Annotated in this window: 50 protein-coding genes and 1 riboswitch (1 of these 51 only partly in view); of the genes, 20 read left to right on the top strand and 30 right to left on the bottom strand. The window is 69.2% G+C overall.

All coding sequences use genetic code 11. The features are described 5' to 3' along the window. Positions 1-567 carry the 3' portion of a TIGR00266 family protein gene (locus ACIQ6S_RS03885; RefSeq protein ID WP_397607218.1) on the top strand. Its footprint begins 438 nt before the window's first position, so only the last 567 of its 1005 coding nucleotides appear in the window; the start codon falls outside the window, past its left edge; it ends in the stop codon at positions 565-567. Positions 568-573: 6 nt separating this feature from the next. Here ACIQ6S_RS03885 and ACIQ6S_RS03880 read toward each other — a convergent pair whose 3' ends face one another. The 4 genes from ACIQ6S_RS03880 to mtgA all read right to left on the bottom strand — a co-directional run bounded on the left by ACIQ6S_RS03880 (position 574) and on the right by mtgA (position 3481). After that, a complete protein-coding gene (locus tag ACIQ6S_RS03880) occupies positions 574-1263 on the bottom strand; it encodes a hypothetical protein (protein ID WP_397607217.1) in 690 nt (229 codons plus the stop codon). After that, a complete protein-coding gene (locus ACIQ6S_RS03875; RefSeq protein ID WP_397572270.1) occupies positions 1264-1692 on the bottom strand; it encodes a CBS domain-containing protein in 429 nt (142 codons plus the stop codon). A gap of 74 nt (positions 1693-1766) precedes the next feature. Then, positions 1767-2714, bottom strand: a complete 948-nt coding sequence (locus ACIQ6S_RS03870) for a glycosyltransferase family 2 protein (protein ID WP_397607216.1) — start codon at positions 2712-2714, stop codon at positions 1767-1769. Continuing rightward, positions 2711-3481: a monofunctional biosynthetic peptidoglycan transglycosylase gene (gene mtgA, locus ACIQ6S_RS03865; protein ID WP_397607215.1), complete on the bottom strand. Its 771-nt coding sequence runs from the start codon at positions 3479-3481 to the stop codon at positions 2711-2713. Before mtgA ends, ACIQ6S_RS03870 begins: the two co-directional genes overlap by 4 nt. Before the next feature lie 84 nt (positions 3482-3565). Between mtgA and ACIQ6S_RS03860 the strand changes: the two genes are divergently transcribed. Continuing rightward, entirely contained in the window at positions 3566-4456 is an 891-nt protein-coding gene (locus tag ACIQ6S_RS03860) for an Hsp33 family molecular chaperone HslO (RefSeq protein WP_397607214.1), read from the top strand. A gap of 129 nt (positions 4457-4585) precedes the next feature. After that, positions 4586-5542: a hypothetical protein gene (locus tag ACIQ6S_RS03855; RefSeq protein ID WP_397572274.1), complete on the top strand. Its 957-nt coding sequence runs from the start codon at positions 4586-4588 to the stop codon at positions 5540-5542. Positions 5543-5753: 211 nt separating this feature from the next. Here the strand turns inward: ACIQ6S_RS03855 and ACIQ6S_RS03850 are convergent, their stop codons facing one another. From ACIQ6S_RS03850 to ACIQ6S_RS03825, 6 genes are all read right to left on the bottom strand, one after another. Beyond that, positions 5754-8723 (bottom strand): TonB-dependent receptor domain-containing protein, encoded by a 2970-nt coding sequence (locus ACIQ6S_RS03850; protein WP_397607213.1) that lies wholly within the window; start codon positions 8721-8723, stop codon positions 5754-5756. A 193-nt stretch (positions 8724-8916) separates the two neighbouring features. Next, complete coding sequence (locus tag ACIQ6S_RS03845) at positions 8917-9816, bottom strand: hypothetical protein (protein WP_397607212.1); 900 nt, start codon at positions 9814-9816, stop codon at positions 8917-8919. After that, positions 9786-10730, bottom strand: a complete 945-nt coding sequence (locus tag ACIQ6S_RS03840; protein WP_397607211.1) for a histone deacetylase — start codon at positions 10728-10730, stop codon at positions 9786-9788. The genes ACIQ6S_RS03845 and ACIQ6S_RS03840 overlap by 31 nt, the downstream gene beginning before the upstream one ends. Before the next feature lie 81 nt (positions 10731-10811). Then, on the bottom strand, positions 10812-12596 hold the full coding sequence (locus ACIQ6S_RS03835) for a phosphoenolpyruvate carboxykinase (GTP) (RefSeq protein ID WP_397607210.1): 1785 nt from the start codon (positions 12594-12596) through the stop codon (positions 10812-10814). Between the two features lie 98 nt (positions 12597-12694). Continuing rightward, positions 12695-13453: a helix-turn-helix domain-containing protein gene (locus ACIQ6S_RS03830; protein ID WP_397607209.1), complete on the bottom strand. Its 759-nt coding sequence runs from the start codon at positions 13451-13453 to the stop codon at positions 12695-12697. Continuing rightward, positions 13450-14028, bottom strand: coding sequence for a TetR/AcrR family transcriptional regulator (locus tag ACIQ6S_RS03825; RefSeq protein WP_397607296.1), 579 nt, complete (start codon positions 14026-14028; stop codon positions 13450-13452). Before ACIQ6S_RS03825 ends, ACIQ6S_RS03830 begins: the two co-directional genes overlap by 4 nt. 117 nt (positions 14029-14145) lie before the next feature. Here ACIQ6S_RS03825 and ACIQ6S_RS03820 point away from each other — a divergent pair, with 117 nt between their 5' ends. The 3 genes from ACIQ6S_RS03820 (at position 14146) to ACIQ6S_RS03810 (ending at position 18096) form a co-directional block, all read left to right on the top strand. Next, the gene (locus tag ACIQ6S_RS03820) at positions 14146-15042 is read left to right on the top strand and encodes an alpha/beta fold hydrolase (protein WP_397607208.1); all 897 of its coding nucleotides are present in this window, start codon (positions 14146-14148) and stop codon (positions 15040-15042) included. Positions 15043-15045: 3 nt separating this feature from the next. After that, positions 15046-17520, top strand: coding sequence for an acyl-CoA dehydrogenase (locus tag ACIQ6S_RS03815; protein ID WP_397607207.1), 2475 nt, complete (start codon positions 15046-15048; stop codon positions 17518-17520). Positions 17521-17610: 90 nt separating this feature from the next. Then, positions 17611-18096 carry a hotdog fold domain-containing protein gene (locus tag ACIQ6S_RS03810; RefSeq protein ID WP_397607206.1) on the top strand — a complete coding sequence of 162 codons (486 nt, stop codon included), beginning with the start codon at positions 17611-17613 and terminating at the stop codon, positions 18094-18096. A 34-nt stretch (positions 18097-18130) separates the two neighbouring features. Here ACIQ6S_RS03810 and ACIQ6S_RS03805 read toward each other — a convergent pair whose 3' ends face one another. Both ACIQ6S_RS03805 and ACIQ6S_RS03800 read right to left on the bottom strand, forming a co-directional pair. Then, positions 18131-18697, bottom strand: coding sequence for a DUF922 domain-containing protein (locus tag ACIQ6S_RS03805; RefSeq protein WP_397607205.1), 567 nt, complete (start codon positions 18695-18697; stop codon positions 18131-18133). 43 nt (positions 18698-18740) lie between these two features. Then, positions 18741-20069 carry an NTP/NDP exchange transporter gene (locus ACIQ6S_RS03800; RefSeq protein ID WP_397607204.1) on the bottom strand — a complete coding sequence of 443 codons (1329 nt, stop codon included), beginning with the start codon at positions 20067-20069 and terminating at the stop codon, positions 18741-18743. 120 nt (positions 20070-20189) lie between these two features. Between ACIQ6S_RS03800 and ACIQ6S_RS03795 the strand changes: the two genes are divergently transcribed. Beyond that, positions 20190-21785: a GMC family oxidoreductase gene (locus tag ACIQ6S_RS03795; protein ID WP_397607295.1), complete on the top strand. Its 1596-nt coding sequence runs from the start codon at positions 20190-20192 to the stop codon at positions 21783-21785. Positions 21786-21815: 30 nt separating this feature from the next. Here ACIQ6S_RS03795 and ACIQ6S_RS03790 read toward each other — a convergent pair whose 3' ends face one another. Together ACIQ6S_RS03790 and ACIQ6S_RS03785 are read right to left on the bottom strand one after the other, a co-directional pair. Next, complete coding sequence (locus ACIQ6S_RS03790; protein WP_397607203.1) at positions 21816-23723, bottom strand: M48 family metallopeptidase; 1908 nt, start codon at positions 23721-23723, stop codon at positions 21816-21818. An 8-nt stretch (positions 23724-23731) separates the two neighbouring features. Continuing rightward, the gene (locus ACIQ6S_RS03785; protein WP_397607202.1) at positions 23732-24328 is read right to left on the bottom strand and encodes a LemA family protein; all 597 of its coding nucleotides are present in this window, start codon (positions 24326-24328) and stop codon (positions 23732-23734) included. 72 nt (positions 24329-24400) lie between these two features. On the opposite strand from ACIQ6S_RS03785, the gene ACIQ6S_RS03780 reads away from it, so the two are divergent. Beyond that, positions 24401-25627, top strand: a complete 1227-nt coding sequence (locus ACIQ6S_RS03780; RefSeq protein WP_397607201.1) for a serine hydrolase domain-containing protein — start codon at positions 24401-24403, stop codon at positions 25625-25627. Positions 25628-25746: 119 nt separating this feature from the next. Here ACIQ6S_RS03780 and ACIQ6S_RS03775 read toward each other — a convergent pair whose 3' ends face one another. From ACIQ6S_RS03775 to ACIQ6S_RS03745, 7 genes are all read right to left on the bottom strand, one after another. After that, positions 25747-26127, bottom strand: a complete 381-nt coding sequence (locus ACIQ6S_RS03775) for a hypothetical protein (RefSeq protein WP_397572285.1) — start codon at positions 26125-26127, stop codon at positions 25747-25749. 777 nt (positions 26128-26904) lie between these two features. Continuing rightward, on the bottom strand, positions 26905-27291 hold the full coding sequence (gene gcvH / locus ACIQ6S_RS03770) for a glycine cleavage system protein GcvH (protein WP_397607200.1): 387 nt from the start codon (positions 27289-27291) through the stop codon (positions 26905-26907). A 58-nt stretch (positions 27292-27349) separates the two neighbouring features. Then, complete coding sequence (gene gcvT / locus ACIQ6S_RS03765; RefSeq protein WP_397607199.1) at positions 27350-28453, bottom strand: glycine cleavage system aminomethyltransferase GcvT; 1104 nt, start codon at positions 28451-28453, stop codon at positions 27350-27352. A gap of 67 nt (positions 28454-28520) precedes the next feature. Further along, positions 28521-30098 carry an ABC transporter permease gene (locus ACIQ6S_RS03760; RefSeq protein WP_397607198.1) on the bottom strand — a complete coding sequence of 526 codons (1578 nt, stop codon included), beginning with the start codon at positions 30096-30098 and terminating at the stop codon, positions 28521-28523. After that, on the bottom strand, positions 30089-31171 hold the full coding sequence (locus ACIQ6S_RS03755) for an extracellular solute-binding protein (RefSeq protein WP_397607197.1): 1083 nt from the start codon (positions 31169-31171) through the stop codon (positions 30089-30091). Before ACIQ6S_RS03755 ends, ACIQ6S_RS03760 begins: the two co-directional genes overlap by 10 nt. Positions 31172-31266: 95 nt before the next feature. Further along, positions 31267-31710 (bottom strand): NfeD family protein, encoded by a 444-nt coding sequence (locus tag ACIQ6S_RS03750; RefSeq protein WP_297864984.1) that lies wholly within the window; start codon positions 31708-31710, stop codon positions 31267-31269. 5 nt (positions 31711-31715) lie between these two features. After that, the gene (locus ACIQ6S_RS03745; RefSeq protein ID WP_397607196.1) at positions 31716-32684 is read right to left on the bottom strand and encodes an SPFH domain-containing protein; all 969 of its coding nucleotides are present in this window, start codon (positions 32682-32684) and stop codon (positions 31716-31718) included. A 99-nt stretch (positions 32685-32783) separates the two neighbouring features. Here ACIQ6S_RS03745 and ACIQ6S_RS03740 point away from each other — a divergent pair, with 99 nt between their 5' ends. The 3 genes from ACIQ6S_RS03740 to ACIQ6S_RS03730 are packed head-to-tail and all read left to right on the top strand — an operon-like array spanning position 32784 to position 35042. Further along, positions 32784-33353: an RNA polymerase sigma factor gene (locus ACIQ6S_RS03740; RefSeq protein WP_297864985.1), complete on the top strand. Its 570-nt coding sequence runs from the start codon at positions 32784-32786 to the stop codon at positions 33351-33353. Continuing rightward, positions 33346-33930 carry a hypothetical protein gene (locus tag ACIQ6S_RS03735; protein ID WP_397607195.1) on the top strand — a complete coding sequence of 195 codons (585 nt, stop codon included), beginning with the start codon at positions 33346-33348 and terminating at the stop codon, positions 33928-33930. The genes ACIQ6S_RS03740 and ACIQ6S_RS03735 overlap by 8 nt, the downstream gene beginning before the upstream one ends. A 29-nt stretch (positions 33931-33959) precedes the next feature. After that, positions 33960-35042: a PDZ domain-containing protein gene (locus ACIQ6S_RS03730; RefSeq protein ID WP_397607194.1), complete on the top strand. Its 1083-nt coding sequence runs from the start codon at positions 33960-33962 to the stop codon at positions 35040-35042. A gap of 9 nt (positions 35043-35051) precedes the next feature. Here ACIQ6S_RS03730 and ACIQ6S_RS03725 read toward each other — a convergent pair whose 3' ends face one another. The 4 genes from ACIQ6S_RS03725 to ACIQ6S_RS03710 all read right to left on the bottom strand — a co-directional run bounded on the left by ACIQ6S_RS03725 (position 35052) and on the right by ACIQ6S_RS03710 (position 39658). After that, entirely contained in the window at positions 35052-36005 is a 954-nt protein-coding gene (locus ACIQ6S_RS03725) for a DUF6607 family protein (protein ID WP_397607193.1), read from the bottom strand. A 42-nt stretch (positions 36006-36047) separates the two neighbouring features. Further along, a complete protein-coding gene (locus tag ACIQ6S_RS03720; protein ID WP_397607192.1) occupies positions 36048-38273 on the bottom strand; it encodes a TonB-dependent hemoglobin/transferrin/lactoferrin family receptor in 2226 nt (741 codons plus the stop codon). Between the two features lie 106 nt (positions 38274-38379). After that, on the bottom strand, positions 38380-38532 hold the full coding sequence (gene hemP / locus ACIQ6S_RS03715) for a hemin uptake protein HemP (RefSeq protein ID WP_397607294.1): 153 nt from the start codon (positions 38530-38532) through the stop codon (positions 38380-38382). Between the two features lie 154 nt (positions 38533-38686). Continuing rightward, the gene (locus tag ACIQ6S_RS03710; RefSeq protein WP_397607191.1) at positions 38687-39658 is read right to left on the bottom strand and encodes a potassium channel beta subunit family protein; all 972 of its coding nucleotides are present in this window, start codon (positions 39656-39658) and stop codon (positions 38687-38689) included. Positions 39659-39962: 304 nt separating this feature from the next. Here ACIQ6S_RS03710 and ACIQ6S_RS03705 point away from each other — a divergent pair, with 304 nt between their 5' ends. From ACIQ6S_RS03705 to motB, 6 genes are all read left to right on the top strand, one after another. Beyond that, positions 39963-40529 (top strand): TMEM165/GDT1 family protein, encoded by a 567-nt coding sequence (locus tag ACIQ6S_RS03705; protein WP_397607190.1) that lies wholly within the window; start codon positions 39963-39965, stop codon positions 40527-40529. Between the two features lie 492 nt (positions 40530-41021). Next, positions 41022-42035: a hypothetical protein gene (locus ACIQ6S_RS03700; RefSeq protein WP_397607189.1), complete on the top strand. Its 1014-nt coding sequence runs from the start codon at positions 41022-41024 to the stop codon at positions 42033-42035. A 94-nt stretch (positions 42036-42129) separates the two neighbouring features. Beyond that, positions 42130-43476 (top strand): NupC/NupG family nucleoside CNT transporter, encoded by a 1347-nt coding sequence (locus ACIQ6S_RS03695; RefSeq protein ID WP_397607188.1) that lies wholly within the window; start codon positions 42130-42132, stop codon positions 43474-43476. 8 nt (positions 43477-43484) lie between these two features. Beyond that, entirely contained in the window at positions 43485-44453 is a 969-nt protein-coding gene (locus ACIQ6S_RS03690) for a ribokinase (protein ID WP_397607187.1), read from the top strand. A gap of 56 nt (positions 44454-44509) precedes the next feature. Next, entirely contained in the window at positions 44510-45373 is an 864-nt protein-coding gene (gene motA / locus ACIQ6S_RS03685) for a flagellar motor stator protein MotA (protein WP_397595790.1), read from the top strand. Positions 45374-45397: 24 nt separating this feature from the next. Continuing rightward, complete coding sequence (gene motB / locus ACIQ6S_RS03680; protein WP_397607186.1) at positions 45398-46450, top strand: flagellar motor protein MotB; 1053 nt, start codon at positions 45398-45400, stop codon at positions 46448-46450. Between the two features lie 23 nt (positions 46451-46473). On the opposite strand, the gene ACIQ6S_RS03675 is transcribed toward motB, so the two are convergent. Next, entirely contained in the window at positions 46474-47478 is a 1005-nt protein-coding gene (locus ACIQ6S_RS03675; RefSeq protein ID WP_397607185.1) for a 2-hydroxyacid dehydrogenase, read from the bottom strand. Between the two features lie 114 nt (positions 47479-47592). Between ACIQ6S_RS03675 and dusB the strand changes: the two genes are divergently transcribed. Continuing rightward, entirely contained in the window at positions 47593-48591 is a 999-nt protein-coding gene (gene dusB, locus ACIQ6S_RS03670) for a tRNA dihydrouridine synthase DusB (RefSeq protein ID WP_397595793.1), read from the top strand. Here the strand turns inward: dusB and ACIQ6S_RS03665 are convergent. The 3 genes from ACIQ6S_RS03665 to ACIQ6S_RS03655 all read right to left on the bottom strand — a co-directional run bounded on the left by ACIQ6S_RS03665 (position 48537) and on the right by ACIQ6S_RS03655 (position 52338). Then, positions 48537-49628, bottom strand: coding sequence for a metal-dependent hydrolase (locus tag ACIQ6S_RS03665; protein WP_397607184.1), 1092 nt, complete (start codon positions 49626-49628; stop codon positions 48537-48539). The genes dusB and ACIQ6S_RS03665 overlap by 55 nt on opposite strands. A gap of 80 nt (positions 49629-49708) precedes the next feature. Next, positions 49709-50575: a UDP-2,3-diacylglucosamine diphosphatase gene (locus tag ACIQ6S_RS03660; RefSeq protein ID WP_397607183.1), complete on the bottom strand. Its 867-nt coding sequence runs from the start codon at positions 50573-50575 to the stop codon at positions 49709-49711. Beyond that, positions 50572-52338, bottom strand: a complete 1767-nt coding sequence (locus tag ACIQ6S_RS03655) for a lysophospholipid acyltransferase family protein (RefSeq protein ID WP_397607182.1) — start codon at positions 52336-52338, stop codon at positions 50572-50574. The genes ACIQ6S_RS03660 and ACIQ6S_RS03655 overlap by 4 nt, the downstream gene beginning before the upstream one ends. Before the next feature lie 232 nt (positions 52339-52570). Between ACIQ6S_RS03655 and metK the strand changes: the two genes are divergently transcribed. Further along, positions 52571-53812: a methionine adenosyltransferase gene (gene metK, locus ACIQ6S_RS03650; protein ID WP_397607181.1), complete on the top strand. Its 1242-nt coding sequence runs from the start codon at positions 52571-52573 to the stop codon at positions 53810-53812. A gap of 64 nt (positions 53813-53876) precedes the next feature. On the opposite strand, the gene ACIQ6S_RS03645 is transcribed toward metK, so the two are convergent. Next, the gene (locus ACIQ6S_RS03645; protein ID WP_397607293.1) at positions 53877-55091 is read right to left on the bottom strand and encodes an Hsp70 family protein; all 1215 of its coding nucleotides are present in this window, start codon (positions 55089-55091) and stop codon (positions 53877-53879) included. Between the two features lie 81 nt (positions 55092-55172). Next, a riboswitch (S-adenosyl-L-homocysteine riboswitch) is annotated at positions 55173-55267 on the top strand. A gap of 47 nt (positions 55268-55314) precedes the next feature. Here ACIQ6S_RS03645 and ACIQ6S_RS03640 point away from each other — a divergent pair. Next, on the top strand, positions 55315-55923 hold a 609-nt coding region (locus ACIQ6S_RS03640; RefSeq protein WP_397607180.1), incomplete at its 3' end, for an adenosylhomocysteinase.

Below are 55923 nucleotides of genomic sequence, written 5' to 3'. Positions count from 1 at the left end.
ACCACGGTGTTCTCGCACGCTGGCGGCAGCGGCAAGGCCAAGGTCGCCTTCGCTGCGCCCTACCCCGGCACCATCGTGCCGATGACGCTGTCGAATTACGGCGGCCGCATCATCTGCCAGAAGGACAGCTTCCTCGCCGCGGCGCGAGGCGTCTCGATCGGCCTGCACTTCCAGCGCAAGGTGATGACGGCGCTGTTCGGCGGCGAAGGTTTCATCATGCAGAAGCTCGAAGGCGACGGCCTCGTCTTCGTGCACGCCGGCGGCACCATCATGGAGCGCCAGCTTAGCTCCGGCGAACGCCTCGACGTCGATACCGGCTGCGTGGTGGCCTACACGGACGGCGTCAACTTCGACATCAAGTCGGTGGGCTCGGTGAAGTCGATGCTGTTCGGCGGCGAAGGCGTGTTCATGGCCACGCTGACCGGCCCGGGCAAGGTGTGGATCCAGTCGCTGCCGTTCTCGCGCCTCGCCGGCCGCATGATGCAGGCGGCGATGAAGCCGGGCCGCGACGAAGGTTCGGCGCTGGGCGGCCTCGGCCGCATCCTCGACGGCGACAACAGCTTCTGAGTCGATCTACAGCGTGGGCGGCGCGGCCTTGGGGTCCGCCGCCCAGCGGCGCTCAGCCTCGCGCACCTTCGCGAAACAGCGATCGACGGCCCCGAAGCGCTCGCGCATCACCGGAAAATCCGGGTGCAGTTCGCCGAAGTACCAGCGGTTCCGCTTCGCGAACCGATCCATGACCTCGACTCCGTACCCCCCGCTACCGAGCAACAGGGTCATCCCGCCGTCGTCAGCCACGGCATCACCGATGCGGATGCGTTGCTCGAGGAGGGAACGGCGGAGCTCATCCGCCTCCGGGCAGGCCCCGAAGGACATGCGTTCGACGCAGGTGCGGTCAAGCGCACCACTGGCCACCACCACGAACGGCGACGCGTTCGCGGACAGCCGTGGCGAGCCGCCACTGTCGATCACCAGCACTTCGGCGCCGAACTCACGGAAGGACCAGAAGCGCAGCGATGAGGTCGACGTCGCGCCCTCATGGGCGGCCGTCGCACGCCCCCAATCCATCGCGGATTGGCCCAGCACTTCGCGAAAGCATCCGCTTCGCAAGGGATGCCAAACCACGGCCCCCGGCTCGCCCTCGCCGGGTCCCGGCTGAATTGACGCTTCGGCGACGAGGGGCCGGGCAGCAACAAGGGTCGCCAGGAAAACAAAGCCCAGCAGGGTCGCGAACGCGTTCGACCTTCTCACCGCGGTTCGCACTCAGCTCGCGATGTAGGCCTGCAGCTGGCCGATTTCCTGCTGCTGCTCGGCGATCACGGTCTTGAGCAGGTCGCCGATCGAAATCACGCCCATCACCGTGCCGTCCTCGACCACCGGCAAGTGGCGGAAGCGGTGGTCGCTCATCAACTGCATGCACTCGCGGGCCCGCTGTTCCGGCGTCACCGTCTTCACCGGGCTGGTCATGATGGTGCGCACGGACGTCGTCGCAGAGGCGCGCCCCTGCAGCACGATTTTCCGCGCGTAATCTCGCTCGGTCATGATGCCCACGAGTGCGCCGTGCTCCATCACCAGCACCGCACCGACGCTGGTCTCAGCCATGCGGCGGAGCGCGTCGAGCACCGGATCGTCCGGACCGACCGTCACCAGCGGGGTGTCCTTGCCGTCGAGGATCTGTCGAACGCTGCGCATCGCCCTGCCTCCCGTCGTGGATGACCCGATCATACGCCCGCGGGGGGCGCGCTCAAGCCGCGCCGGCCCCGGGCTCAGGCGGCGGGGAGACGCGCCTCGTCGATGATGTAGAGCGGCCGCTGCTTGGCCTCCAGGTAAAGCCGGCCGAGGTACTCGCCGATGATGCCGAGCGCCATCAGTTGCAAGCCACCGAGCAGGGCGATGACGACCATCAGGCTCGGCCAGCCGGCCACCGGATCCCCCCACATCAACGTGCGGAGGATGATCCACACCCCGAAGGCGAAGGCGCCGAGGGCGCTGAACAATCCGACATAGGTCGCGACACGCAGTGGAACCGTCGAGAAGCCGGTGATGCCCTCGATGGCGAGGTTCCACAGCCGCCAGTAGTTGAACTGACTCGCCCCCGCCACGCGCGGCGCGCGTTCGTAATCGAAGGCCTCGGCACGGAAGCCCACCCAGGCGAACAGGCCCTTCATGAAGCGCTGGCGCTCGCGCAGGCCGCGCAGGGCCTCGACGGCGCGCGGACCGATCAAGCGGAAATCGCCTGTATCACGCGGGATGGGCGTGTCCGACAGCGCGTTGATCACGCGGTAGAACGCGGCCGCGGTGGCCCGCTTCAGCAGTGGCTCGCCGTGGCGCTCGGAGCGTCGCCCGAACACCACTTCGGCGCCGGCCCGCCAGCGCGCCACCATGGCCGGCACGAGTTCGGGCGGGTCCTGGCCGTCCGCGTCCAGCACCACCACGGCAGCCCCCGGCGGCACGTGGTCGAGACCGGCGGTCAGTGCCAGCTCCTTGCCGAAATTGCGCGACAACCGAAGGGCACCGACGCGATCCGGCGTCGCGGCAATGAAGCCGGACATCAGCGCCCAAGTTCCATCACGGCTGCCGTCGTCGACATAGAGCACGCGCACGCCCGGCCCCAGCGCTTCCGCCACCGCGAGCAGGCGCGGATGCATGGCCGGCAGCGCCGCCTCTTCGTTGTGGGCGGCGACGAGCAGGACGAGTTCAACGGTCGGCTTCATCGCTGCAGCTTATCCGCGTCGACGCCCGGCACGCCGCAGCAGGCCGCGAGGTACTGCGGCCCGTCGAGGTTGCGCGCCTGCCGGGCGATCCACGCGGCGCGGCGCTGCACGTAGGAGCCCGGGGCCCGCACGCTGTAGCGCTTCGGGCTGGGGAGCACGGCGGCGAGCCGCGCGCTTTCGGCCGCACTCAATCGCTTCGCCGGCTTGCCGAGGTACGCCTGCGCGGCGGCTTCGGCGCCGTACACGCCATCGCCGAACTCGGCGATGTTGGCGTAGACCTCGAGGATGCGTTGCTTCGGCCAGAACAGCTCGATGAGCACCGTGTACCAGGCTTCCAGCCCCTTGCGGAGCCAGCTGCGTCCATCCCACAGGAACAGGTTCTTCGCCACCTGCTGGGTGATGGTGCTGGCGCCGCGCACCGGTCGCCCGCGGGCGTTGTTCTCCAGCGCCTTGTCGATGGCGGCCAAGTCGAAGCCGGCATGCGATGGGAACTGCTGGTCCTCCGCCGCCACCAGGGCGATGGGCAGCTCGGGAGAGAGTGCATTCCAGTCGACCCACTCGTGGCGCAAGGTGAAGCCGGCCTCGTCGTTCCGGAACGCCTGCCACTGGCGGTCAAGCATGAAGGCGCTGGTCGGCGGGTCGATGACCCGCAATGCCAGCACCTGCAGGGCCGTCACGACGACGAACAGCAGCGGCACGCCCCAGGCGATCCGGAACAGCCAGGCGCGCCATCCCCGGCGTCCGCCGCGCCGCGCGTTCCGCCTCATCGCCGCCCCCGCGCTACCATTCGCATCCCCGAATCCGACCGAGCGCGAAGCGTGGCGTCCCGACGCCGCGCTGTCCATGCACCGATGGCGAATCCCGACACCCTCACCCGTTTCCTGATCGAAGACACCGGCGTCCGCGGCGTGCTGGTCAGCCTCGACGCCACCTGGCAGGAGATCCGCGCCCGCGCCGAGTACCCGGACGCCGTCGCCCACCTGCTCGGCGAGGCCGCCGCCGCCGCGGCGCTGTTCTGCGGGCACGTCAAGGTCGACGGCCGTCTGAGCCTGCAACTGCGCGGCACCGGCGCCCTGCGCACACTGTTTGCGGAGTGCACCTCGCAGGGCACGCTCCGCGGCCTGGCACGCTACGAGGGCGACCTGCCGGCCGTGCTCGGCCCCCGCGATTTCGGCGAGGGCTCGATGCTGGCCATCACCATCGAAACCCTCCCGCCCGGCCAGCGCGAAGTGCAGCGCTACCAGGGTCTCGTCGGGCTGCAGGAGGACACCCTGTCGCAGGCGCTGACCGCCTACTTCCGCCAGTCCGAGCAGCTGCCCACCGCCCTGCTGCTGACCGCCGACGGGTCGCGCGCGGCGGGCCTGTTGCTGCAGTTGCTCCCCGACGCCGATCGCGAGGGCGACGGCTGGGCGCGGGTCGAGGCCCTGTTCGGCACCCTCGGCACGGCCGAGTTGCTGGCCGGCCCCGACACCGACCTGCTCTGGCGCCTGTTCCACGAGGACGGCGTGCGGCTCCTGTCGGAGCAGCCCCTGCGCTTCGCCTGCTCCTGCTCGCAGGCCCGGGTGGAGGACATGCTGCGCGGTCTCGGCGAAACCGAGGCCTTGGCCGCCGCCGAAAGCGGTGAGGCGCAGATCCACTGCGAGTTCTGCGGCAAGGAATACCGGCTGGCAAAGGACGCGATCAGCGCCCTGTTCACCCCCCAGGCCCAGGCGAACGTCAGCGGCCCAAAGGGCCTGCAGTAGGCAGGCCACGCAGGGCGCTGCGGCGCCGCGAACCTCGAACTGAGGGCGGCGGCACTATTGTTAAAAGCGCGTAAAGTGATACCCTGCACGGCCGGGAACTCCTTGCCCGGTCGACAGTCCGACCTTCGCATGCGCACCGCTCTCGCCATTGCCCTCGCCGCCGCCCTTGCGCTCCCCAGCGCAGGCGTCGTGGCACAGGCGGTCGATGCAGTGCCGACGCCGCCCGCCGCCGCCTCGATGGACCCGTCCTCGATGCCGGTGCCGGTCTGGAACCGCGACAGCGGCGAACTCCAGGCCGTGCTCTGGATCGACACGTCGACCTTGCCGGGCCATGACAGCGCTGCCGCCTCACTGGGCACGCGCTGGTCGCGACGCGACGGCAGCCTGACGGCCGGCCTGTCGGCGAGCGCCGAGCCGCGCTACGGCCTGCTTTGCGGCGATGCCGGCGACGGTGGCGGCGACGCCGGCACCCTCGACGATCATTGCCTGGTCACCCAGCTGGCGCGCCCCGCGGCCCCGACCAACGGCCAACTGACCGCCCAGCTCGGCACCCGCATCGGGCGCAGCGACTGGACGGGCTTCAGCTCGATCCGCCGCAGCAGCACCGACAGCCTGCTGCCGGGCACCTCGCTCTCCCTCGCCACGCCGGAGCTCGCGCCGCTCGCCGGCCTGCCGGGCGTGGGCTTCGAACAGAACGACCTCGGCATCGTCGGTGATCTCAAGATCGGCGAGCAGGGCTGGATCCGCCTGGGCGGCAGCGTCGCCCGCGCGCGCCTGCTGCCCGCCAACAGCATGCTGCTCGGCGGCGTCGCGCCGCGTTGGAACAGCCGCACGCTGAGCGTGGGCGGCGGTTACGGCGCCATCGGCGGCGAAGTGATTGGCCGCGTCGTGCGGGTCCCGGGCGAGAGTGAAAGCTACGGCACCCTCGGCCTCGGCCTGACCTGGCGCACCCCGTGGTCCGGCCGCCTGACCGTCGGCGCTCAGAACCTCATGAGCACCGGCGAGAACCCGGTCGCGCCGCGCGCCAAGGCCGACGAGCGCCAAGAGGGCCGCGTGCCCTACGTTCGCTACCAGCAAGACCTCTGATCCGCAGGTAGTGCACGCCGCGCCGCGGCGATGACGGCCGGCACGGGCGTCGAAGCGGCCCCTCCCAAAACCCTTTGCCTCCTGCCCTGCTCCGGGGCGGTCGCGCATCGCCTTGTCCGCCTCCCGCCCCCCGCCTTCGAGACCTTCGACGGGCAAAGAAAAACCCGCCGTCTTTCGACGGCGGGTTTCCATGACGCGTGACGCGGGTCGATCAGAAGCGCTGCGAGTACTTCATGTACCAGAAGCGACCGATGTCGAAGCCGCCGTAGTACGACACGTTGGCGCTCGGCTGGCTGTACATCACCGGACCGTAGTGGTTGGTCACGTTGTTGGCGCCGACGGCGACCGTCGCGTTCCACGGGGCGTTCCAGCGGACCTGGAGGTCGTGGAAGGTGTTCGCACCGTGGACGATGCGGCGACGCAGGGCGCTGGCCGGACCGTTCGCCGGGTTGCCACCGATGAAGGTGCCGGTCGGGGCGAACTGGATCTGGTTGCACTCCGTGATGTACGTGCAGCCTTCAGCGATCGACGAGTAGTAGCGGCTCGTCCAGTTGACGCCCCAGTCACCCTTCTCCCAGCCCACGTTGAGGTTGGAGCGGATGCGGAAGGTCGTCGAACCGGAACCGGCCACGCCGACGCTCGAGATCGCGTAACGCGGATCGTTGGTCGAGACGAACAGGTCCTTCGCGGTGTAGGTCGTGTTGTTCGCGATCGAGAACGCACCGATCTCGCCCAGCTCGAAGCGGTAGGTCCAATCGAAGTCGAAGCCTTCGATCTCGCGGTAACCGGCGTTGCGGCCACCGAACGCCAGGTTGTTCACGTAGCCGAGGGTGCGGTCACGCGTGAACTGCGCGCAGCGGCTGGTGATGCCCTGAACGTAGCAGTCGTTGAGGATGTCGTTCGGCGAGTCGGCGACGATCGTGTTCTCGATGCGGACGTTCCACCAGTCCAGCGAGAGGTTCAGACCCTCGGCGAAGCCCGGGCTCCACACCACGCCCAGCGTCTTGGAACGCGAGGTCTCCGGCTGCAGGAAGGCGTTCGAACCCGACGAGAACGCCACCGGCGTCTGCGTGTTCGGGGCGCCGGCCGGGTTGAAGCCCTGGCCCAACTGGCGGTAGGTGTTGGCCAGCGTGCCGAGGTCACGGGCGCAGTTGGCGCGCGTGGTGGCGTTCGTGGCCGAGCTGCCGAAGTTGGTGTCGCAGGGGTCGGTGAAGAACGAGAACGTCTGCGACGTGCCGCCGTAGAGGTCGGCGATCGTCGGGGCGCGGAAGCCGTCGGCGATGGTGCCGCGGATCAGCACGCCTTCGATCGGCTGCCACTTCAGGCCGAACTTGTCGTTGGTGGTGTCACCGAAGGTGTTGTAGTCCGAGAAACGGCTCGCCAGCTGGAAGCTCAGCTCCTTGGCGAAGGCCATGTCGGCCAGCACCGGCACCTGAAGCTCGGCGTAGAACTCGTCGACCTTGTAGTCGCCACGGGTCGGGCCCGACGACAGGTTGGTCGAGTTGCCCGTGACCGCCAGCGCGTCCGGCACGAAGGCGCCGGCTTCCTTGCGGTTTTCGTAGCCCACGGCGTACATCAGGTCGCCGGCCGGCAGCGCGAACAGGTTGCCCGACGCGTTCAGCGTGATGACCTCGGTGCTGGTCTCACCCGTGGCGTGCTCTTCCTGGAACAGGAAGTTCTGCAGCGCGGTGTTGCCGGCGAGGCCGCCCGGCGCCACCTGGCCAGCCGGAATGAACGGGTTCCACGGCACGCAGGAGGTGAAGGCGATCGGCGCGGCGGCGGTACCGCACTGCACCTGGCCCTGCGAGTTCAGGAACGACGGGCCGACGGCCTGCAGCGTGCGCGAGACGTTGAGGTTGCCGAAGGTCGACTGGATCAGCTCGTTCTTGTTGTAGACGTAGGCGGCATCCCAATCGATGTAGCGCTCGCCGAACTCGAGGCTGCCCTCGAAGCCACCCGTGAAGCGGTAGGTGGTCAGCTCCGAGCGCGAGTCACGCGGGATGTCGAACGTGCGATGCGTCCACGTGTTGATCTGCTGGCCGAACGGATTGAAGAAGCTGGTGGCCGACATCGGGGTGGCGAACGCCGCCGCCTGCATCGGGTAACCGGCCACGCGACGCTCCGAATCACGGTAGGCGTAGGTGAAGTCGGTCTTGAAGCGGACGTAGTCCGTGATGTCGAACGTGCCGGCGGCGAAGAGGCCGCGCGACTGCAGCGGGGTGCGCAGGTCGGTCTGCTCGAGCGTGTTGGTCTTGTCGACGGTCGAACCGTCGGTGCAGATACCGGTGGCGAAGTTGCAGCCGCCCGTGTTGGTGTTGATCAGCACGTAGTCGGCGCGGTTCTGCGGATTGCCGCCCGGACGCAGGCGGTAGGTGCCGTTGGCGAGGCCGGTGATCGGGTTCGCGGCGTTGACCGTGAAGCCACCGAACTGGCTGACCGTCGTCCAGTTGTCGGTCGGGTGGTAGGTCGAGCGCGGGAAGGCCGAGAAGAAGCGATCGGTCGCAGCGACCTTCTCTTCCTTCGCCCACTCGGCGGCGAGCGTCAGCGAGCCGCGGTCGCCGACGAAGCCCAGGCGCATGTCGGCGCGGGTGGTTTCGCCGTCGCCTTCGCTGTACTGGCCGTAGTACGAGCTGGCCTGCATGCCCTCGTAGTCGGAGACGGTGATGATGTTGACCACGCCGCCGATGGCGTCGGAGCCGTACAGCGACGAGGCGCCGTCCTTCAGGATCTCGATGCGCTCGACCGCGGCGGCCGGGATCGTCGCGAGGTCGGCGAGGCCGCTCGTCGTGATGCCCATGCGGCGACCGTTGACGAGGATCAGGGTGCGCGCGGCACCCAGGTTGCGCATGCTGACGAACACGCCACCGGCCGCTTCACCGGCCGAGAGCGGCTGGGCGCGGGTGATGGTCGGGGTGCCGAACGCGGACACCTGCTGGATGATGTCGGCGACCGACTGGAAGCCCTGCTTCTCGATGTCAGCGCGGGTGATGGCGAGGACCGGCGCCGGCGTGGCGAGGTCGACCTGGCGGATGCGCGAACCGGTCACTTCGACGCGGTCGAGGGTCTGGGTCTCGTCCTCGGCCTGCGCGTTCTGCGCGAAGGCGGGTGCAGCGAGGACCGAGGCGGCGCCAGCCAGAAGCGCGAAGCGGATCGCGCCCGTGAGCTGCGTGATATTCGACATGTGGGTTTTCTCCAAGGATCAGGAGGACTCGGAAGTCCAGTGGTGCGCGCGAGGCCGGGGGGTTCCCACCCGCGAGCGGCCCCGAGAATAACGCAACATTAATGGTCGGCACATGTGACTTCCGACGCATTTCACTTCTGGTTAGGAAGCGTCGGCATGCGGCGTCGCAGCATGCGCGCGACGCACGTCCGTCCTACGGCGGGTTGCCGTTGGGCGGGGGCGTGGCCGCCGCCGGCGCGGGACGCACGATGATGCCAATGGGACCGCTGAACGTGGCAATGCGAAGTGCGCCACCGCCATCGCCCATGGCCAAAGTGCCGTCCGGCCGCTGGACGATGCCAGCGGGCAAGGCGACGTCGCCTTGCGCTTGCGCGATGCGCGCGACGAAGGGTTGTCCGGCTTGGATGCTCACGTCGACGTCACCGCCAAGCGTCTCGAGCCGGGCGTCCAGACCTTCGGTGGCATCAAGCGAGAGATCGATGGCGCCGGAGACGCTGGCCAAGCGGATTGGGGCGCCGTTCGCCAGGCGGACGCCGAGATCACCCGACACCGTCGTCGCTGCGACCCCGCCAGCGCCGGCGACCGCGAGGCGCTGCGCCCCGTCTACCGAGTGCGCACGCAAGCGCGATCCCTCGACCTCGGCCTCGATGCGACCGGCAACGGTGTCGATGTCGACGAGCCCGGCGGTGGACACCACGCGGACATCGCCGCGGCCACCACGAATTACGACACTCGCGCCGCCCACGCCGTCGAGATCGAGCGTGGCGTCGCCAAGCTGCAGGCGCAGGCTGGCGTCGGCCGGCACGCGCAGTTCGACACGGGCGGGACGCGCGCGCAGCCGCTCGGCGTCATCGATGGCCAGGATCCTGCGGTCGAAGGCCTCCCGCCAGACGAGCCGCTGGCCGGGCGCCAGATCGGCCTGCACCGTGGCCTTGCCCGCGTCACCCGGACGGACCGTCACCTCGCCAGCCTCGATGCGCAGGTGCATGACCTGCCCCGGCGCCAGCGCACGCTCGTCGTTGACCACCGCCGCGAACGACGGGGCTGCGGCGAAGGCGGCGATCAGGCCAAGGAGGGCGACGGCGCGGGGCATAGCGTGATCGCAGCACAGGCGGCGCGCGCTGCCAAGCGCACAGTCTCGGCGTGGATGTCGACGATGTCGTCGACGTCCGGGGCATAGCCGCCAGCCATCGCGACCGAGAGCGGCAGGCCGTGGCGACGGCAGGCCTCGAACACCGCACGGTCGCGCTGTGCGAGGCCGGCTTTCGTGAGGGCCAGCTGCCCGAGCCGGTCCCCGACAAAGGGGTCGGCCCCGGCGAGGTAGATCACCGCCTCGGGGCGCGCCGCGTCGACGGCCCTCGGCAGGTGCGCGGCCAGCAGGTCGAGGTAGCGCGCGTCGTCAGTGCCGGGCGGCAAGGGCACATCGAGATCGGAGGCCGGCTTGATGGCCGGGTAGTTCTTGGCGTCGTGCATCGAGAAAGCGAACAGCGTGTCGTCGTTCGCCACCAGTTCCGCTGTGCCGTTGCCGTGGTGCACATCGAGATCGACGATCAGCAGCCGCTGCGCGAGCCCCTCGGCCTGCACATGCCGCGCCGCCACGACCGCGTCGTTGAAGATGCAATAGCCACCGCCGCGGTCGAAGGCCGCATGGTGCGTACCGCCCGCGAGGTTCACCGCGATGCCGTCGCCGCGCAGCGACGCCTCCAGCGCAGCGATGGTGCCGCCCACGGTGCGTCGTGCGCGTTTCGCCATGGCCTCCGACCACGGAAAGCCGATGCGCCGCTGCTCCTGCGGGCTCAAGGTGCCGCGTCTGACGCGCTCGATGTAGTCGTGGCAGTGGACGCGGCGGAGCGCCTCGTCGCTGGCCGACACGGGCTCATGCAAAGTCACGCCCCAGCGTTCCGCGCACTCGCGCACGCGCTCGTAGAGGCGCCGGTACTTCGCCATCGGGAAGGCATGGCCTTCCGGCAACGGCAATTCAAACGTGGGGCAGAAAAAGGCCTTCATGGCATCGAGCTTAAGCCGATGCGATGAAGGCCTTGAGGAGGGCGGGCGATGCCGGGTTCGGGCACCGCCGCGGCCGCGGGATCAGGCCGCGGCTTTCTTGGCTTCCGCCTCGAGGGCGGCGGCCACGCGCTGGCGCTCGGCTTCGAGGGCCGCTGGCAGGCGCGGGCCGAACTCAGCGAGATACTCGCCGATCGAGGCCATCTCGTCCTTCCAACCGTCGCGGTCGTAGCCGAACAGCACGTCGCGCGCCTCGTCGCTGAGCTTCAGGCCATCGAGGTTCAGGTCCTCGCGCTTCGGGAACAGGCCCACCGGCGTCTCGATTGCCGCGGCCTTGCCCTCGCAGCGCTTGAGCATCCACTCGAGCACGCGCAGGTTGTCGCCGAAGCCCGGCCATAGGAACTTGCCGTCGCTGCCCTTGCGGAACCAGTTGACGTGGAAGACCTTCGGCAGCTTGTCGGCCTTCGCACCAAAGCTGAGCCAGTGGCTGAAGTAGTCGGCGAAGTTGTAGCCGCAGAAGGGCTTCATCGCCATCGAGTCGCGGCGCACGACACCGACCGCGCCGGTGGCGGCGGCGGTGGTCTCCGAGGCCATGCCGGCGCCGACCAGCACGCCATGCGTCCAGTCGCGGGCCTCGAACACCAGCGGCACCAGCGAGGCGCGGCGACCGCCGAAGACGATGGCCGAGATCGGCACGCCCTGCGGGTCTTCGGCCTTCGGCGAGTAGGACGGGCACTGTTTGGCCGACACGGTGAAGCGGGCGTTCGGGTGCGCGGCCGGGCCCTTGGCCGCGTCGAAGGGCTGGCCCTTCCAATCGGTGACCGGCACGCGGTCATCGAGGCCTTCCCACCAGGGCTGGTTGTCGGCCGTCACACCAACGTTGGTGAAGATCGCATCGCGGTCGAGCATGGCGAGCGCGTTCGGGTTGCTCTTCGCACCCGTGCCCGGGGCCACGCCGAAGTAGCCGGCTTCCGGATTGATGGCGTACAGGCGGCCGTCGGCGCCGGGGCGCATCCAGCAGATGTCGTCGCCAACCGTCCAGACCTTCCAGCCCTGCGAGCGATAGCCCTCCGGCGGGATCAGCATGGCGAGGTTGGTCTTGCCGCAGGCGCTCGGGAACGCCGCCGCGACGTAATGCGTTTCGCCCTGCGGGTTCTCGATGCCAACGATGAGCATGTGCTCGGCGAGCCAGCCTTCCGTGCGGGCCTGGTAGCTGGCGATGCGGAGCGCATGGCACTTCTTGCCGAGCAGCGCGTTGCCGCCGTAGCCCGAGCCGTAGCTCTTGATCGCCAGCTCTTCCGGGAAATGCATGATGAAGCGGCGGTCCGGATCGAGCTCACCCGTCGAGTGCAGGCCGCGCACGAACGAACCCTCGCGCTCGATGCGCGCGAGCGCGGCCGAACCCATGCGGGTCATGAGGCGCATGTTGGCCACGACGTAGGGCGAATCGGTGATCTCGACGCCGCAGCGCGACAGCGGCGAGTCGATCGGGCCCATGCAATAGGGGATGACGTAAAGCGTGCGACCCTTCATGCAGCCGGCGAACAGCGCGTCCATCTGCGCATGGCCTTCCGTCGGCGACATCCAGTGGTTGTTCGGGCCGGCGTCGTCGCGGTGCGTGGTGCAGACGAAGGTGAGGTGCTCGACGCGGGCCACGTCGCCGGGGTGCGAGCGGTGCAGCGTGCAACCCGGGTGGGTTTCGGCGTTGAGCCGGTGCAGCGTGCCGTCGGCAAGCATGCGCTCGGTCAGCATCGCGTTCTCGGCGTCCGAGCCGTCGCACCAGTGGATGTGGTCGGGCGTGGTGAGGGCGGCGACGGACGCAACCCAATCATTGAGGGCCGCAAAACGGCTCGGCGAGCTGCTGCTCATCGGGAGAACTCCAGAAGGGAAATCGTCGGAGGCCGGGACCACTCCCGTGACGCCTGCCACCGGCCAGCGACCGGGACCCGCCTCAATGCATACGTATTCTATAGCGTCGGGGCGGGGTCCGCCGAGGCTTTCCGCAGGGGGTCGAACAGCCCCAGGCTCCAGGGCCGCTGGGCCAGCACCAGGCTCACGCCGACCCGCTCGGAGGCGGGGAGGTGGGCGTCTTGCGCCAGCATGAGATCAAACTGGCCGGCGGCCTCCCGGAGCTTTTCTCGGATCGTCGCGGCCGAGCGCCGGGAGACCATGCCCGAGAGCAGCAGCAGGGTCTCCTCGCCTCCGGCGAAGCGGCTCTTGAAGAACTCCGGCAGAAGGCGCTGCTGGAAGAAGCGCTGCATGGGGCCGTCGGTCCGCCAACGGAAGTTCCGGGCGGTCAGTACCCGGGCCCGGTTGCCGGGCAGCAACTCGATGATGCCGAGGCGGTCCAGCTTCACCAGCCGGCCGATCCAGTCCGGGAGGCTTATCTGGTAGTTCGCCAGCACCTCGTCCTGCGTCCAGCGGTTCACGGCCAGATACAGCGCCAGCATCAGGAGCGGGTCATCGACCAGGGCCTGCTCCTGCGCCTCGGACAACTCGGCCAAGGCCGGCCGGCGCTGCTCCGCTTCGGCGGCGAGTTCGGCGAGGCCCATGTCGAGCGCCTCGCAGATCTGCTCCAGGCGTTCGAGGCGGATGGACTGCTCCGAGAACATCCGCTTCACCGAAGCCTCGGACATGCCGATGCGTTCGGCGAGGTTCGCGTAGGTCAGCCCCTGCGCCTTCAGCACGCGCTTCAGGGCTTCGACGAGCTGGACGCGGAGGGTCACGGAATCAGCGCGTCCATCACGTGGGTGACGTAGGCCTCGAACTCATCGTGGTTCAGGCGCGGCTGGCCGAGCTGCAGGGACAGCTGCAGGAAGCCGACGTAGGCGGCGTAGGTCAGCCGCGCGCGATTGATCGCTTCGAGGCGCGGCATGCCGGCCTGCCGGAAGCTGGCGGCGAGGTAGTCCATGCGCCGCTGCGACACGCGCGCCAGCACCGGCTGCACGACCGGGTGGTCCAAGGCCTTCAGCAGCTCGCTGTAGATCTTGTGCGGCTTCAACTCGTGCGCAACGAGCTGGAACAGCGCCTTGAGGCGCTCGCGCGGCTCTGGGAAGGCATCGAGCTTGCCGAAGACGGTCTCCTGCTCCATGGCTTCCCAGCGTTCGAGAGCGGCCGCAAGCAGCGCCTCGCGCGAGGGGAAATGCCAGTAGAAGCTGCCCTTCGTCACGCCGAGGCGGCGCGCCAGGGGCTCCACGGCGACCGCGGCCACGCCGTCGTCCGCGATGACGTCGAGGGCGGCATTGGCCCAGTCTTCGGCGGAGAGACGCATCGGTCGTTCGGTCTTGGCGGCGGCGGGCATGGGCAGCAGGCGGGCGGCATTCACGGCAATGGAAGCGACACAATAATGTGTCGGGCGCGCTTTCACCATACGCATACGTATTGACAAGCGCGAAAAACGCCACCCATACTCGGCCGTATGGTTTCCGTCACACCCCTGCCCGCTTCCCTGGCCTCGTTCGAATGGACGGGTTCGGGCGGCCTGCCGCTGGCCGCCAGCGCGGCCGGTCCGCTGGGTGCGGACATCGGCGTGCTGTTCGCCCACGGCTTCGGCCAGACGCGACAGGCGTGGACGCGCTCGATGCTGGCGCTGGGCCAAGCCGGCATCGCCAGTGCGGCCTACGACATGCGCGGCCATGGCCAGTCCGGGCGCAACGTGCCGGAAGAACGCTACGGCGTCGAGCAGTTCATCGATGACGCCCTCGCCGTTCGCGCAACGCTGGCGCAGCCGCCGGTGCTGGTCGGGGCCTCGATGGGCGGCCTCGTCGGCCTCGCCGCGCAGTCGCGCGGGGCGGGGTTCGCCGGCCTGGTGCTGGTTGATGTCACGCCGAAGTGGGAAATCGCCGGAATGCAGCGCATCCTCGCCTTCATGGGCGCGCATCCGGATGGCTTCGAAGACCATGAGCACGCGGCGAGCGAGATCGCGGCGTATCTGCCGCATCGCCGTGAGCGCAAATCCTCCGCCGACCTCGCCCATCTGCTCGTTCGCGGCGACGATGGCCGCCTGCGCTGGCATTGGGACCCGCGCCTGCTGCAGGACCTCGCCGATTCGGCGAAACACCAGGACGAACTCGCCGAGGCCGCCCGCGGCATCGACGTGCCAGTGCTGCTCGTGAGCGGCGGCCGCAGCGACCTCGTCTCGAAAGAGACGGTCGCGCATTTCCTCGACCTCGTGCCGCACGCCGAACACGTGCACTTGCCGGAGGCCACGCACATGGTGGCCGGCGACGACAACGACGCCTTCACCCGGGCCGTCATCGAATTCCTTTCTCCCCGCCCCCACGCGGGATCCTTCCAGACCCTCCGCGGAGCCTGAGCCATGAGCGCTGTGTTGCCCTTCCTCGTCCTTCTGCTGGTGGTCGCCGTTGCGGCGTATCACCGCTGGTCGCTGGCGGTGTTCACCGCCGTCGCCGGTGCCGGCCTCGTGCTGGTCGGCCTCACCGGCGTGGCGCCGGTCGCGACCATCGTCGCCGGTTCGCTGCTGGCGGTCGTCGCGCTGCCGCTGCTGATCACGCCGATCCGGCAGAACCTGATCACCGCGCCGCTGCTGAAGTTCTACACCAAGATCCTGCCGCCGCTCTCGGAGACCGAGAAGACCGCGCTGGAAGCCGGCACCGTCGGCTTCGAGGGCGAGCTGTTCTCCGGCGCGCCGAAGTGGGCCGACCTGCTCGCGCAGCCGAAGCCGACGCTGACCGCCGAAGAGCAGGCCTTCCTCGACGGCCCGGTCGAAGAGGTCTGCAAGATGACCAACGACTGGGAAACCACGCACGTGCACGCGGACCTCGAGCCGCAGGTGTGGGACTACCTCAAAAAGAACAAGTTCTTCGGGATGATCATCCCGAAGGAGTACGGCGGCCTTGGCTTTTCGGCGCTGGCCCACCACAAGGTCATCCAGAAGCTGGCCTCGATCTCGGCCACGCTGAGCTCGACCGTCGGCGTGCCGAACTCGCTCGGCCCGGCGGAACTGCTGCTGCACTACGGCACCGAAGACCAGAAGCGCCACTACCTGCCGCGCCTCGCCGACGGCCGTGAGATCCCCTGCTTCGCGCTGACCGGCCCGACGGCGGGCTCGGACGCCACCTCGCTGCCGGACTTCGGCATCGTCTGCGAAGGCGACTGGAACGGCGCCAAGGTCCTCGGCGTCAAGCTGACGTTCGACAAGCGCTACATCACGCTGGCCCCGGTAGCGACGGTGATCGGCCTGGCCTTCCGCCTCTACGACCCGAACAAGCTGCTCGGCGATGAAGCCGACCGCGGCATCACGCTCGCGCTGATCCCGCGCGAAACGCCGGGCCTGAGCGTCGGCCGCCGCCACTTCCCGCTCAACTGCACCTTCATGAACGGTCCGCTGCACGGCAAGGAAATGTTCCTGCCGCTGTCGCAGCTGATCGGTGGCGAGGAGTACATCGGCCACGGCTGGCGCATGCTCGTCGAGTGCCTGTCGGTGGGCCGCGCCATCACCCTGCCCTCCACCTCCAGCGGCGCGGCCAAGCTCGCCGCCGCAGCCACGGGCGCCTACTCGCGCATCCGCAAGCAGTTCGGCCTGTCCATCGGCCGCTTCGAGGGCGTCGAGGAAGCGCTGGCCCGCATCGCCGGCAACACCTACGCCGCCGCGGCGCTTTCGCAGGCCACCGCCGCCGCCGTCGACCGCGGCGAGAAGCCGGCCGTGCCCTCGGCGATCGCGAAGTACCACGCCACCGAGATGGCCCGCGAAGTCGGCAAGGACGCGATGGACGTCCACGGCGGCAAGGGCGTGATCCTGGGGCCATCGAACTACCTCGGCCGCGGCTGGCAGGCCGCCCCGATCTCGATCACGGTGGAAGGCGCGAACATCATGACGCGCTCGCTGATGATCTTCGGCCAGGGCGCGATCCGCTGCCATCCGTGGGTGCTGAAGGAAATGCAGGCCGCCACGCATCCGGACCCGGCCGTGCGCCTGCGCGAGTTCGACACCAACTTGTTCGGCCACATCGGCTTCGCCATCAGCAACGCCGTCCGCAGCCTGTGGATGGGCATGACCTTCGCCGCCTTCGGCTCGGCGCCGGGCGATGACTACACGAAGCGCTTCTACCGCCGCCTCAACCGCTATTCCGCGAACCTCGCGCTGGTCGCCGACACGTCGATGCTGACGCTGGGCGGCAAGCTGAAGTTCAAGGAGAAGCTGTCGGGCCGCCTCGGCGACGTGCTCTCGCAGCTCTACATCGCCAGCGCGATGCTGAAGCGCTACGAGGACGAGGGCCGTCCGGCCTCCGAACAGCCGCTGCTGGCCTGGGCCTTCCACGACAGCGTGTTCAAGATCGAGAACGCGCTCTCCGGCGCACTGCGCAACTACCCGATCCGTCCGGTCGGCTGGCTGCTGTGGATGCTGGTGTTCCCGTTCGGCCGTCGTGCGCAGGCCCCGAGCGACCGCCTCGGCCGTCGTGCCGCGGCCCTGCTGATGTCGCCCTCCGACGCCCGCGACCGCCTGGTGAGCGGCGTGTTCCTGACGCCCTGCGAGAACAACCCGGCCGGCCGCGTGAACGCGGCGCTGGCGAAGGTGATCCTCGCCGAGCCGGTGGAGCGCAAGTTCATGAAGGCGGTGAAGGGTGGTGAGATCGCCGCGCTGGATTACGCCGCGCAGTTGGCCGAGGCCGTGCAGAAGGGCCTGATCACCGGCGAAGAGCGCGCCCAGCTCGAAGAGCTGCGCCGCCTGACCTGGGACGCGATCAGCGTGGACGATTTCGACCACGAGGACCTCGTCGCCGCGTCGCTGTACCGCGGTGCGAAGTCCGGCGACACCCGCCGCGCTGCCTGATCGCCTCGCGTCGCGTCACCACGGAACGGCGGGCCCAGGCCCGCCGTTCTGCTATCCGAACCCTTGCGCGCCACCGACCGTGAGCCATCCATGAGCACGACCACGCCCCTCCTCGCCCTGTATCGCCGCTTCGAGCGCCTGCCGCTGGGGCGCTGGCTGTTCTCGCGCGCCGTGTGCTTCAAGGCGCCCTACTTCGGCACGATCCATCCGACCTTCGTCGCGCTGGAGCCGGGCCGCTGCGAAGCGCGCATCCCGCACCGTCGCGGCATGCAGAACCACATCGGCAGCGTCCACGCGATCGCGCTGTGCAACCTCGCCGAGCTCTGCGCCGGCGTCATGACGGACGCCTCCATCCCGGCCGACATGCGCTGGATCCCGAAGGGCATGACCGTGCAGTACCTGAAGAAGGCCATGGGACCGCAGACCGGCATCGCCCAGCCGCGCATTCCGATCGTGTCGGCCAGCGCGGGCTACGAGCTGCCCGTGCAAGTGGAAGTGCACGACGCCCGCGGCGAGCCGACCTTCCGCGCCGAAGTGGTCATGTGGCTTTCGCCGAAGCCCCAGCGGACGAGCTGAGCCCGTCCCTGCGGCGCCCAGCGCAGCCCGCTGCTCATCGGAGGGGAATAACCGCGCCTTGGCGAGCACCGCTGGCCGTCCGCCGGTCGTAGCGCTGGTGAAGCACCGCCTGACGGTGGCGGAACAGGAACTCCTCGCGCAGCAGCACCCGCCTCGCTTCACGGCAGTCGGCAAAGGGGCCGGAAGCGGAAACTCGATCGTGGGAGGCCCGCGCGCCCTCGACCCCGATCGCGACGTGCCCCTCCTCATGGACGCGCAGCCCTTCCACCGACGACAGCCACACCCGCTCGAACGCGGGACTGTGGCGCGCGCCGCGGCGATCAAGCCGCGGCAGCGTCACGGTGACGACGAGCGTGGTGCGCAAACCCTCCATCCGACACCCCGAGGCGCCGGACACAAGCTCGGCCCTCTGCTCGAAAGACAGGGCGGTCTGTCCGTGCCATCCCTGCGTGCGGCGAAGATCCGACAATGCGCGCGACAGTTCGCTTCGGTTCGCCGCCGCGATCGTCAGGGTGTTCTCGCGGCGGATCACCTCGAATCCCGCGAGCGCGTCGGACGGCAGCGCCTCCGCGCCCTGCGCCACCGCCCCGGCGACGGCCATGGCCGCGCCCAGCATCGTTCGCAGGGCTAGGGCCAACGCCGCGTCACCGACCGGGCGATAGCGACCGCTGCGCGCGCACGACGCCCCAGGCCGACAGGAACAGCGCAAGCGCCATACCGGTGCCGAGCAGGAAGACCATCGACGAACCGAAGGACGCGATGGCCTTGTGCACCCAGACGAAAGTGAAGTCGCCGCCGCGGTAGATCGCGGTGTCGATGAACGCCTTGGCCTTGTAGCGGGTCTCGGCGTCCACGCGGGTGTAGATGGTTTCGCGGGCCGGCTTCGCCAGCGCGAACTCGCCGGTCCGCGTGGCGATCTGCACCGCCATCAACAGCATCGGCAGCGGGTTTCCCGCCAGCACGGCGAAGCCGAGCGTGATGGCCAAGCCGGGGATCAGCAGCAAGGGCGCCACGCCGAAGCGGGCGAGCAGGAACGGCGTTATGAACAGCTGGATGGCCAGCGTCAGGCCATTGATCCAGAGGTCGATGGTCGCGAAGAAGGCCGTCCGGGCTTCGTCGTCGGCGATCTGGCGGGCCACCGCCGCCTGCTCGTTGTAGAGCAGCGTGCCCACCGCGACGCCGAAGAACATCACCAGCGCCATGCCGCGCATTAGGGGGTCGCGCGCGACGATGCGCAGGCCCTCAAGGAAGCGCCCGCCCATGGCCTCGTCGAAGCGCGGGCCGCCCCGCTCCTCCTCGCGCCGACGGGCCCAGGGCGCCAGCGCGATGACGAAGGCGAGGCACAGGCCCATGAAGCCGGTGCTGATGAGCATGATCGTCTCGACGCCGACGTCCTTGACGATCAGCTTGGTCAGCGCCGGGCCGGCCAGGGCCCCGAGCGTGCCGCCCACGCCGATGAAGCCGTAGAACAGCCGCGACTGCGCCGAGCTGTAGATGTCGGACATGAAGCTCCAGAACACCGTGACGGCGAACAGGTTCACGACCGCGAGGAAGATGAAGAAGGCCGCGCCTCGGCCCGGCACGTCATTGGCGAAGGCCAGGTAGAACACGCCGAGCGCGGTCACCAGCAGGCCATAGACGAAGGGCAGGAACACCCGGCGCGGGTAGCGGCTCACCAGCGCGCCGTAGAACGGCTGAAGCACCAGCATCGAAACGAAGGTGCCGGTGAACAGAACCTGCAGTGTCAACGTTCCCAGGGCGATGCCACGCTCCGCGAAGAAGGCGATCATCGCCGGGGGGAACACGGCCGAGGCGTCGTCCGTGGCGCCGAAGGCGTCGCGGATCGAGCGCAGCATGAAGTAGCCGCACAGCAGGCAGAAAAAGTAGCCGAACGACAGCGCCAGGGCCGGCACGTCGGCCAGCGCCTGCTTCAGATCGGACCAGCGGAGTCGCTGGGGGCCTTGGGCCTGCATCGTCACTCCGTGGCAATGGATGCCCCTTACTTTAGCGGAGTCGCCGCCAGCCGCCGAGCTAGAGCATTCACTCTAGACGTGCGGACCAGCATCGCCCATCGCTTCAGCGGCAGTCGGTACGTGTTCGACTACATCATCGTGGGTGCCGGCTCCGCCGGCTGCGTCCTCGCCAACCGGCTCAGCGCCGATCCCGCCGTCAAGGTCCTGCTCCTGGAGGCCGGTCCGCGCGACTGGCATCCCTTCGTGCACATGCCCGCCGGCCTCGCAAAGCTGGTTGGCAAGAAAGGCGTGAACTGGGATTACAGCACCGCGCCGGAGCCGAAGCTCGACGGCCGCATGCTGTGGTGGCCGCGCGGCAAAGTGCTCGGCGGCAGCAGCTCGATCAACGCGATGTGCTACATCCGCGGCGAGCGTCGCGACTACGACGAGTGGGCCGAACTCGGCGCCACCGGCTGGGATTGGAGCAACGTGCTGCCCTACTTCCGCAAATCGGAAGGCAACGAGCGCGGCGCGGATGCGCTGCACGGCGGCGATGGCCCGCTCGGCGTCAGCGACCACCGTTACCGCAATCCGCTGTCGGCGGTGTTCGTGGAAGCCGCAACGCAGGCGGGCTTCCCGGCGAACCCCGATTTCAACGGCGGCGTGCAGGAAGGCTTCGGCTTCTACCAGACCACCACGCGCGGCGGCTCGCGCTGCTCGTCGGCCACCGCCTACCTCGACCCGATCCGTGGCCAGCGCCCGAACCTCAAGGTCATCACCGGCGCGATGGCGCGCAAGGTGCTGTTCGAGGGTGGACGCGCCAGCGGCGTGCTTTACACCGTCGGCGGCGCGGCCTTCGCGGAAGGGGCGGCGCGCGAAGTGATCCTCTGCGGCGGCGCCATCAACAGCCCGCAGCTGCTGATGCTCTCCGGCATCGGCCCGGCGGCGCACCTGCACCAGCAGGGCGTGGAGGTCCGCGTCGACCTGCCCGGCGTCGGCGGCAACCTGCAGGATCATCTGGATATCTGCACGCTGCAGCGCTCGACGCAGGCCGTCACCTACGACGATTCCGACTCGCTGCTCAACGAAGCGAAGATCGCGTGGGACTACTACCTTCGGAAGCAAGGCCCGGGCACCAGCAACATCGCCGAGGCCGGCGGCTTCCTGCGTTCAAGCCTGGCAGAAGACGAGCGCCCCGACCTTCAGTTCCACTTCGTGCCCGCGCAACTCGACGACCACGGCCGCAACAAGTTGCCCGGCTACGGCTTCACCGTGCACGCCTGCTTCCTGCGACCGAAGAGCCGCGGGCGCCTGTACCTCGCCGGCACCGACGCCGCCAGCAAGCCGCGCATCGAGGCGAACTACCTCAGCGATGCGGAAGGCTTCGACCTCAAAGTGATGCGCGAGTGCGTTCGGTTGTCGCGCGAGATCCTCGCCCAGCCGGCCTTCGCTCCCTACCGCGGCGACGAACTGCTCCCGGGCGCGAAAGCGCAGGACGAGGCCGCCATCGACGCCTTCATCCGCCGCAAGGCGGAATCGATCTACCACCCGATCGGCACCTGCGCGATCGGCCGCGACGGCGATCCGAACGCGGTGGTCGACCCTCAGCTGCGCGTGCGCGGCGTCCAGGGCCTCCGCGTGGTGGACGCCTCGGTGATGCCGAAACTGATCGGCGGCAACACCAACGCCCCGACCATCATGATCGCCGAGCGCGCCGCGGACCTGATGCTCGGCTGAGCCCGATCACCTGGAGCGGGCCTTTCCGCCTCAGGCGGCCCGCACCGGCTCCAGCGCGGCCGGCAGGGGCGCGTGCAGGATGGCGCAGACGATGCGCAGCAGCTCAGCCTCGGGGATCGTCATGCGGCCGTCGTGCGCCGCTGTTGCGACGAGGGCTTCCACCAACATCAGCTTCGCCTTCGGCAGGAGCGCGTCGAGCCGCGGCCAGGCGTCGTCGAGCACCGCCACGCCATTCGCCGGCGGCGCGTAGCGCGCGCTGGACTGCGGCAGCACATGGGGCATACCGGCCATGAAGGCGCGCTGCGCTTCCGCCGGCTGGGCATGGCCGGCATGGGCGAGCACGGCCAGCAGTTGCACCACGTCGGCCTCGACATCGGCCAGCTTGACCCGCGGCTGGCGCCACGCCGTCGCCGGATCGGCCGAGGCCTGCAGTTCGGCATGCAGCAGCTGCGCCAGGCCGTACTCCAACAGGGTGATGCGGCCATCGGCATGCGAGAGCGCCGTGCAGACATCCGCCACGGCGGCGACATCCGCCTTCGAGCGCCGCTTCAAGGTCGCCAAGGCCAGCATCGCCAAGGGCAGTCGCAGGGCCGCGTGCAGGCCGTGGACGCGTTCGGCGTAGTCGGCCGACTGTCCCGTCATCCGTTCGCCCATGCGGGCCTTCAGCTCGAAGCGCTGCTTCTTCTGCACCGTGGGCTCGGCGGAGAACAGCAGGCCGAACAGCAGCGGCATCGCCTCCTCGCGATCGCGCGCGGCCCGGTCGAGCACACCGGGGATGGCGGCGATCACCGCCTGTGCGCGCTGCACGTCGTCGGGGCGCCAGCCGCCGAGCCCTTCGGCCACGGCGCCGGGGGAAACGCGGATCAAAGTGGCCTCAGGCGGCAGAGGCGGCGGCTCCACCATCGCTTTGGCGTGGTCTTCGTCCAGCCCCGAAGGCGGCGGCAATTGTTGACGCGACAGCGCCTCGTTGAACTTCTCCGGTTTGAAGCCGGGACGGATCGCACGGATGCGATCCAGCAGCGGCGGATGGGTGGCCATCCAGCCCGAGAAACCGAGGCCATCCTCGAACAGCATGTGGCTGATCTCTTCGGCTTCGGGCGCCAGCATGCGGCCCTGGCCGGGCACGCCGGCGATCTTCAGGAAGGCACCCACGAGGCCCTCCGGATCCCGCGTGTACTGCAGGGCCGAGGCGTCGGCGAGGTACTCGCGCTGGCGGCTGATGCCGGCCTTGATCAAGCGGGCGAACCACAAGCCGATCGCACCCAGCGCCATCAGCGCCAGGCCCAAGGGGATCAACCCGCCCGCCTCGCGCTTCCCATCGCGGTTGCGGGTGCTGACGAGGAAGCGCCCGACCACGCCGAGCATGGTGATGCCGAACAGCAGCCCGACGAGGCGCAGGTTCAGGCGGATGTCGGCGTTGAGGATGTGCCCGATCTCGTGGGCGACGACGCCCTGCAATTCCTGCCGGTTCAAGCGGTCGAGCGCACCGCGGGTGACCGCGATGGCGGCGTCCGGCCCGCCGAAGCCAGCCGCGAACGCATTGATGCGGGGTTCGTCCTCCAGCACGAACACCTGCGGCAGTGCGCTGCCCGAAGCGATCGCCATCTCTTCGACGACGTTGAGCAGGCGGCGCAGGCCGGGATCGTGCGTGTCCACGGGCACCGGCGTGCCACCCAGCGCCATGGCCACCGCGCCGCCGCCTTTTCGCAGGGTCATCGTGCGGTAGAAGCTCGCGCCGCCGATCAGCAGCAGCGTGCCGATGGTGGTCATCGCCATGACCTGGCCGATCGTCGCGACCGAAGCCGCGCCGACGTAGGCAAGGGACAGCCACACCACGAGGTTCACCGCGGCGACGATGCCCAGCACCGCAAGCGCGAACAGCAGGAACAGCCTGTGCGAACGGCGGCGCACCGCCTCCTGGCGCTCGAAGAGGTTCATCGTGGGGCTCAGAACTGGACGCGGGGCGCGTTGCGCTTGTGGCTCTCCGCTTCCGGGATCTCCAGCAGCGACGCCGGCTTGAAGTCGAAGCGGGCGGCCACCAGGCTGCCGGGGAACATCTCGCGCCGGTTGTTGTAGCCCATCACGGCGTCGTTGTAGGCCTGCCGCGCGAAGGCGATGCGGTTCTCCGTGGAGGTGAGCTCCTCGGTGAGCTGCTGCATGTTGGCGCTCGCCTTGAGCTCCGGATAGGCCTCGACGGTGACCAGAAGGCGCGAGAGCGCGCCGGAGAGCTGCCCTTCCGCGCCGCCGAGCTGGGCGATCGCGGCGGCATCGCCGGGCGCGGCCTTGGCGGCGCCGAGGCCGGACACCGCGGCGTTGCGGGCCTGGATCACTGCTTCGAGCGTGCCCTTCTCATGCGCCATGTAGGCCTTGGCGGTTTCGACCAGGTTCGGAATGAGGTCGTGGCGGCGGGTGAGCTGGACGTCGATCTGGGCGAAGGCGTTGCGGAAGGCGTTCCGCGCTCCGACGAGGCCGTTGTAGGCCCCCACCACCCAAACCACGAACGCAGCGACGGCACCGACGACGATGAGGAGGAAAAGCAGCATCCGCGAACACTCCTTGAACGAGGGGGGCGCGTCGAAGCGCTAGAATCGACGCAGTTCCAGCATACGTCGCCCATGCGTCCCCGCAAGCTTCTCCTGTCGCTCCTGATCGCGACCGCCACCCTGCCCACCCTCGCGACGCCGCCCGCTCCGCAGGCTGCGGCCAGCCTCTCGACGCCCGCACCCTCGACGATCCCCGTGGACGAGGCGACGGTCGCTAAGGCCACGGCCGACATCGATGCGCTGGCGCAGGCGATCATCGGCCGCGGCGTTCCTGGCGTGGCGGTGGCCGTGGTCCATGGCGATCGCACGCGCCTGGCGAGGGGCTACGGCCGCACCGGCGGCGCCAACGGCGAGCGCATCGACGACCGCACGGTCTTCCGCATCGCTTCGTTGTCGAAAGGCTTCGCCGGCACCCTGGCCGGGCTGCTCGTGGAGGACGGCGCCCTGCGCTGGGATATGCCGCTCGACCAACAGTTGCCGACCTTCCAGCTCGCGGATGCAGCGGGCTCGACGCGGCTCACCGTGCGCGATGCCCTCGCCCATCGCATGGGGCTGAAGTACCACACGTACGACCGCGACCTCGAAGGTGACACGCCCTATCCGCTTCTGGCCGCACGACTCAACCAGGCGCCACTGCTGTGCGCGCCGGGCGAGTGCTTCGGCTACCAGAACGTCGCTTTCAGCCTGATCGGCGACGTCGTGTTCGCGGTGACGGGCGACTTCTACACCCGCCAGGTCGAGCTGCGGCTGTTCGCCCCGCTCGGGATGGAAGACACCACGTTCGGCCGTGACGGGCTCGAGGGCAGCGCTCGCTGGGCCCGCCCGCACGTGCGCGCGGGCCGCGGCTGGACGCCGGTGCGCCCGCGCGAGAACTACTACCGCGTGCCCCCGGCGGCCGGCATCAATGCCTCGATCCACGACATGGCCATCTGGGCGAAGGCGCAGCTCGGTCACCATCCCGAGGTGCTCTCCACGGCGATGCTCGACGACCTGCACGCCCCGCTGGTGCGGACGCCCGACCAGCTCTCGGGCTCGCCTTGGCGCCGCACGCGCCTTCGCAACGCCCACTACGGCACCGGCTGGCGCGTGTTCGATTACGACGGCGAGCCGCTCGTCTACCACGCGGGCGCCGTGCAGGGGTATCGCGGGATGATCGGCCTGCTGCCGCGTCGCGACGTCGGCATCGTCGTGCTCTGGAACAGCGAATCGGCCCTGCCCTCGGGCCTCATGCCGACCTTCCTCGACACCGTGCTCGGCAAGCCCGACGGCAAGTGGGTCGACCTCGTCAACGGTCGCTAACGCCTCACTTCCCCGGAAAAAGCTAACGCCCCTCTCGGGGCGTTATGGCCTTTGCAAAGTCCCCCGGCCGCCTGGGCAACGGACCGGGGGTGATTACAGCAATCGGGTACGGCTTTGGCTTACATCGCCGCGACGGGCGCGGCCGGAGCCGGAGCGGCCTTCGGGGCCGACTTCTTCTTGGGAGCAGCCTTCTTCTTAGCAGCCTTCTTCGGGGCAGCCTTCTTGGCGGCCTTCTTCGGGGCAGCCTTCTTCTTCGCAGCCTTCTTGACGGCCTTCTTCGGGGCAGCCTTCTTCACGGCCTTCTTGGCGGCCTTCTTGGCAGCCTTCTTCGGGGCGGCCTTCTTGGCAGTCTTCTTGGCGACCTTCTTGGCAACCTTCTTGGCAGCCTTCTTGGTGGCCTTCTTGGCGGCCTTCTTCACGGTCTTCTTGGCGGCGGCCTTCTTGGCAACCTTCTTCACCGCTTTCTTCGCGGCTTTCTTCGCAGCTTTCTTGACAGCCATGGTTCACTCCTCGTCAGTGGTTTGGCGTAGTGCCTTGTGTCACTTGCCCAGTAGCAAAGGCAGAGCCACGACGCTGGGCGTCGCGGCAACCCCGCGCCGACGGGATCGTCGGCGTGGATGCGGTTGGCCGCTGGATCGCGGCGCGCGGAAGCACCCCACCGGCGCGGACATCGCGGCCTTGCGGGACAGTTCCGGGAAAGGGGACCTCGGCATTGCGTGAGAGGGAGTCGGACCGCACGCCCCGGGCCGGAGCCGTTCGGGCGAGATCGTCGTGTTCGCAATGCGGATGGAGGTGCGTTCGGATCACTCGTCGTGATGTGACTTGCGTTGCGGCGGAAACTAGCCACGCATTTTTTTTGTGTCAACAACTTTGCGAATTTTTTTTCCGCCGCTCCGACGCCGAGCGCGTGCGATGAGCTCGACTCGCCCGACGTCGATGCCTCGCGACGCGGAGGCGCATTCGCGAAGAATGCATAAAACGCGGGAATAAACCGCGATATCGAAAACGCGCACTCGCCTCGGGAGCGTTCCGGACATCGGCGAAGCGCTTCGTTCCGAACGCAACCGACATGCCGACGAAGCGACACCAAAAGTGCCGAAATCGGCGTTTGGTGCAGCGCACAAATCAAAACTGCGCGAACTTTTTTCCTCCGCGACGCGATTCCGGAGCGTCGATGCGCGCTTCCGGAGGCCCGGAACGACGAAGGCCGCACCCTTCGGCGCGGCCTTCGCGAGCGTCGCGAGGCGCCGACCGGCGCCGCCGCGATGGCGATTTCCTCAGTCTTCGAGCGTCGCGGCGTAGTCGGCGGCCGAGAGCAACGATCCGAGCTGCGAGGCATCGCTGGCCTCGACGACGAACATCCAGCCGGCGCCGTAGGCGTCGCCGTTGATCGTCTCGGGAGCGTCGGCGAGCGCAGCGTTGACGGCGACGACCTTGCCGGAGAGCGGCGCGTAGACGTCGGAAGCCGCCTTGACCGACTCGACGACGGCGCAGCCGGCGCCCTGGGTGAGCTCGTCGCCTTCCGACGGCAGCTCGACGTAGACGAGGTCGCCCAGCGCGGCCTGCGCGTGGTCGCTGATGCCGACGGTGTAGCGGCCGTCGCCCTCGGCGCGGACCCACTCGTGGGACTTCATGAACTTCAGGTCGGCGGGAACGTTGCTCATCGGGATCTCCAGGTTCGGTGGAATGCGGGGCGGACGGGGCCGGGGTATTCGGTGTGGATCAGGCCAGCGCGCCGGGCTGCGGCTGGCCGTCGCGGACGAAAGGATATTTCACGACGCGCACCGGGATGCGCTTGCCGCGGATGTCGACCTCGACCGCACCAAGCTCGCCGCCCGGCACGCGGGCCAGGGCGATCGAGCGGCCGAGGGTGGGCGAGAAGGTGCCGGAGAGAATTTCGCCGACGCCGCTGGTGGTGTGCACGGGCTGGCCGTGGCGCAGCACGCCCTTCTCGTCCATGACGAGGCCGATCGTCTGGCGCGGCACGCCGGCGGCCTTCTGCGCTTCCAGCACGGAGCGCCCGGTGAAGTCACGTCCCTCGTCGAAGGCCACCGTCCAGGCTAGGCCGGCTTCGAGCGGGCTGACGCTGTCGTCCATGTCCTGGCCGTACAGCGCCATGCCGGCTTCGAGGCGCAGCGTGTCGCGGGCGCCGAGGCCGGCAGGGCCAACGCCTGCGCCCTCGAGCGCTTCCCACAGTGCAACCGCGTCGGCTTCCGGGACGATCACTTCGAAGCCGTCCTCGCCGGTGTAGCCGGTGCGCGCGACGAAGAGCGGACCCTTCGGGCCCGTCACTTCGGCGGCGGCGAAGCGGCCCAGCGCCAGCACGCTGGCCGAGGCTTCGGCCGACAGCAGCGAGGCGAACTTGGCGCGGGCGTTCGGGCCCTGCACGGCGATCATCGAGAGCTCCGGGCGCTCCTGCACGGCGACGCCGAAGGGCTTTGCCTGCGCTTCGATCCACGGCAGGTCCTTGTCGCGGGTGGCGGCGTTGACCACCACGCGGAACCAGGACTCGCCCATGAAGTAGACGATCAGGTCGTCGATGACGCCGCCCTGCGGGTTCAGCATGCAGGCGTACAAGGCCTTGCCCGGCACCTTGAGCTTGTCGACGGAGTTGGCGACGAGCTGGCGAAGGAACGGACGCACCTGCTCGCCGCGGAGGTCGACGACCGTCATGTGCGAAACGTCGAACATGCCGGCATCACGGCGGACGAGGTGGTGCTCCTCGATCTGCGAGCCGTAGTTCAGCGGCATGTCCCAGCCGCCGAAATCGACCATGCGGGCGCCGCGGGCGCGATGGGTGGCATTGAGAACCGTGGACTTCGTCATCGCGCGCTCTGCGGTGGTTTCGGATGGAACCAAGTATCGCAGATGCGCCCGCCGCGGTGCCGCGGCGTCAGTGCCGCTGGCGGAGCAGCGCGACCACCGGCACGAGGCCCACCACCACCAGCAGCAGCGCGGGCAGCGCAGCCCGGTCCCACAGCCCTTCCGACGTGGCCGAATACACCTCGACCGCCAAGGTGTCCCAACCGAAAGGACGCAGCATCAGCGTGGCCGGGAGTTCCTTCATGGCCTCGACGAAGACCAGCAGCGCGGCGGCAAACAGGCCGGGGCGCAACACTGGAAGGCCCACCTGCCACCAACGGGCGAAACGCCCCTGGCCGAGCAGCGCGGCGGAATCCATCAGGTGCGGACGCAGCACCGCAAGCGCCGCAGAAGCACCGGACAGGCCGACGCGTTGGAAGCGCATCACCAGCGCGAGGATGAGTGCGGCCAGGCCAGTCGACCATCCGGACAGGCCGAGCGCGCGCTCGATCGCCAGCAGGCACCAGAACACCGCCACCGCCATCACCGCGCCGGGTACCGCGTAGCCGAGGCCGGCGAGGAAGGCACCAGCACCGAGCCAGCGATCCTCCGGGAAGCGGCGTCGCGCCGCGGCCACCAGCACGCCCAGCGCCACGGCGAAGAGCGCCGTGAGCGCCGCGATCACGACGGTGCCGCGCACGGCGGGCCAGGGCATCGCCGCCCACGGCGTCGGCGGCAACCAGGCCAGCAATTGCGCCATCGGCCACACGACGCCCAGCGCCACGACCAGCGAGGCGGCGAACGCCACGCCGAGCCCGGCCATGCGCGGCAGCGGGACGCGCTGCGGCGCGCGCAACTCCGGCCCCGGCGGCGGCAGGGCGCGGCGGCCGCGATGCGCCAGCAGCAGGACGAGAAGCACGCCGCCGAGCATCGCCAGCGCCAGTTGCGCTGCGAGCGCCAGCGAGTTCAGCCCGGTCCAGCTCTGGATCACCAGCGTGGTGAGCGTGTCGCGGCCGAGCAGCTTCACCGCGCCGAAATCGGCCAGGGTCTCCAGCAGCACCAGGCCGAGCGCGCCCAGCCAGGCCGCGCGCGTGGCCGGCAGGACGACGCGGAGAAAAGCCTGACGCGGCGAGGCACCCAGCAATCGCGCCGCGTCGAACGCCGCGCTGCCGTGCCGCTGCAGGGTGGCGCGCATCATCAGGTACACATAAGGAAAGAGCGCGAGGCCAAGCACCACGCAGGCGCCCAGCAGACTGCGCACTTCGGGGAAGGCGTCGGCCGGCAAACCGAGGGCACGCCACGCACGGGCCGGGGCCGCGTCGAAACTCAGGCCGGCGACATACACATAGGCCAGCACGTAGGCGGGAAACGCGAGCGGCAAGGCCAAGGCCCATTCCAGCCAACGCCGCCCGGGAAACTCATGGCGCGTCACCGCCCACGCGAAGCCGATGCCGAGCACCAGCGCGAGCGTGCCGACGCCGACGAGCAAGGCCAAGGTCTGGCCCAGCGCGCGCGGCAGCATCACCGAGGCGACGTGCGGCCAGAGGCCGGGAGCGACCTCGCCAGGCGAGATCGCGAGGAACGCCAACGGCGCACACAACAGCAGCGCGGCGCCGAGAACGGCGCCGCGCGTGGACCACAAGGACAGCGGGCTCGGCGTCAGCGCCATCCGGCCTCGTTCATCAACATCACCGCTTCGGCCTGGCGACGACCGGCGACGGCGATGTCGACCGGATCGGCTTTGAACTCACCCCAGCCCGAGACGATGGGATCCAACGCCATGCCGGGCTTCACCGGGTACTCGAAGTTCAGGCCGGCAAACTTGGCTTGCACCGCATCGCTGGCCAGCCACTCGAGCAGGGCCTGCGCCTGTTCCGGGCGATCGCTGGCCGCGACCACGCCCGCACCGGAGATGTTGACGTGCACGCCGGCGTCGGCCTGGTTCGGCCAGAACGGCGCCACGGCGAACGCAGCGTCTTCCTTCAGCAGGCGGCCGAGGTAATACGTGTTGGTGATGCCGACCTCGCACTGCCCGGCGGCGATCGCCTGCAGCAGCAGCGTGTCGTCGGCGAACGGCGGCGCGGCGAGGTTCGCCACCCAGCCCTTCAGCACCTCGCGCGTGGCGTCGGCGCCGAGGCGCTCGATCATGGTGGCGACCAGCGACTGGTTGTAGACCTTGGCCGACGAGCGCAGGCAGAGCTTGCCCTTCCACTGCGGCTCGGCCAGCGCCTCGTAGGTGCTCAGCGTGGCGGGATCGACGCGATCCTTCGCGTACATGATGGTGCGCGCACGCTCCGACAGACCAAACCAGCGGCCCTGCGCGTCGCGCAGATTGGCCGGCACGTTCGTCTCGAGCGCCGGCGACACCACCGGCGCGAGCAGGTTGCGCTCGGCGGCCTGCCAGAGATTGCCTGCGTCGACCGTGATCAGCAGGTCGGCCGGCGTGCTCGCGCCTTCGGCGGCGAGGCGTTCGATCAGCGCGTCGGCGCCATCGATGCGGGTTTCGATCTGCACGCCAGTTTCGGCGGTGTAGGCCTGCAGCACCGGATCGAGCAGCGGCGGCTTGCGCTCGGAGTAGATGACCAGCGGGCCTTCCGGCGTGGCGGCCGGCGCCGCGGCGGCGGCATTGACGTCGTCGCGTGCCGCCGCTTCGGGCTCGGCCGGCGCGGAGCAGGCGGCGAGCGTCAGCGCGGCGAGGGCCGCGGCGATCGGCAGCAGGCGGGGAACAGCGGGGAGGCGCATGGAAACTCCAAGGGCTGAGAAGACGGTCAAATGATAACCGTTCTCATCCCGAAATAGGCAAGGCCGCGTGATCGCGCATCGGCCACCTTCGACGCTCAGGCGCGTTCGACGCGCAACTGCATCGACTCGGCGGCGACGATGCGCACGCGCTCGCCTTGTGGCAGGTCCGGGCCAACGACCATCCAGAACGCGTCGCCGATCTTGACCCGGCCACGGCCGTTCTCGATGGCCGATTCCAGCGGATACACCTGCCCCACCAGCTGCTCGCCGCGACGGTTGAGCAGTGGCTGCGTGCTGGCGATGCCGGTCTTGCGGATGCGCGTCCAGTAGAAGGCCACGATCGCGAACGACGACCCGACGAAGAGCACCGCCTGCCAGAACATCGGCAGGTCGGGTACGAAGACCACGAGGACCAGCATCGCGCCGGCCGCGAGGCCGAGCCAGATGAGCGCCGCGCCGGGCACCAGGGTTTCCAGCGCGATCAGGCCGAGCGCGAGGCAGGCCCAGAAGATGACGATGGGGCGGAAATCGAGGTCCATGGGGTTCAGCGCGGGATCGCGGGCGGCGTGGCGCGGGCGGCCGCCTTGGCGGCCTGCGTGGCCTGCTGGTTGCCCAGCCCTTCCTTGGCCAGTTCGGCGATGCCGGCGAGCGAGGAAATGATGCCGGTGGTCTCCATCGGCATCATCACGAACTTGCTGTTCGGCGAATTCGCCAGCTCGCGGAAGGCCTCGACGTACTTCTGCGCGACGAAATAGTTGATCGCCTGCACGTCGCCCTTGGCAATGGCCTCGGAGACCATGCGGGTGGCGTTGGCTTCGGCCTCGGCGAGACGCTCGCGGGCCTGGGCCTCGAGGAAGGCGGACTCCTTCTTGCCTTCCGCCGCGAGCACTGCGCCCTGCTTCTCGCCCTCGGCGCGGAGGATCTCTGCGGCGCGCAGGCCCTCGGCCTCGAGGATGTTGGCGCGCTTCTCGCGCTCCGCCTTCATCTGGCGGGCCATCGAGTCGATCAGGTTCTGCGGCGGCTGGATGTCCTTCAGCTCGATGCGGTTGACCTTGATGCCCCAAGCATGGGTGGCGCTGTCGATGACGCCGAGCAGCTTGGCGTTGATCTCGTCGCGCTTGGAGAGCGATTCATCGAGGTCCATCGAACCGATGGCCGTGCGGATGTTGGTCATCACCAGCGCGATGGTGGCGGACTCGAGATCGGACACCTCGTAGGCCGCCTTGGCGGCGTCGAGCACCTGGAAGAACACCACGCCGTCCACCTTCACCACCGCGTTGTCCTTGGTGATGACGTCCTGACTGGGGATGTCCAGCACCTGCTCCATCATGTTGATCTTGCGGCCCACGCCCTGCACCACGGGGAACAGGAAGTGCAGGCCCGGCTCCATCGTGTGGGTGTACTTGCCGAAGCGCTCTACCGTCCACTCGAAGCCCTGCGGGACGACGCGGACCATCTTGAACAGGAAGAGGATGCCGACGATGACGATGACGGCGCTGAGGAAACCAAGCATGGGACGCTCCTTCGACCAGCAGGGGGACGGCGCGAGTATAGGCACGCCGCCCCGCGAGGACGCTGCGACGCTTTCCGGCCTTGGCGCATCCTAGGAGCCATGACCCGCAGTTCCGCCTTCGCCATCGACGTGCCCGACGCCCTGCTCGACCGGGCGCGGAAGCGCGACGGCGCGGCCTGCGAGCAGCTGTACCGCTGGTTCGAGCGCCCCGTTTACGGCTTGGCAATGCGCATGCTCGGGTGCCCGGACGCGGCAATGGACGTGCTGCAGGACACTTTCCTCAAGGTGTTCGACAAGCTGCCCGGCTTCCGCGGCGAATCGCCGTTCTGGGGCTGGTTGCGGCAGGTAGCCGTGAACGAATGCCTGATGCGTCTTCGCAGCCGTGGCCGCGACGAGCCGGCGGAGGCCGAAGCCTTCGAGCCGGACCTGATCGAACACGAGGGCCTGCTACCGCCGCAGGCAGCGGACGCCGCAGCGCTGACGCAGGCGCTCGGCCGGCTGCCGGACAAGACCCGCAGCGTGCTTTGGCTTTACCACGCCGAGGGCTACACCCATGAGGAGATCGCCGCGCTGCTCGGGCAGAGCGTGAGCTTCTCCAAGTCCCAACTGGCGCGCGGCACGCGAAAGCTGCGCACCCTGCTGCAACTGACGGAGGCCTCCCATGCCTGACGTGGGCCACACCCCGCCCCCGGAGCGCGCCCTGCCGATCGCCGAGGCCCTGCGCGCCCTGCCCCTCGAGGCGCCGCCGCGCAGCGCGTGGCCTGGCATCGCCGCGGCTGCGCACCTCGATCAGCCGCGCCGTCCGGTCGTGACCCGCTGGCCCTACGCCTTCGCCACCGCAGCGGCACTCGCGCTCGTCCTGCTGCTGCCGGTGCCCGGCGACGCGCCGGCCGTAGGCGCCGCGGCGGAATCCGTCGCGGACGGAACCGCGAGCGAGGGCCCGCTCACCCCCGTCGACCTGCCCGCCCTGATGCGCGAATCCGCGCGCCTCGAACGGCTGATCGCGGCCGTCAACGACGACCCGCTGCAGCCGGCCGACGCGCTGGTGCTCGGGCTCGCCTTCGAGGATGAACTCGGCGGCATCGACGCCGCCCTTGCCACCGCGCCGCGCGGCTCGCGCGACGCCCAAGAACTCTGGCAGCAGCGCGTCGACATCCTGTCGCGCTATGCCGAACTGCAATCGTCGCGACGACTGCTGGCTTCCGCGGGCCAGTCCTTTGAAACCACCCTGGTCGCTTTGCACTGACCTCGAACAGGCTCCCTGAGGAGAAACGAATGAACGCCCCGAAGCTGCAACGAACCCTTGCGGCCGCCCTCGCACTCGCGTTGGCGGGTGCGAGCGTCGCGCAATCGAACGCCCCTGCGGCCCCGGCCGAACTCGCCGCGAAACGCGCGGAGATGGCTCGCCTTCAACAAGAGATGTCCGAGCTCGGCAAGCGCATGGCCGAACTCGCCCGCGATGTCGGCGGGCCGGCACCGCGCATCGTCATGCACCGCGTGGGCGAGCCGCGCATCGGCCTCGGTGTCGTGCTCGGCGAAGCCGTCGACGGCGGCACGCGCATTGCCGCGGTGACACCCGGCGGCCCGGCCGACAAGGCCGGGTTGAAGGCCGGCGACGTCATCCGCAGCGCGCATGGCAAGACCGTGACGGGTCCCGATGACCTCCTAGCGGCCCTGCGCGGCATCCAGAAAGGCCAGGCGGTGAATGTCGGCTACCTGCGTGAGGGCCGGTCGGCCGCCGCAGCGGTCGTGGCGGATGAACTGCCCGGGCGCGGGACCATCCAATGGAACGACGGCCGAGGCGATGAACAACGCGAAGTGCACATCCTCCGCGAGCGCGTCGGCGAGGGTGAAGGCAGGCACGGCCGACGCGGCGCCCCCGGCGAGATCCGCGTGCTCACCTGCGTCAACGGCGAAGGGGATTGCGACCGCGAAGCCATGTCGCGCGCCTTCCGCTTCCGCGGCCTGAACTTGAGCAGCATCGACGGGGACCTCGGCCGCTACTTCGGCACCGACAAGGGCGCGCTGCTCATCTCGGCCAGCGCTGCCCTGCCGGGCCTCAAGTCCGGCGACGTCATCACCGCCGTCGAAGGCCGGACGGTCGAGTCGCCGCGCGACGTGATGCGCGCCTTGGGCGCCAAGGAATCGGGCGAGAAACTGAAGCTGCGCATCCTGCGCAACCGCGCGGCGCAGGACGTCGAGATCACCGTGCCGGAAGGCCGTCCCATCGACTTCCTGCCGCCGCCACCGCCCGCCCCGCCGGCACCTCCGGCGCCTCCGGCCCCGCCGAACGGCGCGCCCCCGCCGCCGCCGGCACCGCCGGCACCTCCCGCCGGTGCCGGCCTGACGATGGCCTGAGCCTCGCGATCAGCGCGCCGCCGTCGCTTCGTTGGACGGCGGCAGCGCTTCGATGTGGCGCTCGAAGACGCGGTCGATGGCGGAGGCCTCGACCGCGTCGCCGTTTTCGGCCTGCGCCGCGAGGTTGAACAGGCCGACGATCACCGGCATGCCGTCGACCTTCGTGTCGATGACGAGGCCACCGGTGTCGAGGGCCGCCTGCCAGCGCGCGCGCACCTCGGCCCAGAACGGCGCCGTCGCCTGCCAGTAGCGGTAGGCCGGACCGAAGTCGGTTTCCGTCGTGCGGCGGTAGTCGTTGAAGCCGAACTCGCGGGTCAGCGTCCGCACGGTGCGCTCGCCCTCGCGCACGGTCTTCGTGTTGTCCTGCTCATGCGTCCAGCCGAAGGGCGTGATCGTGTGGCGGTTCTCGACGTTGAGCGCGTTGTAGTCGTCGCGCACGGTGTGCTCGCGGCGCGGCAGCGGGCGCCAGCTGCGATCCGAGGTCCACGTCGCGTTGCCGTACTTGTGGTTCCACACGCCGGTGCCGCAGTAGCGCGGAGCGTCGGAGACTTCGAACACGCACTGCGTCCACTTCCCGGTCGTTTCCTCCGTCGACAGCGCCCGGACACGCCAGGTCTGGTCGGCGACGAACTCGAAGCGCGACGGCGCCTCGAAGGCCCAGTCCTGTCGCCAGTGCTTGGTGACGTGGCCGTTCGGGGCGACGAGCAGGTGCTGCAGCACGATCTTCGACGGCGAGTCCTCGACGAGGATCACCACTTCGCGGGCACCGCTGTCCTTCGACTCGCGCGCCTCGTAGCCGGCAGCGAGAGGCACGGTTTCCTCGAAACGGAAGGTGACGGCGTACTCGCCCTGCATGGCGAGGATGGCAGCGCGATCTTCCGGGGGCGGCGCGGCTGCCGCGGCGGTGGCGAGGCCGAGGGTGGTGAGAAGCAATGGGGCGAGCGGGGACGACGGGATGCGCATGGCGATCTCCTGAGGGGTGGGCAAAGGGCTTCGAAACGGACGTCAGAACGACGCGGTGACGGTGAGGCGCGCGTTGCGGCCGGGCCGGGTGTAGCGGTCGAGCAGGGTCGAACTGGCCGGCACGCCGGCGGTGTCCGTGGCGTCCCAGACGCGGCGGTCGGCGAGGTTGAAGACGGCCGCTTCCACGCGCCAGGCCGACGAGAGATCCCAATCGGCGATCAGGTCGAGCAGCGCGTGGCCCGGGGCGATGAAGGCGCCGGTGCCACTCACGTCGTGCTGCCGTGCTGCGGCACTGGCAACCAGTTCAAGGCCGGCGACCTCGCCACGCCAACCCACGCCGACCACGGCACGCAGCGGATCGATCGAGGCCAGCCACGCATCGGCGGTGCGGTCGACGCCGCGCGTGCGGCTGGCGGCGAAGCGCAGGTATCCGCCTCGCCAGCCGATGTCGTCGAAAGCGAGGCGCGCGCTGGCTTCGGCACCCCAGGTATCAACGCGCGAGCGGTTCACCGACTGGAACAGCAGCAGTCCGGTGGTCGGGTCGATGCCGACATTGCGACGGGAGTCGATGAAGTCGCGATAGCGCGTAGCGTGCAGCGCGATCGTCCATTGCAAGGCGCCGTGGTCGCCGCGCAGACCCACGTCGAGGCCACGGCTGGTCTCCGGCTTGAGGTCCGGGTTGGGCAGGGCGGCGTAGCCGGAGGCCACATTGGTGAAACCGAGATTCGCGTCGTCGTAGGGCGGCGCGCGGAAACCGGCCGCAGCATTCGCATAGAGCGACACCGCATCGGTGAACGACCAGACCAGGCCGAGCTTCGGGCTCCAGCGCTGCGCATCGAGGCCGACCGGCACGAAGCCCGGGTTGTCAGCGGCGAAGATCGCGTCGAGCGAGGGATCGAGCCGGTAGTCGTCGTAGCGCAGGGCCGGCACGAAGCGCAGGTCACCGTCGAGCACGGGAATGTCGGCCTGCGCGAAGAATCCCCATTCGCGGGTGCGGCTGACGGGGAAATCGCGCACGGGGAAGACGTCGGGGAAGATCGTGCCGCTCACCGCGCCGGTGGTCAGGTTGATGCTGCGGCCATCGCGCTTCTGCCGCAGGATGGTCTCGGTGAGCTGCAGGCCATACAGCAGGCCCACGTCGCCCAGGGATTTCTCCGCGCTGAGTTCGAGGCCGTCCTCGCGCTGGAAGAAGTCGAACAGCCGCTCGCGACGCGTTGGATTCACCACCGCCGTGCCGACGATCGTCGCCCGATGCTCGTAGGTGCGCTGCTCCGTCGTACTGTCCTGCCGATGCCACTGCCAGCGGAGCGTGTCGGCCGCCGCGATGTCGAGGCCATGCAGGCCGTCCAGCGACACCCGGGCACGGGTCTTTCGGTCGTCGGCGTCGAGCGACTGCACGCGCACGCGCTGGCCGAAGACCACCGTATCGGCGCGGGCGGAGATCACGCTCGTCGCAGCTTCGGTTTCCCCGGCATCGAGCGTCAGGCGCAGCCGATCGCCGCCGCTAAGGTCGTAGAGCAACTTGCCGAGCAGCGCACGCTGCTGCTGGTCGCTGGGGTTCGCGGCGGTGCGGGTGGCATCGAGCGCTTCATTCGTACCGAAGTTCTCGGCTTCATCGCCGTCGCGGGCCTGCGCATGGACCAGCCACGACCAGTCGCCACCGCGTGCAGCGAGCGTCACGCCCACGCGCGAGCTGTCATCGACGCTCGCCGCACCGGCTCGCACGCGCCCGGAAAATCCGTCATCGCCTTCGAGCAGATCGTCGGGATCGAGGGTGACGAAGCGCACGGTGCCGCCCAAGGCGTCGGAGCCGTACAGCGCGCTGGCCGGGCCGCGCAGCACTTCCGCCTGCTTCAGAATCGAGATGTCGACGGCATCGCGGTCGGCGTTGGCGAAGCTGCCGATGCTGAACGCATCGGCGACGTTCACCCCGTCCACCTGCAGCTGCACACGGTTGCCACCGAGGCCACGGATGCGCACATCACCCAGGCCGAAGCGGCCGTAGCCGCCGACGACAGTGACGGAGGGTTCGTAGCGGAACAGTTCGCGCAGGTCTTGCGCCTGCGTGCGTTCGATCTCCTGCCGCGGCACGACGCCGACCGTGGCGGGGACGTCGGCCATCACGCTTGCTTCGCGAGTGGCGACGACGATGACGGCATCGAGTGTCGCCGGCTCGGGCGCGGGGGACGGCGAGGCAGCAACCGTCGAGGGATACAGCGGGGCGGACAGCGCGAGGCCGACCGCCGCCGCAAGGCAGCGGGGACGCATGGACAACTCCAAGGGTTCGGAAAGGAACCGGTGGAGCGGGCGTCCGGTGGAAACCGGGGCTGGCGACCGGGCCGTCGAGCGACGGCGGGGGATTACGGAGAAGCAGTTACTTCACGAGGATGAGTTTGTCGTTCCGCGTATGGCGCAGGCGGTAGACCTTGTCGCCGTGGACGATCTCGATCTCGCGAGCGCCGTTGAGCAGCAGGCGGCTGTCGACGGCAGGGGCATGCAGGGCAGCGGCAGGACGAGGGACCGCCATCAGGCGGGCCGGGCTGGGGGGAAGCGGGGGCACATCGACGACGGGCATGGCGCACTCCAGGCGGGGCGGGCGTTGGTTCGATGCAAATGCTACTGATTCGCATTTGAAAGTCAACACACCCGAACCGGGAAGGCTGCGGCCTCTCGTCCGCGACTCAGCCGACGGCCGCGTCGATCCTCGCCTTCGTCGCGGCGTCGATCGTCGGCAGCACCTCGAGCGCGCGCAGGTTCTGCGCGAGCTGCTCGGGCTTCGTCGCGCCGAGGATCACGCTCGACACCCGCGGATTCGACAGGCACCACGCGATGGCGAGCGGCGCCGGATCGACGCCCAGCTCGGCGGCCAGTGCGGTGAAGCGCCGCACGCGCGCCAGCGTCGCTGCGCCCTCCTCGCCCTGCACCTTCTTCTGCAGCCACTCGTAGCCCGGCGTCGCCAGCCGCGAACCGGCTGGAATGCCGCCCGCGTACTTGCCAGTGAGCAGGCCCGAGGCCAGCGGCGACCACGTCGTGGTGCCAAGGCCGATGGTGTCGTACAGCGGCGCGTACTCGCGTTCGACGCGATCACGGTGCAGCAGGCTGTATTGCGGCTGCTCCATGCTCGGGCCCACGAGATGGTGCGCCTTGGCGATGCGATCGGCCTCGGCGATGGCGTCGGCCGACCACTCCGACGTGCCCCAGTACAGCACCTTGCCGGCGCGGACGAGCTGGTCCATCGCCCACACCGTCTCGTCGATCGGCGTCTCCGCATCCGGGCGGTGGCAGAAGAAGAGATCAAGGTAGTCGACATGCAAACGCTTCAGCGCGGCATCGCAGGCGTCACGCACGTGCTTGCGCGACAGCCCCTTCTGCATCGGCGAAGGCTCGGCTGCCGCACCGAAGTACACCTTGCTCGACACCGCGTAGGCGTCGCGCGGGAAGCGCATGTCGGCGAGCACGTCGCCCATGATCTTCTCGGCCTCGCCCTTCGCGTAGGTCTCGGCGTTGTCGAAGAAGTTGATGCCGGCATCGAAGGCCTGCGTGATCAGCCGCCGCGCTTCCCCGCGGCCCACCGAGGTGCCGAACGTCACCCAGGCGCCGAAGGACAGCGCGGAGACCTGCAGGCCGGTGCGGCCGAGACGGCGGTAGAGCATGGGAACCTCGTTGAAGCAGTGCTGAGGCCGCGGAGTCTAGCGAAGCGGGCGTGAGTGCCCGGCAGGCGTTCGACAGCCGTGCTGCTGCGCTCTACACTTTGCCTCCCTTCGGGGAGTAGCCCTGCCAATCCACCGGCACCGCGCGTCAACATGCTTGGCCTGAACCGGCCATGGCGCGCGACCTCCGCCACGGCCATGCCGTGCGGCAGCGGGCAAGACCGGAGACCCCGCGGGCGCCTGTGACCGGGCCGTCTGCGCGGTCTTCGTTGTCTTCCACCCTGTTGCCCGGTCGAATGGAGCCCCGATGGACGCCCTCTTCGTTTCCACTGCCGCTGTCGCGATCGCCGAGATCGGCGACAAGACCATGCTGCTCGCGCTGATCCTCGCGGCGCGCTATCGCCAGCCTTGGGCGATCGTCGCGGGCATCGCCGTGGCCACGCTCGCCAACCACGCGCTGGCCGGCTGGGCCGGGGCCTGGGTGGCCTCGATGGTCTCGCCCGAGGTGCTGAAGTGGGGCGTGGTCGCCTGCTTCGCCGCCGTGGCCGCTTGGACCCTCATCCCGGACAAGATGGATGACGACGAAGCGCCGAAGCCCTCGCGCTTCGGTGCCTTCCTCGCCACCACGGTCGCCTTCTTCATCGTCGAGATCGGCGACAAGACCCAGATCGCCACCGTCGTGCTGGCCGCCAAGTACCACCCGCTCTGGCAGGTCGTGGCCGGCACCAGCCTCGGCATGCTGATAGCGAATGGGCCGGTGGTGCTGCTCGGCCATCGCTATGCCGACCGACTGCCGCTGAAGGCGGCCCGTTACACGGCGGCGTCGCTGTTCGCGGTGCTGGCGGTGTGGGTGGCGTTCAAGGGCTTGGGCTGAGGCGAACCCTGCGGGTAAGGTTTGGCTTCACCCGGCGGTAAAGCCTTGGAGGCCGATCGATGACCCTACAAAGCCGGCTTGCGCTTCTTCTGCTCGTGCTGGCTGCGCTGGTGGCGGCTTGGCTTTCGGCGGGGATCTTGCCCTGAGGAGTAATGCGGCATCCAAGTTGGGCCGGATGGCAGCGGGAGTCGCCACGTATCGCCGATGCGCTCCTCGACAACGGGCAGGCCGATGTCCTCTTCCTGTTGAATCTCGCCCATTCGCACGACAACAAGCCGCTAAGCGGCCCGTACCCGAACGGTCCTGTCCGACGTTAAGCACACCAGATCACCCTGCGGCGAAGTCAGCCCGGTCGCGCGAACGAGCGCGATTTCACCGAGGGCATCGCGCAGATCCCCAAACCCACGGCAACCGCGCTCCTCCCACGAAGCACAGCCCCCGATGCGCCGGCGCCCTGCAAGTAGCCCGAGGAAGACCCCGATGAAGTCCGAGATGCCCCGTTCCTACGCCATCGCCTGGAGAGCCGGTCTTGCGATCGCTCTACTTACCGTCGGCGTGCTCATTGGACGAAGCGATAGGTTCGATGAAACGCCAGCCTCGGCCGTCCCGAGCGACGACGGGGCGACGCCGGCGGCCGGCCACACCGGCATCACGACAGCCGCGACGGACCAAACCCCGCCGATCGCGACATCACCACCGCCCAGCATCGAGTTGCCGCCGACGGGTCTTCCACCCGCGGAGGTCCTTGCCGCCCTGCTGCCGCGCGCCCGCGCCGGTGATGCCTCAGCGGCTTGCCGGGTGGCCCTGGAGCTGCTCGCCTGCGACCACGCGCCACAGGCCCGCGACGCCCTGATCCGGCAGCTCGTCCAGAGCGAGAATGAGGCCGACATCTCGGGGCGCGACGGTCTTGCGAATCTGCTGGGGGCCAACCAGATCGGCATCCTTCGACATATCCAAGGCTGTCGCGATCGCCCCGAGGCGCTTCTCGAGGACGGACGCGAATGGCTGGAGCGCGCCGCACGGATGGGCCATGAGGAATCACAGCTGCGCTACGCGCTGGGGCAATCGCTCGGCGAGTTCAATGCACCCGGACCCTCGGCGACCGTGCCTTGGGGATTCCTCGCCTCGCCTGCGTTCGAACGATGGCGCCGCGACGCCCCGACCATGATCCAGGCCTTGGTCGACCGCGGCTCGATGCATGCCCTCTCCGTGCAGATGGCCGCATTGTCGGGACAGGAAGGCCCCTATAGCGGCCTCGTCGTGGACGATCCATCAGAAGCCGCGGCGCTCGGCATGCTCCATCGGCGGGCCTACAGTGGTCATCGGGACGAGAGCCTGCTGGGCCCGCTGTCGGCAGAGCAGCGGCGACGTGCGCTAGACCGATACACCGCGCTGGAGGGGCGATTCCTCAATGCGGAGGCCCCCGGCCTACCGTTGTTGCTGGTCGCCCGCGCACCACTCGAGTCGATCCTGCAGAGCGGCGCGGGCAGCCAACCCTGCCGGTGAGGTGCGCGGGGAGAACCATGGCGCTGCTGCACCGCCCATTGCCCGCCCCGCCCCGACCCCCTACCCTGCCGCGGTTCCCTTTCCGGTCATCCCGATGTCACAGATCCTGTTCGGCCTCTTCGGCCTGTTCGTCCTCGTCGGCCTCGCCTGGCTGTTCTCCAGCCACAAGAAACAGGTCGACTGGCGGCTGGTGGGCACCGGCATGGTCATCCAGGTGCTGTTCGCGGCCTTCGTGCTGCTGACGCCCTTCGGCGAAGCGATCTTCGGCACCGCGGCGCACGCCTTCGTGAAGCTCTCGGGCTACACCACCGAGGGCGCGAAGATGATCTTCGGCGACCTCGCGACGGCGGACAAATTCGGCTTCATCTTCGTGTTCCAGGTGCTGCCGACGGTGATCTTCTTCGCCGCCATCACCGCCATCCTTTACCACCTCGGCATCCTGCAGCTGGTGGTGAAGGCCATGGCCTGGGCCATCACCAAGGTGATGAAGCTCTCGGGCGCGGAGACCACCTCGGTCTGCGCCAGCGTCTTCATCGGCCAGACGGAAGCCCCGCTCACGGTGCGCCCCTACATCGGCCGCATGACGGATTCGGAGCTGCTCACGATGATGATCGGCGGCATGGCCCACATCGCCGGCGGCGTCATGGCGACCTACGTGGCGATGCTGGGCGGCACCGACCCGGAGCTGCAGGCGATGTACGCCAAGCACTTCCTCGCCGCCTCGATCATGGCCGCGCCGGCCACCTTCCTGGTGGCGAAGATCCTGATCCCCGAGACGCAGGAGCCGCTGACCCGCGGCAGTGTCAAGGTGGAAGTGGAGAAGACCTCGGCCAACGTCATCGACGCCGCCGCCGCCGGCGCCGCCGACGGCGTGAAGCTGGCTATCAACATCGCCGCCATGCTGCTGGCCTTCGTCGCCCTGATCGCGCTGATCAACGCCATGATCGGCGGCGCCTCGAACGCCGTCGGCCTCACCGCTTGGCTGAACGCCGGCAACGACCCGCGCTGCGTCAGCGACGCCGCCTTCGCCGCGGTGGCCGGCAACGGCTGCGTGCAGGTGAACCTCGGCACGATCCTCGGCACCGTCCTCGCGCCGATCGCCTGGGTGATCGGCATTCCGTGGAATGACGCCGCCATCGCCGGCGGCCTCATCGGCCAGAAGATCGTGCTCAACGAGTTCATCGCCTACCTGCAGCTCTCGCAGCTGCCCGTCGGCACCGGCGTCGGCGCCATCAGCGAGGAAAGCCGCATCATCCTCACCTACGCGCTGTGCGGCTTCGCCAACTTCGCCTCGATCGCCATCCAGATCGGCGGCATCGGCTCGCTGGCCCCGGAGCGTCGCGCCGACCTCGCCCGCTTCGGCCTGCGCGCCGTGCTCGGCGGCTCGATCGCCACGCTGATGACGGCGACCATCGCCGGCGTGATGCTCAACTGGCACTGAGGCCGGACATGGCCGGCCGCGTCCTCGTCGTCGGCAGCTACAACCAGGACCTCGTCTGGGAGGTCGACGCGCTGCCGGCGCCGGGCGAGACCCGCGCCGGCCTCGCCTTCCGCTCGGGCCCGGGCGGCAAGGGCTTCAACCAGGCCGTGGCCGCGGCACGCGCCGGGGCCAACACCACCTTCATCGGCGCGCTGGGCGCAGACACCCTGGCCGATGGCGCTCGTGCGCTGGCCCGGACGGAAGGCATCGACGCGCGCTTCGAGACGATCCCCGATGCCGCCACGGGCACCGCCGGCATCCTCGTCGATGCGCAGGGCCGCAACAGCATCGTCGTCGCCCTCGGCGCGAACGCGCGCCTCTCCATCGCTCACGTCGAGGCGCAGGCTGCGGCGTTCCGCGAGGCGGCGGTCGTCCTTGCCCCGCTGGAATCGCCGCTGCCCGCGGTGTGCGCGGCGATGCGGCTGGGCCGGGCCGCCGGTGCCCGAACGATCATCAATCCGGCCCCGATGCATGCGCATCTCGACGCGGCGGCGCTGGCCGATGTCGACCTGCTCACGCCCAACGAGACGGAAATGGCCGAACTGCTCGCGCGCTTCGGCGGCGGGCCCGTCGAGGCGAAGACCCTGCGCGATCGCACGGATGCGGAACTCGCCGCCCTCTGCGCCCGACTTCCGGTCCGCGCGGTGGTGATCACCCTCGGTGACGCCGGCGCCGTCCTCGCCCCGGGCGGCCTTCGCGGCGACGGACCAGCGACGGTCACCCGCGCGCCGGCCGCCCTCGTGCGGGCCATCGACACCACCGGGGCCGGCGACGCCTTCAACGGCGCGCTCGCGGCCGCTTGGGCGGCCTGTCCGGAAGCCGACCCGGCCAGCCTGCTGCCTTTCGCCATCCGCTTCGCCGGGCTGTCCACCGAGCGCCCCGGCGCGGCGGCGGCCATGCCCACCCGCTCGGAACTGGAAACCCGGTTCGCGTCCTGAAGCATCGTTCGGCTAGCATGGCCGTTCGCTGAGGCCTACGACCCTGGAGGGAACCCGTGTTCGTCCTGATCGGTTACGTGATCATCCTCGCCACGGTCTTCGGCGGCTTCATCGTCGCTGGCGGCAACATCATGGTCATCGTCAAGGCCGCGGCCATCGAGATGCTGATCATCGGCGGCGGCGCGGCGGGTGCCTTCGTCGCGGGCAATTCGATCAAGACGATCAAGGCCAGCATCGCCGGCACGCTTGGCTTGCTGAAGGGACCGAAATTCGGCAAAGCGGACTACATCGAGCTGCTCAAGCTGCTGTACGAGCTGCTGATGAAGATCCGCAAGGAAGGCCTGATGGCCGTCGAATCGCACGTCGAGAACCCCGAGGCGAGCGCGATCTTCCAGAAGTATCCGAAGGTGCTGGCCGACCACCACCTGCTCGACTTCATCACCGACTGCCTGCGCCTGATGATCGGCGGCAACATGAATCCGCACGAGCTCGAAGCCGTGCTGGAAGCCGAGCTCGACACGCACCACAAGGAAGCGCACACGCCCTCGCACGCCATCCAGACCATGGCCGACGGCCTGCCGGCCTTCGGCATCGTGGCCGCGGTGCTCGGCATCGTGAAGGTGATGGAGTACGTCGGCAACGCGCCGCCGGAAGTCATCGGCCAGAAGGTGGCCGCGGCGCTGGTGGGCACCTTCCTCGGCATCCTGCTGGGCTACGGCTTCGTCGGCCCGGTGGCCGCGGCGATGGGCGCCCGCGCGGAAGAGGACGGCAAGCCCTTCGAACTGGTGAAGATCGCCCTGCTCGCGTCGGTGCGCGGCTACCCGCCGCCGGTGGCGATCGAGTTCGCGCGCAAGCAGCTGTTCTCCGACATCCGCCCGAGCTTCGCGGACCTCGAAACCGAACTCAAGGGCGCGAAGTAAGCGCGCTCCGGCGGAGGCTCGACCATGGCCGGCAAAGAAGAACAGCCGATCATCATCGTCAAGAAGAAGATCAACGCGGGCGGCCACCATGGCGGCGCGTGGAAGGTGGCGTACGCCGACTTCGTCACCGCGATGATGGCCTTCTTCATGGTGATGTGGCTCTCGGCGACGCTGCCGCAGGAGCAGCTCGGCGGCATGGCCGAGTACTTCAAGAACCCCTCGGTGCTCGAGGGCCTGTCGGTCTCCACGGTGCCGGGCTCGATGGGCCCGGGCGGCGCCGGTGATGCGCCAGTGCAGGTCTTCGACGCGGTGAAGCCGCCGGACGGCGACCCTGGCGACGGCGAGACGGAAGACCCCGCCGAAGGCGGCGCGGCGCCGATGACCGACGAGGAGATCGAAGCCCAGGCCAAGGAAATCGAGAAAGCGCGGCTCGAAGACCTGAAGGAACAGCTCGAGGAGGCCATCGACCAGAGCGCGACGCTGGCGGCCTTCAAGGAGCAGCTGCTGCTCGACATCACGCCGGAAGGCCTGCGCATCCAGATCGTCGACCAGCAGAACCGGCCGATGTTCGATTCGGGCAGCTTCCGCCTGCAGAGCTACACCATCAACATCCTCAACGAATTGGCGCCCTACCTGCAGGGCGTGCCGAACCGCCTGAGCATCACCGGCCACACCGACACCACGCCCTTCGGCGGCGGCGACAGCGGCTACACCAACTGGGAGCTCTCCGCCGACCGCGCCAACGCCGCGCGCCGCGCGCTCGTGAGCGGCGGCGTGTCGATGGAGAAAATGGCGCGCGTGGTCGGCGTCTCCGACTCGGTGCTGTTCGACAAAGAGAACCCGACCAACCCGATCAACCGCCGCATCAGCATCATCGTGATGAACAAGGCGACGGAAGACGCGGCACTGGGGCGCAATGAGGCGCCGGTCGACGACGCCGCGTCCGGGGAAGCGCCAACCGAGGACGCGCCGACGGAGGGCGCCGCCGGCGAGGCGGGGGATGCCGCTGCCGCGCCGGAAGCGGCTCCTGCCGAAGCCCCGGCCGAGGCGTCCACCGACACGCCGCCCGCGGGCTGAGCCCGCAAGGATCGCAGGCCGCCTTAGCCGAGCTCGCGCTCCGCGGCCGGCTCGCCGCGATCGATGGCCTGCAGGTTCATCACCGTGGTCGCCGCGATCTGTGTGAGCGCCTCGCGCGTCAGGAAGCCCTGGTGGGCGGTAACCAACACGTTCGGGAAGGTGAGAAGTCGCGCGAACACATCGTCGTCGATGCCACGCTCCGAGAGGTCACGGTCGAACAGGCCAGCCTCCTCCTCGTAGACATCCAGCCCCACCGCGCCGAGATGGCGGCGCTTCAATGCCGCGATCAGCGCCTTCGTGTCGACCAGGCCACCGCGGCTGGTGTTGATCAACATCGCTCTGGGCTTCATCGCCGCGAGCCGGCGGGCATCGACCAGATGCTTCGTGGCGGCCGTCAGTGGGCAATGCAGGCTGATCACGTCGGCCTGCGGCAGGGCCTCGTCCAGCGGCACGAACACGCCGCCCAGCGCCTCGACGCGAGCCCGCAGGGCCGGATCGGGCTGCGGGTCGACGGCCAACACCCGGCAGCCGAGCCCCGCGAGGATCCGCACGAGCGCCGTTCCGATCCGGCCCGCGCCCACGACCGCGACGGTCTTGTGCTCGAGATCGAAGCCCACCAGCCCGTCGAGGGCCAGATTGCCCTCGCGCACCCGCTGGTAGGCCCGATGCGTCTTGCGGTTCAAAGTGAGCATCAACGCGAGCGCGTGTTCGGCCACCGCGGCGGGGGAATACGCGGGTACGCGCAGCACCCGCAGCCCCAGCCGGCGCGCGGCGTCGAGGTCAACGTTGTTGAACCCGGCGCAGCGCAGGGCGATGCCGCGCACGCCGCCTGCGGCGAGGGCCTCGAGCACCGGCGCGGAGAGGTCGTCGTTCACGAAAGCACAGACGGCCTCCGTCCCGGCCGCGAGCGCGGCGGTACGCACGTCCAGCCGGGATTCGAGCGCCAGGGCGTCGATTCCCGCTTCGCGCAGGGCGCGGTCCAACGTGTCGGCCTCGTAGGCACGGTGCGAGTACACGGCGATGCGCATGGGTCGGCTCCCTTTCCGTCGATGCCCCATCCTGACGCGGGACCGCCCCCCGGCGTTTGACCACGATCAGCCCGGGTTCCTGCGCCTGACGTCCGGGCCTGCGAGAATGCGCGCATGCAGATCGGCCCCTACCGCATCGACCCGCCGGTGGTGCTGGCCCCCATGGCCGGCGTCACCGACAAGCCGTTCCGGATGCTGTGCAAGCGTCTGGGCGCGGGCCTGTGCGTCTCCGAGATGACCACCAGCGACCCCCGCTTCTGGAACACGCCGAAGTCGCTGCGGCGCATGGACCACGTCGGCGAACCGGAACCCGTCTCGGTGCAGATCGCGGGCACCGAGCCCAGCCAGCTCGCCGAGGCCGCGCGCTACAACGCCGCGCATGGCGCCGAGCTCATAGACATCAACATGGGCTGCCCGGCCAAGAAGGTCTGCAACGTCGCGGCGGGCTCGGCCCTGCTTCGCGACGAGGCGCTGGTGGCGCGCATCCTCGAGGCGGTGGTCGGTGCGGTGGACGTGCCGGTGACGCTGAAGATCCGCACCGGCTGGTGCCGCGAGACGCGCAATGCGCTCACCATCGCGCGCATCGCGGAACAAAGTGGCATCGCCGCGCTGACCATCCACGGCCGCACGCGCAACGACTTCTACGAAGGCGAGGCCGAATACGCCACCATCGCCGCGGTGAAATCCGCCGTGCGCATTCCGGTGATCGCCAACGGCGACGTCACCTCGCCGCGCAAGGCGAAAGCGGTGCTCGAGGCCACTGGCGCCGATGCGGTGATGGTGGGCCGCGCCGCGCAGGGCCGGCCATGGATCTTCCGCGAGATCGCGCATTACCTCGCCACCGGCACCGAGCTGCCGCCGGTCACGCTGGCCGAGGTGCGCGACGTGCTGATCGGTCACCTCGAGCACCTGCACGCGTTCTACGGCGCGCCGCAGGGCGTGCGCATCGCCCGCAAGCATCTCGGCTGGTACGCCAAGGACCACCCCGAGCAGGCTGCCTTCCGCACCGTGGTGAACGCCGCCGAGACCGGCGAGCGGCAGATCGCCCTGACGCGCGACTACTTCGACGCGCTGGTCGCCGGCGTCGCGCCGGACTTCGCCTCCGCGGCCTGAGCACGCGCAGACGCGCGCTCGGCGAAGGGCGTGCCGGGGATCGGCTCGCCAAACCACACGCGGCGCCACAGCCCGGCCAATTGGCCCTCGCGCACGCGCGGCTGTTCGATCTGGCGGTTGTCCGCGGGCACCCACGCCCCGCACTCGTGGCGCCCCACCACGTGGGTGAAGAAGAAGGTGGGGTGCTGGCCCATGCGAAGGTCGGCGAGGCGAAGCTCGCCATCGACCACGTCCACACGCTGGAAGCCGTGGCTGAACCACAGCAGCCGCTGCACCGCCCACAGCCCGCCCGCGTCCTCCAGCAGACGGCGGTCGAAACGGTGCTCGATGAAGCCGATGGGCCCGCCGTCGGCCACCAGCGAGCGCTCGCCTTCGAGATAGCCCTTCGGCGTCACCACCACCACTCGCCACGCGAGCGTGGTGAAGGGCATCGCCACCACGAATCGCGGCGCATCGGCATGCGGCGTGTCGCGCAGGCTCTCGGCGGCGATGGCGTCAACGTGCCGCTGCGCGACGAGGCTCCAGCCCGCGTAGCCGGTGCTCAGTGCGAGGCCGACCACCACCGCGGTACCGCCACGGCGCGCTTCACCGGCGAAGGCGGCGACAAGGACGGCCACGAGCAGCGGCAGGGTGTAGAGCGGGTCGATGATGAACAGGCTGCCGCCCATCACCGGCGGGGTCGTGAGCGGCCAGAACAGCTGCGTCCCGTAAACGGTGAGGGCATCGAGCAAGGGGTGCGTGACCAGCGGCAAGAGGATCGCCCAGCCCCAAGACCGGGGCGCTTCGCGCACGGGAGGCCAGAACCGGCGCAACACGGCCCACAGCAGCAGCGCAACGATCGGCAGCACGAACAGCGAGTGGCTGAAGCCGCGGTGGAAGGTCATGTTGCTGACCGCATCGCCGTAGTCGATCAGCACGTCGAGGTCGGGCAGCGTGCCGAGGGCCGCACCGACGAGGAGCGCCTTGCGGCGATGGCGGGCGGGCACGCAGGCCGCGGCGACGGCGGCGCCGAGGACGAGTTGGCTCAAGGAATCCATGCGACAAGCGTAAGCACGATCCGTGCGCGCAAGGTGAGTGCTGCCCCGTTTGGTTCAGACAGCAGCGTTCCTCGACCGGTTCAGGCAGCTTCGTGGAGCGGTTCGGGCGCGGCCGCACGGGCCGGCACCTCGCGGCGCTCGTCGATCCAGCAGACCTTGGGCCCGAGTCGCTTCAGCGTTTCGCCACGGTGGTCGAGCAGACGCAGCGTGCCGTCGCGGTCTTCCACCAGCGCCGTCAGGCTTTCCACCCAGTCGCCGTCGTTGGCGTACACGAGGCCATCGCGCTCAAACAGCGCCGGACGATGGATGTGGCCGCAAACGATGCCGTCGAGGCCGCGGCGACGCACGTCATCGAGCCCTGCCTCGATGAACCGCGCGATGTAGCGCTCGGCCGCGCCGCTCTGGCGCTTCAGGAAATCCGCCAGCGACCAGTAGCGCAACCCGAAGCGGCGACGCAGCGCGTTGGCGATGCGGTTGCCGGTGAGGATGCGCTCGTACAGCCAGTCACCGAGTTCCTCCTGGAACCCGCCGAACTGCGTGGCGCTGTCGTAGTCGTCGCCATGCACCACCAGCAGGCGGCGGCCGTCGGCGGTGGTGTGGATCACGCGGCGACGCACGCTCATGCGCGGCAGCATCAAGCCGCAGAAGCGGCGGATGGGCCGGTCGTGGTTGCCCGGCACGTAGATCAGCTCGGTGCCTGCAGCGCGCAGCCGATGCAGGGCTTCGACGACGTGGTTCTGTCCGTGGCCCCAGGCCGCGCGTTTGGCCGACATCCACCACAGGTCGACGATGTCGCCGACGAGGTACAGGCGCTCGACGTCCAGCGTGCCCAAGAAGGCGGCCAGCTCTTCGGCGTGGCAGTGCGCCGCACCGAGATGGACGTCGGAGATGAAGGCCGCACGGCGGCGCGGGGAGGAGCCCGTGGGCTTCAACGTGGCGGTGCTCATGCGGCCTCCTCCCGGGTCGGCATCGCCGCGGCGTCGCCGGCGATGTAGCGCTGGAATTTCTTCGGCTTGATGCGCTGCAGGTCCACTTCGATCAGGCCGTCCACGCAGTTGGCGAAGTCCGGATCGACCCCGAAGGCGAGGAAGCGCGCGCCACCCGGCTCGCACAGCTCGGTGTACTGCTTGTAGAGCACAGGCACTTTCGCCCCGAGGGCGTCGAGGTTGGCCCGCAGCACCCGGAAGCTCTGCTCGGCGTCCAGCCCGCGATAGCAGGGGGCGCCGGCGAGGAACTGGAACGGTCGCCGCGCACGTGCCGGCGGCGCGGCCTCGACCGGGGCCAACACGCCCGGCGCGCCGTAGTGCTGGCCGTAGTAGGCGACCAGCTGCTCACGGGCCGCGATCGGCAGCTCGGCGCTGATGGACACCGGCCCGAACAGGTAGCGCACGTCGGGATGCGCGCGCAGGTAGGCACCGATGCCGATCCACAGGTAGTCGAGGCTGCGCGAGCCCCAGTACGCCGGCGCCACGAAGCTGCGGCCGAGCTCCATGCCTTCGGCGACATGCGCCTGAGCCTCCGGCCCGAAGTCGAACAGGGTGGCGGTGTACAGGCCCTTCAAGCCGCGCGCAGCAAGCACGTCCGCACCGCGGCAGACGCGATAGGCACCGGCGATCTGCAGCGCCTCGGCATCCCACAGCACGATGTGCTCGTACCAGGTGTCGTAGGCATCGACATCGACGGCGCGGCCCGTGCCCTCGCCCACCGCGCGGAAGCTCTGCTCGCGCAGGCGGCCGAGTTCGCGCAACAGCAGGCTGTCGGCGCGCAGGCGCCCGACGCGGATCTGCTTGCCGTCCGGCGTGCGGCCCAACTCGCGCAGGGCGAGCACTTCGGCGCGCAGCGCACCGCGATCCACCGCGTGCGCCAGAGGCATCGGGTCGGGCGGCGCCGTCTCCTTGCGTGTGCCGATGGCCTGCAGGGCCTGGCGCATCGAGGCCAGGGCCTTGGCGGTGTCCAGGCCTCCGCTCTCGATGGCATCCGCATCGATCCGTCGCGGCAGGCCAATGCGCAAGTCGATGCGCAGGCCGCGCGCCTTGAAGATCTCGCGCGGCAGCAGGGCCGTCCCCACCGGCTTGTAGAGGCTGGAAAGCCCGTAGAACAGCGCGGAGTTCTTCGCCTTGATGCGCACCGGCAGCACCGGCGCGCCGCTCTCGCGCGCGAACTTGACGAAGCCGGCACGCCAGCGGCCGTCCTGCACGCCGCGCCAACCGAAGCGCGCCACCTCACCGGCCGGGAAGACGATGACCGCCTGCTCCGCCTCGAGCGCGACCGTCACGGCCTTCAGGCTCTCGGCGCTGGGCTTGCCCCCGAGGATGCGCAGCGGCAGCAGCAGCTCGCGCAAGCCCTCGAACTCCATCAGCAGGTCGTTGGCGAGGATGCGCACGTCGCGGCGGACCGTGCCGACCAGATGCAGCAAGGCCAGCGAATCGAGTGCCCCCAGCGGGTGGTTGGCGACGATGATCACCCGGCCCGTCTGCGGGATGCGGCCGCGCTCGACCTGGTCGACCGTGTAGCGCGTGCCGAAGTGGTCTAGCACGCCTTCGACGAAATCGAAGCCGGTGCGGTGGCCGTTCGCGGCCAGCCAGGCGTTGATGTCGTCGAGCTTCCCGAACTTCGCGATCGAGCGCGCGAGGCCCTGCGCGAAGACGGCCTTGGGCCCCTCGAACCAGTGGGGGTAACGTTCAACGAGACGCTGTTCGAGCTGGATCACCCTTGGGGGCTCCGCGGTGGTTTGCGCAATGCTGGCGACCCTTCGCGACGCCCTCGTTTCCCTGCGGTTTCATCCGCGTGACTCGATCCCGGCGAACCACGGCGCACCGGGGCCGACGCGTCGCACCCGCTTAACCATCGGCAACGCGTCCGGGACCAAGATGCACCCCGGGGCGCGGGGGTGTATCATCCGCCGCCCATCTTTCCATCCGAATCAAGGGATATAAGACGAAATGAGCAGCTACCTCTTCACCTCGGAGTCGGTGTCGGAAGGCCATCCGGACAAGATCGCCGACCAGATCTCCGATGCCGTGCTCGACGCGATCATCGCGCAGGACCCGCGCGCCCGCGTCGCTTGCGAAACGATGGTGAAGACCGGTGCGGCCATCGTCGCCGGCGAAGTCACCACCTCCGCGTGGGTCGACATCGAGGCGCTCGCGCGCAACGTCATCAACGGCATCGGCTACAACAATTCCGAAGTCGGCTTCGACGGCCACACCTGCGCGATCATCAACATGCTCGGCAAGCAGTCGCCGGACATCAACCAGGGCGTCGACCGCAAGAAGCCGGAAGAACAAGGCGCGGGCGACCAGGGCCTGATGTTCGGCTACGCCTGCGACGAAGCCCCGGAATTCATGCCGGCGCCGATCTACTACTCGCACCGTCTGGTCGAGCAGCAGGCCAAGGTCCGCAAGAGCGGCAAGCTGAAGTGGCTGCGCCCGGACGCGAAGTCGCAGGTCACCCTGCGCTACGACGGCAACACCATCCTCGGCCTCGACGCCGTGGTGCTGTCGACGCAGCACGACGAGGGCGTGAAGCAGAAGGACATCATCGAAGGCGTCATCGAGCACATCTTCAAGCCGGTGCTGCCGAAGGAGTGGCTGGCGAAGCTGCCGAAGTCGAAGATGCACATCAACCCGACCGGCAAGTTCGTCATCGGCGGCCCGGTGGGCGACTGCGGCCTGACTGGCCGCAAGATTATTGTTGATTCCTACGGTGGCATGGCGAGGCACGGCGGTGGTGCGTTCTCGGGCAAGGACCCGTCGAAGGTCGACCGTTCGGCCGCCTACGCGGCGCGCTACGTCGCCAAGAACATCGTCGCCGCCGGCCTCGCCCGCAAGTGCGAAGTGCAGGTCTCGTACGCCATCGGCGTGGCCGAGCCGACCTCGATCTCGGTGACGACGTTCGGCACCGGCGTGGTCGATGACGCCGTCATCGAGAAGCTGATCCGCGCCAACTTCGACCTGCGCCCGTACGGCATCACCAAGATGCTGGACCTCGAGCACCCGATCTACCAGGCCACCGCCAGCTACGGCCACTTCGGCCGCAAGCCGAAGGAAGTGACCTACACGGGCGCCGACGGCAAGAAGAAGACCGCCACCGCCTTCTCGTGGGAAAAGACCGACCGCGCCGAAGCGCTGAAGGACGCGGCGGGCCTCAACAAGGCTGGCAAGACGAAGTCGAAGAAGAAGTAAGGCCGGCGCGGCGAACGCCGCCCTGCCTCGCACCACCCGACGGCCCGCGCAAGCGGGCCGTCGGCTATTCGGCCGCCGCCCTCGCCAAGCCCGAAACCACGCCCAACGACGCTTCGCCCGCCACTTGCGGCACACCGGCAAAGACTTCGCTCGCCAGCGCGCGCAGCAAAGGCGAGCGCGACATGCCGCCGGTCAGCACGACGGCATCGGGCAATCCGCGTTCGTCGCGAATCTGTTCCAACAGCGCGCGCATGCGACGCAGCGGCGCTTCGGCGGCTTCGGCTAACTGCTCTCGAGTGGCCTCCACACCGAGACCGGTCTCGATCCAATCCAGAGCGAAGGCTGCCGCACCGGCGTCACTCAAGCGCACCTTCAAGCCCTCGATGTCGCGATGCAGGCGTGTGGGTGCACCCTCGGCCTGGAGAGCCATCAATCGCGAGCGGAAAGGCTCGGGCGCTTCGTCGTAATCGTGCTTGCGAAAACTGCGCTGGCGCGGCAAGTCCTGCACCATCGCGGCTTCGACGAAATGATGATTCGGCACGCGGCTCAAGCCCCGGCCGAACAGCGGCATGGCGCGATCCAAGCTCAGGGCCAAGTCGAAATCCGTGCCGCCCAAGCCCACGCCCCAGCTGCCAAGGATGCGGGGCGCTTCCTTGCCGCCCAGTTCACCCCAGGCAATGTCGGTGGTGCCACCGCCGATGTCGAACACCAGGGCGGTGTGCCGCTGCGCGCTCGCCGCATGGTGCTGAAGCGCCGCAGCCACGGGCTCTTCCAGAAACTCCACTGCCTGGAAGCCGGCCACCGCCGCAGCCTCCCGCAGCAAGGCCAAGGCCTGCACTTCGCCGGCCTCGCCCATGGAGCTACGGAAGTGCACCGGCCGACCCAACACCGCTTCGCGCACCTCGGTGCCGAACTGTGCGCTGGCCTGCTCGCGGATATGCCCAAGAATGCGGGCGCAAATCGCCGCAATCGTGTCCTTCGCTCTCGGGTGCAACTGGTAGCCGAGCATGGACTTAGGCGATTCGACCAGATGGCCGTCGCCTTCCAGCAGATACGCCTCGATCGCCTCGTCGCCGAACAGCGCCTCGGCCACTTGGCTCGCCGTGGCCACCGAGCCGTCGCGGTGTCGCCGCACGCTGTCGCCATCGGGCATGTGCTCGGGGAAGTACACGGCCGTGCGGAACTGCTGCGCATCGCCGAAGCGCACAGGCCGGAGCTTGCCTTCAATGCATGCCGCCGCAGCGGAATAGCTGGTGCCGAAATCAATGCCGATCCGCATCCGGGAAGTGTAGCGGGCCTCACAGCCCGGCAATGCGGGTTTCATGCCGCCGTCGCCTGAAGGCGCTAAAATCTGGCCGCTCCCGCCGAGGGGCGCTGCATGCCAGGCACCACGCCAGGCTCAGGCTCGGCGGACGTCCCATCGGACAGACACCCTTGAAACCGCGCCCGATTTGCCACCACCGCCCCGCGCACCGCGCGGACGCAAATCCCGGAGATCCAAAATGAATGCTGTCGTGAACCTCCCCGTCGACTACAAGGTCGCCGATATCTCGCTGGCCGATTGGGGCCGCAAGGAACTCGATATCGCCGAGCAGGAAATGCCCGGCCTGATGTCGATCCGCAAGAAGTACGCCCCCGCGCAGCCGCTGAAGGGCGTGCGCGTGACCGGCTCGCTGCACATGACGATCCAGACGGCCGTGCTGATCGAGACGCTGAAGGACCTGGGCGCCGACGTGCGCTGGGCTTCGTGCAACATCTTCTCGACGCAGGACCACGCCGCCGCCGCCATCGCCAAGTCGGGCACGCCCGTCTTCGCGTGGAAGGGCGAAACGCTCGAGGAATACTGGGACTGCACGCTCGATGCCGTGAGCTTCCCGGGCGGCAAAGGCCCGGAGCTGGTGGTGGACGATGGCGGCGACGTGACGCTGCTGATCCACAAGGGCTACGAGCTTGAGCAAGGCGACAGCACCTGGGTGAACTCGGCTTCGGGTTCGCACGAAGAGCAGGTCATCAAGAACCTGTTGAAGCGCGTGGCCAAGGAGCGCCCCGGCTTCTGGACCAATGTGGTCAAAGACTGGAAGGGCGTCTCGGAAGAGACCACCACTGGCGTG

Source organism: Silanimonas sp., from assembly GCF_044377035.1.
In the GTDB taxonomy this organism is placed as follows: domain Bacteria; phylum Pseudomonadota; class Gammaproteobacteria; order Xanthomonadales; family Xanthomonadaceae; genus Silanimonas.
Note: the sequence above shows the minus strand (reverse complement) of the source record. Positions and strands in the feature narration are given on the sequence as shown.

Bases quoted from the DNA above. Each gene is read 5' to 3' on its own strand.
- ACIQ6S_RS03875 (WP_397572270.1), bottom strand. From the start codon at position 1,692: ATGCGCAGCGTTCGACAGATCCTCGACGGCAAGGACACCCCGCTGGTG.
- ACIQ6S_RS03870 (WP_397607216.1), bottom strand. From the start codon at position 2,714: ATGAAGCCGACCGTTGAACTCGTCCTGCTCGTCGCCGCCCACAACGAA.
- mtgA (WP_397607215.1), bottom strand. From the start codon at position 3,481: ATGAGGCGGAACGCGCGGCGCGGCGGACGCCGGGGATGGCGCGCCTGG.
- ACIQ6S_RS03860 (WP_397607214.1), top strand. From the start codon at position 3,566: ATGGCGAATCCCGACACCCTCACCCGTTTCCTGATCGAAGACACCGGC.
- ACIQ6S_RS03855 (WP_397572274.1), top strand. From the start codon at position 4,586: ATGCGCACCGCTCTCGCCATTGCCCTCGCCGCCGCCCTTGCGCTCCCC.
- ACIQ6S_RS03850 (WP_397607213.1), bottom strand. From the start codon at position 8,723: ATGTCGAATATCACGCAGCTCACGGGCGCGATCCGCTTCGCGCTTCTG.
- ACIQ6S_RS03845 (WP_397607212.1), bottom strand. From the start codon at position 9,816: ATGCCCCGCGCCGTCGCCCTCCTTGGCCTGATCGCCGCCTTCGCCGCA.
- ACIQ6S_RS03840 (WP_397607211.1), bottom strand. From the start codon at position 10,730: ATGAAGGCCTTTTTCTGCCCCACGTTTGAATTGCCGTTGCCGGAAGGC.
- ACIQ6S_RS03835 (WP_397607210.1), bottom strand. From the start codon at position 12,596: ATGAGCAGCAGCTCGCCGAGCCGTTTTGCGGCCCTCAATGATTGGGTT.
- ACIQ6S_RS03825 (WP_397607296.1), bottom strand. From the start codon at position 14,028: ATGCCCGCCGCCGCCAAGACCGAACGACCGATGCGTCTCTCCGCCGAA.
- ACIQ6S_RS03820 (WP_397607208.1), top strand. From the start codon at position 14,146: ATGGTTTCCGTCACACCCCTGCCCGCTTCCCTGGCCTCGTTCGAATGG.
- ACIQ6S_RS03815 (WP_397607207.1), top strand. From the start codon at position 15,046: ATGAGCGCTGTGTTGCCCTTCCTCGTCCTTCTGCTGGTGGTCGCCGTT.
- ACIQ6S_RS03810 (WP_397607206.1), top strand. From the start codon at position 17,611: ATGAGCACGACCACGCCCCTCCTCGCCCTGTATCGCCGCTTCGAGCGC.
- ACIQ6S_RS03805 (WP_397607205.1), bottom strand. From the start codon at position 18,697: ATGGCCGTCGCCGGGGCGGTGGCGCAGGGCGCGGAGGCGCTGCCGTCC.
- ACIQ6S_RS03800 (WP_397607204.1), bottom strand. From the start codon at position 20,069: ATGCAGGCCCAAGGCCCCCAGCGACTCCGCTGGTCCGATCTGAAGCAG.
- ACIQ6S_RS03790 (WP_397607203.1), bottom strand. From the start codon at position 23,723: ATGAACCTCTTCGAGCGCCAGGAGGCGGTGCGCCGCCGTTCGCACAGG.
- ACIQ6S_RS03785 (WP_397607202.1), bottom strand. From the start codon at position 24,328: ATGCTGCTTTTCCTCCTCATCGTCGTCGGTGCCGTCGCTGCGTTCGTG.
- ACIQ6S_RS03780 (WP_397607201.1), top strand. From the start codon at position 24,401: ATGCGTCCCCGCAAGCTTCTCCTGTCGCTCCTGATCGCGACCGCCACC.
- ACIQ6S_RS03775 (WP_397572285.1), bottom strand. From the start codon at position 26,127: ATGGCTGTCAAGAAAGCTGCGAAGAAAGCCGCGAAGAAAGCGGTGAAG.
- gcvH (WP_397607200.1), bottom strand. From the start codon at position 27,291: ATGAGCAACGTTCCCGCCGACCTGAAGTTCATGAAGTCCCACGAGTGG.
- gcvT (WP_397607199.1), bottom strand. From the start codon at position 28,453: ATGACGAAGTCCACGGTTCTCAATGCCACCCATCGCGCCCGCGGCGCC.
- ACIQ6S_RS03760 (WP_397607198.1), bottom strand. From the start codon at position 30,098: ATGGCGCTGACGCCGAGCCCGCTGTCCTTGTGGTCCACGCGCGGCGCC.
- ACIQ6S_RS03755 (WP_397607197.1), bottom strand. From the start codon at position 31,171: ATGCGCCTCCCCGCTGTTCCCCGCCTGCTGCCGATCGCCGCGGCCCTC.
- ACIQ6S_RS03750 (WP_297864984.1), bottom strand. From the start codon at position 31,710: ATGGACCTCGATTTCCGCCCCATCGTCATCTTCTGGGCCTGCCTCGCG.
- ACIQ6S_RS03745 (WP_397607196.1), bottom strand. From the start codon at position 32,684: ATGCTTGGTTTCCTCAGCGCCGTCATCGTCATCGTCGGCATCCTCTTC.
- ACIQ6S_RS03740 (WP_297864985.1), top strand. From the start codon at position 32,784: ATGACCCGCAGTTCCGCCTTCGCCATCGACGTGCCCGACGCCCTGCTC.
- ACIQ6S_RS03735 (WP_397607195.1), top strand. From the start codon at position 33,346: ATGCCTGACGTGGGCCACACCCCGCCCCCGGAGCGCGCCCTGCCGATC.
- ACIQ6S_RS03730 (WP_397607194.1), top strand. From the start codon at position 33,960: ATGAACGCCCCGAAGCTGCAACGAACCCTTGCGGCCGCCCTCGCACTC.
- ACIQ6S_RS03725 (WP_397607193.1), bottom strand. From the start codon at position 36,005: ATGCGCATCCCGTCGTCCCCGCTCGCCCCATTGCTTCTCACCACCCTC.
- ACIQ6S_RS03720 (WP_397607192.1), bottom strand. From the start codon at position 38,273: ATGCGTCCCCGCTGCCTTGCGGCGGCGGTCGGCCTCGCGCTGTCCGCC.
- hemP (WP_397607294.1), bottom strand. From the start codon at position 38,532: ATGGCGGTCCCTCGTCCTGCCGCTGCCCTGCATGCCCCTGCCGTCGAC.
- ACIQ6S_RS03710 (WP_397607191.1), bottom strand. From the start codon at position 39,658: ATGCTCTACCGCCGTCTCGGCCGCACCGGCCTGCAGGTCTCCGCGCTG.
- ACIQ6S_RS03705 (WP_397607190.1), top strand. From the start codon at position 39,963: ATGGACGCCCTCTTCGTTTCCACTGCCGCTGTCGCGATCGCCGAGATC.
- ACIQ6S_RS03700 (WP_397607189.1), top strand. From the start codon at position 41,022: ATGCCCCGTTCCTACGCCATCGCCTGGAGAGCCGGTCTTGCGATCGCT.
- ACIQ6S_RS03695 (WP_397607188.1), top strand. From the start codon at position 42,130: ATGTCACAGATCCTGTTCGGCCTCTTCGGCCTGTTCGTCCTCGTCGGC.
- ACIQ6S_RS03690 (WP_397607187.1), top strand. From the start codon at position 43,485: ATGGCCGGCCGCGTCCTCGTCGTCGGCAGCTACAACCAGGACCTCGTC.
- motB (WP_397607186.1), top strand. From the start codon at position 45,398: ATGGCCGGCAAAGAAGAACAGCCGATCATCATCGTCAAGAAGAAGATC.
- ACIQ6S_RS03675 (WP_397607185.1), bottom strand. From the start codon at position 47,478: ATGCGCATCGCCGTGTACTCGCACCGTGCCTACGAGGCCGACACGTTG.
- dusB (WP_397595793.1), top strand. From the start codon at position 47,593: ATGCAGATCGGCCCCTACCGCATCGACCCGCCGGTGGTGCTGGCCCCC.
- ACIQ6S_RS03665 (WP_397607184.1), bottom strand. From the start codon at position 49,628: ATGGATTCCTTGAGCCAACTCGTCCTCGGCGCCGCCGTCGCCGCGGCC.
- ACIQ6S_RS03660 (WP_397607183.1), bottom strand. From the start codon at position 50,575: ATGAGCACCGCCACGTTGAAGCCCACGGGCTCCTCCCCGCGCCGCCGT.
- metK (WP_397607181.1), top strand. From the start codon at position 52,571: ATGAGCAGCTACCTCTTCACCTCGGAGTCGGTGTCGGAAGGCCATCCG.
- ACIQ6S_RS03645 (WP_397607293.1), bottom strand. From the start codon at position 55,091: ATGCGGATCGGCATTGATTTCGGCACCAGCTATTCCGCTGCGGCGGCA.